Annotated in this window: 53 protein-coding genes (1 of these 53 only partly in view); 17 read left to right on the top strand and 36 right to left on the bottom strand. The window is 64.3% G+C overall.

The features are described 5' to 3' along the window. From BM279_RS19530 to folE2, 14 genes are all read right to left on the bottom strand, one after another. A partial coding sequence (locus BM279_RS19530; RefSeq protein WP_143103627.1) for an aldehyde dehydrogenase family protein occupies positions 1–906 on the bottom strand: 906 nt, incomplete at its 3' end. A gap of 318 nt (positions 907–1,224) precedes the next feature. Then, positions 1,225–2,172 carry a dihydrodipicolinate synthase family protein gene (locus BM279_RS19535; protein ID WP_093506508.1) on the bottom strand — a complete coding sequence of 316 codons (948 nt, stop codon included), beginning with the start codon at positions 2,170–2,172 and terminating at the stop codon, positions 1,225–1,227. Positions 2,173–2,292: 120 nt separating this feature from the next. After that, positions 2,293–3,330: a trans-3-hydroxy-L-proline dehydratase gene (locus BM279_RS19540; protein WP_093506510.1), complete on the bottom strand. Its 1,038-nt coding sequence runs from the start codon at positions 3,328–3,330 to the stop codon at positions 2,293–2,295. 13 nt (positions 3,331–3,343) lie between these two features. Next, positions 3,344–4,066 carry an amino acid ABC transporter ATP-binding protein gene (locus BM279_RS19545; RefSeq protein WP_093506511.1) on the bottom strand — a complete coding sequence of 241 codons (723 nt, stop codon included), beginning with the start codon at positions 4,064–4,066 and terminating at the stop codon, positions 3,344–3,346. Continuing rightward, a complete protein-coding gene (locus BM279_RS19550) occupies positions 4,059–4,709 on the bottom strand; it encodes an amino acid ABC transporter permease (protein ID WP_093506513.1) in 651 nt (216 codons plus the stop codon). The genes BM279_RS19545 and BM279_RS19550 overlap by 8 nt, the downstream gene beginning before the upstream one ends. Before the next feature lie 9 nt (positions 4,710–4,718). Then, positions 4,719–5,384, bottom strand: a complete 666-nt coding sequence (locus BM279_RS19555) for an amino acid ABC transporter permease (protein ID WP_093506515.1) — start codon at positions 5,382–5,384, stop codon at positions 4,719–4,721. Further along, on the bottom strand, positions 5,377–7,188 hold the full coding sequence (gene lhpI / locus BM279_RS19560; protein ID WP_093506517.1) for a cis-3-hydroxy-L-proline dehydratase: 1,812 nt from the start codon (positions 7,186–7,188) through the stop codon (positions 5,377–5,379). Before lhpI ends, BM279_RS19555 begins: the two co-directional genes overlap by 8 nt. Before the next feature lie 97 nt (positions 7,189–7,285). Continuing rightward, entirely contained in the window at positions 7,286–8,104 is an 819-nt protein-coding gene (locus BM279_RS19565) for an ABC transporter substrate-binding protein (RefSeq protein ID WP_093506519.1), read from the bottom strand. A gap of 221 nt (positions 8,105–8,325) precedes the next feature. Next, positions 8,326–9,075, bottom strand: coding sequence for an AraC family transcriptional regulator (locus BM279_RS19570; protein ID WP_093506521.1), 750 nt, complete (start codon positions 9,073–9,075; stop codon positions 8,326–8,328). 635 nt (positions 9,076–9,710) lie between these two features. Further along, positions 9,711–10,976, bottom strand: coding sequence for an NAD(P)/FAD-dependent oxidoreductase (locus BM279_RS19575; RefSeq protein ID WP_093506523.1), 1,266 nt, complete (start codon positions 10,974–10,976; stop codon positions 9,711–9,713). Continuing rightward, positions 10,973–11,209, bottom strand: a complete 237-nt coding sequence (locus tag BM279_RS19580) for a (2Fe-2S)-binding protein (RefSeq protein ID WP_093506525.1) — start codon at positions 11,207–11,209, stop codon at positions 10,973–10,975. Before BM279_RS19580 ends, BM279_RS19575 begins: the two co-directional genes overlap by 4 nt. Next, complete coding sequence (locus tag BM279_RS19585; protein WP_093506527.1) at positions 11,202–12,317, bottom strand: NAD(P)/FAD-dependent oxidoreductase; 1,116 nt, start codon at positions 12,315–12,317, stop codon at positions 11,202–11,204. Before BM279_RS19585 ends, BM279_RS19580 begins: the two co-directional genes overlap by 8 nt. Continuing rightward, entirely contained in the window at positions 12,314–13,246 is a 933-nt protein-coding gene (locus BM279_RS19590) for a 4-hydroxyproline epimerase (RefSeq protein ID WP_093506529.1), read from the bottom strand. Before BM279_RS19590 ends, BM279_RS19585 begins: the two co-directional genes overlap by 4 nt. 113 nt (positions 13,247–13,359) lie before the next feature. Continuing rightward, the gene (gene folE2 / locus BM279_RS19595; RefSeq protein ID WP_093506531.1) at positions 13,360–14,253 is read right to left on the bottom strand and encodes a GTP cyclohydrolase FolE2; all 894 of its coding nucleotides are present in this window, start codon (positions 14,251–14,253) and stop codon (positions 13,360–13,362) included. A 79-nt stretch (positions 14,254–14,332) separates the two neighbouring features. On the opposite strand from folE2, the gene dksA reads away from it, so the two are divergent. The 3 genes from dksA to BM279_RS19610 are packed head-to-tail and all read left to right on the top strand — an operon-like array spanning position 14,333 to position 16,611. Continuing rightward, positions 14,333–14,737, top strand: coding sequence for an RNA polymerase-binding protein DksA (gene dksA / locus BM279_RS19600; protein WP_093506533.1), 405 nt, complete (start codon positions 14,333–14,335; stop codon positions 14,735–14,737). A 27-nt stretch (positions 14,738–14,764) separates the two neighbouring features. Continuing rightward, positions 14,765–15,967, top strand: coding sequence for a zinc metallochaperone GTPase ZigA (gene zigA / locus BM279_RS19605; RefSeq protein WP_093506535.1), 1,203 nt, complete (start codon positions 14,765–14,767; stop codon positions 15,965–15,967). Next, positions 15,967–16,611 carry a DUF1826 domain-containing protein gene (locus BM279_RS19610; RefSeq protein WP_093506537.1) on the top strand — a complete coding sequence of 215 codons (645 nt, stop codon included), beginning with the start codon at positions 15,967–15,969 and terminating at the stop codon, positions 16,609–16,611. Before zigA ends, BM279_RS19610 begins: the two co-directional genes overlap by 1 nt. 110 nt (positions 16,612–16,721) lie before the next feature. Here BM279_RS19610 and BM279_RS19615 read toward each other — a convergent pair whose 3' ends face one another. Next, positions 16,722–17,075 carry an NADH:ubiquinone oxidoreductase gene (locus BM279_RS19615; RefSeq protein ID WP_093506539.1) on the bottom strand — a complete coding sequence of 118 codons (354 nt, stop codon included), beginning with the start codon at positions 17,073–17,075 and terminating at the stop codon, positions 16,722–16,724. Between the two features lie 98 nt (positions 17,076–17,173). Between BM279_RS19615 and BM279_RS19620 the strand changes: the two genes are divergently transcribed. Next, positions 17,174–18,127 carry a CobW family GTP-binding protein gene (locus BM279_RS19620; protein WP_093506541.1) on the top strand — a complete coding sequence of 318 codons (954 nt, stop codon included), beginning with the start codon at positions 17,174–17,176 and terminating at the stop codon, positions 18,125–18,127. 18 nt (positions 18,128–18,145) lie between these two features. Here the strand turns inward: BM279_RS19620 and BM279_RS19625 are convergent, their stop codons facing one another. The 7 genes from BM279_RS19625 to BM279_RS19655 form a co-directional block, all read right to left on the bottom strand. Next, positions 18,146–19,354: a hypothetical protein gene (locus BM279_RS19625; protein ID WP_093506543.1), complete on the bottom strand. Its 1,209-nt coding sequence runs from the start codon at positions 19,352–19,354 to the stop codon at positions 18,146–18,148. Positions 19,355–19,457: 103 nt separating this feature from the next. Continuing rightward, positions 19,458–20,762 (bottom strand): MFS transporter, encoded by a 1,305-nt coding sequence (locus BM279_RS19630; RefSeq protein WP_093506545.1) that lies wholly within the window; start codon positions 20,760–20,762, stop codon positions 19,458–19,460. A 186-nt stretch (positions 20,763–20,948) separates the two neighbouring features. Then, positions 20,949–22,298, bottom strand: a complete 1,350-nt coding sequence (locus tag BM279_RS19635; protein ID WP_093506547.1) for a sigma-54-dependent transcriptional regulator — start codon at positions 22,296–22,298, stop codon at positions 20,949–20,951. Further along, positions 22,295–24,058 carry an ATP-binding protein gene (locus BM279_RS19640; RefSeq protein WP_093506549.1) on the bottom strand — a complete coding sequence of 588 codons (1,764 nt, stop codon included), beginning with the start codon at positions 24,056–24,058 and terminating at the stop codon, positions 22,295–22,297. Before BM279_RS19640 ends, BM279_RS19635 begins: the two co-directional genes overlap by 4 nt. A 56-nt stretch (positions 24,059–24,114) precedes the next feature. After that, positions 24,115–24,549 (bottom strand): DUF3301 domain-containing protein, encoded by a 435-nt coding sequence (locus BM279_RS19645; RefSeq protein WP_093506551.1) that lies wholly within the window; start codon positions 24,547–24,549, stop codon positions 24,115–24,117. 89 nt (positions 24,550–24,638) lie between these two features. After that, on the bottom strand, positions 24,639–26,363 hold the full coding sequence (ybaL, locus tag BM279_RS19650; RefSeq protein ID WP_093506553.1) for a YbaL family putative K(+) efflux transporter: 1,725 nt from the start codon (positions 26,361–26,363) through the stop codon (positions 24,639–24,641). Positions 26,364–26,548: 185 nt separating this feature from the next. Then, positions 26,549–27,031 (bottom strand): acyl-CoA thioesterase, encoded by a 483-nt coding sequence (locus BM279_RS19655; protein ID WP_093506555.1) that lies wholly within the window; start codon positions 27,029–27,031, stop codon positions 26,549–26,551. A 154-nt stretch (positions 27,032–27,185) separates the two neighbouring features. Between BM279_RS19655 and BM279_RS19660 the strand changes: the two genes are divergently transcribed. Together BM279_RS19660 and BM279_RS19665 are read left to right on the top strand one after the other, a co-directional pair. Beyond that, complete coding sequence (locus tag BM279_RS19660) at positions 27,186–27,932, top strand: tetratricopeptide repeat protein (RefSeq protein ID WP_093506557.1); 747 nt, start codon at positions 27,186–27,188, stop codon at positions 27,930–27,932. A gap of 272 nt (positions 27,933–28,204) precedes the next feature. Next, entirely contained in the window at positions 28,205–29,968 is a 1,764-nt protein-coding gene (locus BM279_RS19665; protein WP_093506559.1) for a cation:proton antiporter, read from the top strand. Between the two features lie 160 nt (positions 29,969–30,128). Here the strand turns inward: BM279_RS19665 and BM279_RS19670 are convergent, their stop codons facing one another. The 4 genes from BM279_RS19670 to uvrD form a co-directional block, all read right to left on the bottom strand. Further along, positions 30,129–30,536: an SMI1/KNR4 family protein gene (locus BM279_RS19670; protein ID WP_013789246.1), complete on the bottom strand. Its 408-nt coding sequence runs from the start codon at positions 30,534–30,536 to the stop codon at positions 30,129–30,131. Positions 30,537–30,814: 278 nt separating this feature from the next. Next, positions 30,815–31,672 (bottom strand): Tim44 domain-containing protein, encoded by an 858-nt coding sequence (locus BM279_RS19675; protein WP_093506561.1) that lies wholly within the window; start codon positions 31,670–31,672, stop codon positions 30,815–30,817. A gap of 181 nt (positions 31,673–31,853) precedes the next feature. Then, entirely contained in the window at positions 31,854–32,951 is a 1,098-nt protein-coding gene (locus BM279_RS19680; RefSeq protein ID WP_093506563.1) for a TRAP transporter substrate-binding protein, read from the bottom strand. A gap of 302 nt (positions 32,952–33,253) precedes the next feature. Further along, positions 33,254–35,455, bottom strand: a complete 2,202-nt coding sequence (gene uvrD / locus BM279_RS19685) for a DNA helicase II (protein WP_093506565.1) — start codon at positions 35,453–35,455, stop codon at positions 33,254–33,256. 415 nt (positions 35,456–35,870) lie between these two features. On the opposite strand from uvrD, the gene BM279_RS19690 reads away from it, so the two are divergent. The 11 genes from BM279_RS19690 (at position 35,871) to BM279_RS19740 (ending at position 46,499) form a co-directional block, all read left to right on the top strand. Further along, positions 35,871–36,386: a MaoC family dehydratase gene (locus BM279_RS19690; protein ID WP_093506567.1), complete on the top strand. Its 516-nt coding sequence runs from the start codon at positions 35,871–35,873 to the stop codon at positions 36,384–36,386. Positions 36,387–36,457: 71 nt separating this feature from the next. Beyond that, positions 36,458–37,456, top strand: coding sequence for a TRAP transporter substrate-binding protein DctP (gene dctP, locus BM279_RS19695; RefSeq protein WP_093506569.1), 999 nt, complete (start codon positions 36,458–36,460; stop codon positions 37,454–37,456). Continuing rightward, on the top strand, positions 37,453–38,043 hold the full coding sequence (locus BM279_RS19700) for a TRAP transporter small permease (protein WP_093506571.1): 591 nt from the start codon (positions 37,453–37,455) through the stop codon (positions 38,041–38,043). Before dctP ends, BM279_RS19700 begins: the two co-directional genes overlap by 4 nt. An 11-nt stretch (positions 38,044–38,054) precedes the next feature. Continuing rightward, the gene (locus tag BM279_RS19705) at positions 38,055–39,326 is read left to right on the top strand and encodes a TRAP transporter large permease (RefSeq protein WP_093506573.1); all 1,272 of its coding nucleotides are present in this window, start codon (positions 38,055–38,057) and stop codon (positions 39,324–39,326) included. 11 nt (positions 39,327–39,337) lie between these two features. After that, complete coding sequence (locus BM279_RS19710) at positions 39,338–40,729, top strand: MmgE/PrpD family protein (RefSeq protein WP_093506575.1); 1,392 nt, start codon at positions 39,338–39,340, stop codon at positions 40,727–40,729. A 31-nt stretch (positions 40,730–40,760) separates the two neighbouring features. Then, positions 40,761–41,912, top strand: coding sequence for an acyl-CoA dehydrogenase family protein (locus tag BM279_RS19715; protein WP_093506577.1), 1,152 nt, complete (start codon positions 40,761–40,763; stop codon positions 41,910–41,912). Then, positions 41,909–43,093: a CaiB/BaiF CoA transferase family protein gene (locus BM279_RS19720; protein ID WP_093506579.1), complete on the top strand. Its 1,185-nt coding sequence runs from the start codon at positions 41,909–41,911 to the stop codon at positions 43,091–43,093. The genes BM279_RS19715 and BM279_RS19720 overlap by 4 nt, the downstream gene beginning before the upstream one ends. A gap of 1 nt (position 43,094) precedes the next feature. Further along, a complete protein-coding gene (locus BM279_RS19725) occupies positions 43,095–43,865 on the top strand; it encodes a GntR family transcriptional regulator (protein WP_093506581.1) in 771 nt (256 codons plus the stop codon). Further along, positions 43,858–45,057, top strand: coding sequence for an MFS transporter (locus tag BM279_RS19730; RefSeq protein WP_244154193.1), 1,200 nt, complete (start codon positions 43,858–43,860; stop codon positions 45,055–45,057). Before BM279_RS19725 ends, BM279_RS19730 begins: the two co-directional genes overlap by 8 nt. A gap of 54 nt (positions 45,058–45,111) precedes the next feature. Beyond that, positions 45,112–45,912 carry an HpcH/HpaI aldolase/citrate lyase family protein gene (locus BM279_RS19735; protein ID WP_093506586.1) on the top strand — a complete coding sequence of 267 codons (801 nt, stop codon included), beginning with the start codon at positions 45,112–45,114 and terminating at the stop codon, positions 45,910–45,912. 17 nt (positions 45,913–45,929) lie between these two features. Continuing rightward, positions 45,930–46,499, top strand: coding sequence for a TetR/AcrR family transcriptional regulator (locus tag BM279_RS19740; protein WP_093506588.1), 570 nt, complete (start codon positions 45,930–45,932; stop codon positions 46,497–46,499). Positions 46,500–46,525: 26 nt separating this feature from the next. Here BM279_RS19740 and BM279_RS19745 read toward each other — a convergent pair whose 3' ends face one another. From BM279_RS19745 to BM279_RS19785, 10 genes are all read right to left on the bottom strand, one after another. Continuing rightward, positions 46,526–47,002: a MarR family winged helix-turn-helix transcriptional regulator gene (locus BM279_RS19745; RefSeq protein WP_093506590.1), complete on the bottom strand. Its 477-nt coding sequence runs from the start codon at positions 47,000–47,002 to the stop codon at positions 46,526–46,528. Positions 47,003–47,220: 218 nt separating this feature from the next. Continuing rightward, the gene (gene feaR / locus BM279_RS19750; protein WP_244154196.1) at positions 47,221–48,120 is read right to left on the bottom strand and encodes a transcriptional regulator FeaR; all 900 of its coding nucleotides are present in this window, start codon (positions 48,118–48,120) and stop codon (positions 47,221–47,223) included. A 385-nt stretch (positions 48,121–48,505) separates the two neighbouring features. Beyond that, on the bottom strand, positions 48,506–49,399 hold the full coding sequence (locus BM279_RS19755; RefSeq protein WP_093506594.1) for a SphA family protein: 894 nt from the start codon (positions 49,397–49,399) through the stop codon (positions 48,506–48,508). 78 nt (positions 49,400–49,477) lie between these two features. Continuing rightward, on the bottom strand, positions 49,478–51,172 hold the full coding sequence (locus tag BM279_RS19760) for a GMC family oxidoreductase (RefSeq protein ID WP_093506596.1): 1,695 nt from the start codon (positions 51,170–51,172) through the stop codon (positions 49,478–49,480). Between the two features lie 136 nt (positions 51,173–51,308). Then, complete coding sequence (locus tag BM279_RS19765) at positions 51,309–52,076, bottom strand: class II aldolase/adducin family protein (RefSeq protein WP_093506598.1); 768 nt, start codon at positions 52,074–52,076, stop codon at positions 51,309–51,311. Between the two features lie 16 nt (positions 52,077–52,092). Further along, a complete protein-coding gene (locus BM279_RS19770) occupies positions 52,093–53,085 on the bottom strand; it encodes a ketopantoate reductase family protein (RefSeq protein ID WP_093506600.1) in 993 nt (330 codons plus the stop codon). A gap of 182 nt (positions 53,086–53,267) precedes the next feature. Then, positions 53,268–54,029: an ABC transporter ATP-binding protein gene (locus BM279_RS19775; protein ID WP_093506602.1), complete on the bottom strand. Its 762-nt coding sequence runs from the start codon at positions 54,027–54,029 to the stop codon at positions 53,268–53,270. 5 nt (positions 54,030–54,034) lie between these two features. After that, on the bottom strand, positions 54,035–55,567 hold the full coding sequence (locus tag BM279_RS19780; RefSeq protein WP_244154194.1) for a branched-chain amino acid ABC transporter ATP-binding protein/permease: 1,533 nt from the start codon (positions 55,565–55,567) through the stop codon (positions 54,035–54,037). Then, positions 55,546–55,827: an ABC transporter permease subunit gene (locus BM279_RS23615; RefSeq protein WP_244154195.1), complete on the bottom strand. Its 282-nt coding sequence runs from the start codon at positions 55,825–55,827 to the stop codon at positions 55,546–55,548. The genes BM279_RS19780 and BM279_RS23615 overlap by 22 nt, the downstream gene beginning before the upstream one ends. After that, a protein-coding gene (locus BM279_RS19785) for a branched-chain amino acid ABC transporter permease (protein WP_093506604.1) crosses the window boundary here: on the bottom strand, positions 55,824–56,475 show its 3' portion. 386 nt of this gene lie beyond the right edge of the window; only the last 652 of its 1,038 coding nucleotides appear in the window; its start codon lies beyond the right edge, outside the window; its stop codon occupies positions 55,824–55,826. Before BM279_RS19785 ends, BM279_RS23615 begins: the two co-directional genes overlap by 4 nt.

Consider the following 56,475-nt stretch of genomic DNA (forward strand, 5'->3'; position numbering starts at 1 on the left):
GGTGCAGAACTGACCACAGCCCATGACCACCGAACCGGCCAACTCGCCAGCGATCTTCTCGCCACGCGCCTTGGCGGCTTCCGGCAGGAGGATGACCGGGTTGATGCTGCTCATCTCGGCGAACACCGGGATCGGCTGCGGGCGTGCCGCGGCCATGTCGCACAGGGCGCGACCGCCTTTGAGCGAGCCGGTGAAGCCGACGGCCTGGATGGCCGGGTGCTTGACCAGCGCCTCGCCAACGCCCGAACCGTAGATCATGTTGAACACACCTTTGGGCATGCCGGTTTTCTCGGCGGCGCGCAGGATGGCTTCACCCACGTGGGCAGCAGTGGTCATGTGGCCGCTGTGGGCTTTGAACACTACCGGGCAACCGGCGGCCAGCGCGGCGGCGGTGTCACCGCCGGCGGTGGAGAAGGCCAGCGGGAAGTTGCTGGCACCGAACACGGCAACTGGGCCCAGGCCGATGCGGTACTGGCGCAGATCCGGGCGCGGCAGCGGCTGGCGATCCGGCAGGGCACGGTCGATACGCGCACCGTAGAAGTCGCCGCGGCGCAGCACCTTGGCGAACAGGCGCATCTGGCCGCTGGTGCGGCCGCGCTCACCCTGGATACGGGCGGTCGGCAGGGCGGTTTCGCGGGTTACGGTGGCGACGAAGTCGTCGCCCAGGGCATCCAGCTCGTCGGCGATGGCGTCGAGGAACACGGCGCGCTTCTCGGCCGACAGGCTGCGGTAAGCGGGATAGGCAGCAGCAGCAGCTTTGGCAGCAGCATCGACTTCTTCAGGGGTGGCCTGGATGAAATCGTAGGAAAGGGCTTCGCCAGTAGTGGCGTCGTGACTCTTGTGGACTACGGAGCCGGCTGCGCTGTACGCGCCGCCGATGATGTTGTGGCCGATGGTAGCGGGCATTGTTAGCTCCTGTTGGGGACGAATGAACACGTACGAAAAGGCTTTGATTGTACGATGTCTGATCAGTTGCGCAAGTCTGCTATTTTTCTTGCGGCGTACTGAACGCTTTAGCCGCCATATTCCAATGAGCAGGGCTTGGGTAGGCCGAGCGGAAAGGCGCAGCGCCAGGCTTGATCAGCGGCCGATATGAGTATCTGGATGATCATCTCGGCAGATGTGGGCAGGCAAGGTGATCTACCCGCTGAACTTCGCAGGTTGCCGACCACTGCGAGCCCGCTCGGCCGGATGCGCTGGACGCATCCGGCCGACGTACAGCGATCAGGCGATGTTGTTTTCGACTGACCAGTTGGCGTACCACTGGCGGAACAGGGTGTACTGGGTCTCGGCGTAGTTGCGCTGGGCGTCGCTGAGGGCATCGGTTTCATAGAAGTGCAGGGCGTATTCCTGGTCGCCGCCCAGCACCATGAGGTGCTTGTAGTAGAGAACCAGGTCGGTGCCTTCGTCGAAGGAAGACAGTACGTTCAGCGCCTCGGACAACTCCAGGGCGCGGCGGCGGGCGACGGCGTCGCCTTTGGCGGCCTGCTTGCTCAGCTCGACCAGTTGCAGCACTTCGCGCGGCAGAGCGTTACCAATCCCGGTGATGGCACCAGTCGCGCCGCAATTGACGAAGCCATGCACCACCTGGGTGTCGACGCCGGCCATGAGAATCACGTTCTCATCCTGGGAGGTGATGTGCTCGGCGGCGTAACGCATGTCGGCGGCGCCACCGAATTCCTTGAAGCCGATCAGGTTGGGATACTTGCGGCGCAGCTTGAAGAACAGCTCGGCGCGGGTGGCGAAGCCGTAGTACGGGCTGTTATAGATCACTGCCGGCAGTTTCGGAGCTGCTTCGAGAATTGCAGCGAAGTGGGCTTCCTGAGCGGCTGGCGAAGCACCTCGGGACAACACGCGCGGGATGACCATCAGGCCATGGGCGCCAACCTTGGCGGCGTGGGCAGCATGGGAAACTGCTTCGCGGCTGTTCACCGCACCGGTGCCGACGATGGTCGGAATGCCGGCAGCGACCAGGCGCGCCACCCCTTCCTGGCGTTGGGCTTCGGTGAGTAACGGCCAGTCGCCCATGGAACCGCAGTAGACCACCGCGCTCATGCCGGCCTCGATCAGCTCTTTGCCCTTGCGCACCAAGGCGTCGAAGTCCGGCGTGCGCTCGGCGGTGCAGGGGGTCATTAGCGCGGGAATGGTGCCGGTGAAGATGCTGCTATTCATGGTGTTGCCTCCTGGGCGCATTCAAAGTATTTCGTATACGAAAGAAAAATGTCGTAGTTGGTAGGCGTTATGCCCGTTTGTTGCGCCGGCGAACCGGCAGTTTCAAATCTTCAGCAAGTCTTACAGCTTCAGCTCCACCGGCCAGGTATCCGACAGGCGATAGCCCGTTGGCCAGGGGTCGCTCGGGTCGAGCAGGTGCTGGTGAGTTCCGGTGATCCACGCGCGGCCGGATAGGCAGGGGTAGATCGCCGGGCGACCGGCCACGTCGGTCAGCGAGTCGATGCGGCAGTGAAATTCGGAGCCGATGATCGAACGGCCGATAAAGCGTTCGCCGACCGCCAGCTGGCCTTTGGCATGCAGCACCGCCATGCGCGCCGAGCAGCCGGTGCCGCAGGGCGAGCGGTCGATCTTGCCGGGGCGAATGATCACCGCGTTGGCGCCCGTGGCGACGCCGTTCTCGTGCACCACCGGCGCGGCGATCTGGCAGAAGGATATATGGCTCCAGTCCGGATTGAGCGGATGCTGGAAACCGAGCTGGTCATTGGCGGCCTGAGTGATGCGCAGGCCCACAGCGACCAGATCGGCCGCTTCATCGGCCTGTATGGCGAAGCCCAGGTGGTGTGCATCGGCGATCACGAAACTGTCGCCACCGTAGGCGGTATCGACCTGCAGCGAACCCAGGCCTTCGACCTCGATCCAGGCGTCGAGCTTGTCGGCGAACGAGGGCACGTTCTTCACCTCGACGCGCTCGGCCTTGCCGCCCTTGCAGTCGGCGATCACTTCCACCAGGCCACCGGGCGCTTCCAGGGTCAGGAAGGTCTGCGGTTCGGTCATCGGCAGGATGCCGCTGTCGAGTAGCACGGTGGCCACGCACAGCGAATTGGAACCGGACATCGGCGGCACATCGGCCGGCTCCATGATGATCCAGCCCATCTGCGCCTTGGGATTCTTCGCCGGCACCAGCAGGTTGACGTGACGGAATACGCCACCGCGCGGTTCGTTGAGCACGAAATTGCGCAGGAAGTCGTCCTGCTCGATCCAGCGCGACTGTTGCCACAGGGTCTCGCCAGGCGGTGGCGCGACGCCGCCGACGATGACGTCGCCAACCTCGCCTTCGGCATGGCAGCTGACCACATGAATGACTTTGCTGGAGCGCACGGGGCCGTCCTCTTTAGTGAACCGACTTGAGGAAGTCGGCGGTTTCCGGTCGTTGCGGGTTGCCGAGCACCTGCTCGGGCGCGCCGATCTCGTGCACCAGGCCGTTGCGAAAGAACGCCACACGGTCGGACACATCACGGGCAAAGCGAATCTCGTGGGTCACCAGCACCATGGTCATGCCGTCTTCGGCGAGCATGCGCATGGTGTCGAGCACCTCGCCGACCAGTTGCGGGTCGAGGGCGCTGGTGGCCTCGTCGAACAGCATGTAATCGGGGCTCATGGCCAGGGCGCGGGCAATCGCCATGCGCTGCTGCTGGCCGCCGGAGAGCTTGCCGGGAAACACCTTGAGCTTGTCGGCCAGGCCCACGTGGGTAAGCTGCTGCACGGCGATGGCCTCGGCTTCCTGCTTGCTCAGGCCAAGCACCTTGCGCGGCGCCAGCATGACGTTTTCCAGCACCGTCAGGTGCGGGAAGGCGTTCCACTGCTGGAACACGATGCCGATCTTCTGCCGCAGCTTGTTGATGTCGGTGCCCGGCGCGTGAACTTCGGTACCGTCGACGCGGATGCTGCCGCTCTTGATCGACTCCAGGCCGTTGATGCACATCAGCAGGGTCGACTTGCCGGAGCCGGAGCCGCCGATGATCGACACCACCTCGCCCTTGTTGACGGTCAGGCTGACGCCCTTGATCACATCCAGGCTGCCGAAGGATTTGTGTACATTGTCGATCTCAATCATTTTCCTGCCACCTTTTTTCCAGCCGTGCGCCCAGTTGGGCGACTACCAGGCTCATGACGTAGTAGATGAGGCCGGCGATGCACAGCACCAGCAACGGCTCTTGAATGCGCGTGACGATGGTTTGCGAGGCGCGCAGTAGCTCGACAATGCCGATCCACATCACCAGCGCGGTGTCCTTCATCACGCTGAGCACCAGGTTCAGCCAGCCGGGGAAGGCCACCCGCGTGGCCATCGGCAGCACGATGTAGCGCAGGTCCTGCACATAGCTCAGGCCCAGGGAACGGCTGGCGCGCCGCAAGGTGAATGGCACCGAGAGCACGCCGCTGCGCACGATCTCGGTGAAGTAGGCGGCGGCATAGATGCCCAGCACGATGCAGCCCACCGCGAAGGCGTTGATGTCGATGCCGACGATGCTCTTGAACGAGTTGAACAGCACGAACTGGATAAGCAGTGGCACGCTGCGAAAGACATCGAGCACCCAGGCCAGCGGCAGGGTGGCCCGCGGCAGCAGGGCACGCAGCAGGCCGAACAGCAGACCGGCGAAGGACCCCAGCAGGATGGCCCAGAAGGTCAGTTGCAGAGTGACCCAGGCGCCGTCGAGCAGGTAGAGGAAATCGTTCCACGTGAAGCTGGTATCGAACATGAGCGATCCTCAGTAACGGAACAGGCGCCAGGCCAGCAGCCGGGCAACCGCTACGATCGCCTTGGCGATCAGGTAATACAGCACCGCCGCGATGGCGAAGAACTCGAAGGTGCGGAAGGTCTTGACGTTGTAGTCCTGGGTAACGCCGGTGAGGTCGTTGTTGAGGCCGACGATCACCCCCAGCGAGGTCATCAGCACGGCCCAGACCATCTGGTTGGTCAGCGGGTAGAAGACGATGCGCAGCAGCTGCGGCACGACGATCATGCGGTAGGCCTGAAAGGCGCTCATGCCCAGCGAGCGGGCGGCACGCACCTGGGTGCCGGGCACGGCCTTGAGGCCGCCACGGAAGTTTTCTGCCAGGTAGCCGGCATTGTTGAAGGTGATGCCGGCCAGCAGGGCGACCCAGGAGCTGACGTGCCAGCCCATCGAGCCCAGGCCGAAGTACAGGATGTAAATCTGGAATAACGATGGCGTGTTACGCGCGATGGATACCCAGGTGTTGGCGAAGCCGCGGGCCACGGGGTTTTTCAGCTCACGCATCACCGTCAGGGCGAGGGCGATGAGCACCCCGAAGATCATCGACAGGGCGGCCGTCTCGAAGGTCACCCAGGCGCCGGCGAGCATGTCGGGCAGCGCCTTGAAGGCCTGGCGCCAATGGAAGGTGTAATCAAACATGCGTGGGGTTCTCCACAGGGGAAGCCGATTGCAGCCAGCGCGGCAGACGGCCGCTGGCCTGGCCCGAACAGGCGGCGTCGACGCACTCGGCCAAGCTGGCGAAGTGCACCGAGCGGCCGACCAGCCCTGGCGCGTAATGGGCGTATTTGCCCGAATTGGTCATCAGGGTGCGGCAGGTAGTCGGCACCACCGGCTCGCCGAGCATGCACCAGCAAGTGTCGGTGACCAGCGTTGCTCCAAAGGCCTCCAGCACGGCGAGGTAACCGGACGCGCGGGCCTGCTCGTGAATCGCCCGGCCGCAGGTGATCACCAGGCTCACCTGAGCGTGCTTGCTGCGGCCTGCGCTGAGTTCGGCGAGGCGGGCGAATTCGCTGAGCGAGAAATGCGGATTGCCGAGGGCGATCAGGCCCACCTCGGCTTCATCAGCGCTGTTCAGCTCATCCCAGCTGCGGCGCAGATCGGCGAGGCTGACCCGTTCGGTCGGAAGTTCTCTGTGGTTGTGGATAACCTGCTGTAGGTCGCGGGCTTCCGGGGTAACCCCGGCGATATGGAACAGCGGCGCTGCCGAGCTGGTGGCGAAGGCAGCGCCAAAGGCCTTGAGATCGTCCAGGCTCGGCCCGGCGTTTTCCAGGCCGCGTAGCAGCGGAATATGGCTGCCGCAGAGCAGGCCGACGTGGTAGCCGAGCAGCGGGTAGAAGGCGTCGTCCAGTTCGGCGAGCGCGGGCAACTCGATCTGCAGGCTGGCCATGCGCTGCTCGTCGAGGTGGCAGCCGACCTTGGGAGCACGGCCGGTGAGGGCGATGCAGATATCCAGATAATCGGGGTATTTGAGGGTGCGTGCCCCGAGCACGCTGTTGGCGTAGACCACCGCATTGGACTCGGCCCAGACGATCTGCTCGCCCTCGGCGGGCACGCTGTCCAGCAGGTAAGGCGCACAGGTGAAGCTGAGCTGGGCACCCATGGCCATGTAGGCATCGCCGAGTGCACTGGCCGGTTCGCCGAAGGCGGCGTCTATGCCCAGAGCACGCCAGCGGCGCTGATCCACGGAAATCGAGTTGAGGGTAGTCGGTACCCGTACCTTGGCGCCCCAGGCCACCAGTTGCTCGGCGAAGCGTAGGCTGGCCGGACCGGTGTAGATGCAACCGTCGATATGCGCCTGGGTGACATCCAGCAGTTCGCTGGCACCCTGCAGTTCGGCCATGCGCAGTACCAGTTGCATGGCCACCTGTGCGGCCTTGCCGTGGCTGCCGTCGAGCAGGCCACGGTCGCTTTCGCTCAGTTGCAGGGCGCTGGCGAAAGGCGGCTGCTGATGTATTGAAGCCACACCTGTTGGCCGGGCATCGGCAGGGCGCTGTGGATAAAGCTGCAGTCGCTCACCGTCGAGGCGGGCGTAAGCCTGGCCGCGTAAGCGGGTGAAGGCTTCATGGCCGATGCACAGTACGGCAATGGAGCGCTGGAACAGTAGTTCAGCTACCAGCACGCCCAGCGTGAGGATCTCGTCTGCCTCGGCGAGCACCACGGCGCTAGGCGCGTGCTTGCCGCTGAGCAGCTCCATCATCACGCTGCTGCCGGTGCAGGAGCCGCGGCCGCTGGGAATCGCCAGCACACGGCCCGCCAGGTTCTGGCCACTGAGCGGGTGATGACGATCGATCACCTCGCCCGTGAACGGGTCGACGCCGCCCCAGAAACTCAGGCCCATCTCGGCGAACAGCAACTCACCCTCGGCGCGCCCGGCGACCAGGCTGCGGCCCTGGAGCGCGCCCGCTTCGGGGGCGGGCGAGGTGTGATCCGCGACTGCTGTCATCAAGGGCTCCGCCTTAGGCAAAAGCTCGGCGCCACCGGGGCACGCGAGCGAAAAATGGGTGGAATGCGCCGCCACTGGCGGCGCAGTGGTGCATTGATCAGTAGTACACGCCTGGCACGGTCAGATTGGCCGGTTTGATTTCGTCGCCGACCCACTTCTTCCACAGCTCGTCATAGCGGCCGCTGCGCACCTGCTGGTTGACGAACAGGTTGAGGTAGTTGATCAGGCCGTACTCGTCGCGCTTGGCCGCCAGGGACACGTAATCGACGACGTAAGGCGCGTCACCGACCACTTTCAGGCCCTTGTACTTGCCGGACTTGAGGGTGGCCGCGGCCACGGTGTTGGTGACCACGGTGGCGGCGATGTGGCCCTGAGCGACAGCCAGGATGGTGTCGTTCTGCGATTGATAGGCGCGGAAGCTGCCGTCGCCCCAGGCTTTCACGTCCTTCTCCAGGGCGATGGCCTCGTAGGTACCACTGGTGTTACCCACGGCCTTGCCCTTGAGGTCTTCGTATTTGTTGATGCCGGTATCGTCCCGCGTCAGTACGACCATCTGGAAGGCGAAGTAGGGCACGGTCAGGCCCACCGTCTTGGCACGCTCCAGGGTGTCGGAGGTGGAGGCGACGATCACGTCTGCGCGGCCGGAAACCAGCGCCGGTATGCGATCCGGGAACGGTGTTTCCACCACTTCGGCGTCGACGCCGAGAACTTTCGCCAGGTCGTTGCAGTAGTCGACGTCGAAGCCGACCGGCTGGTTCTTGTCGTCACGCGAGCCCATGGGTGGGAAGTCCAGGGTTACCGCACAGCGGAGTTTGCCGGACTCGATGATCGAGTCGAGTTTGTCGGCGTGAGCGGTGCCGATCAGGGTGGTGCTGAGTACTGCGCTGAGGGCTACGGCAAAAGCGGGATTTTTCATAGGAGCCTCGAAACGGTGCAGACAATCGTTATAGGAAATTTCGTATACGATATTTAATATGCAACCGTTGTGCCTGTTCTGCAGCATGGAGCTACAGGCCGCGCACTGTGGCGGCTCCAGAGGGAATGAAGCGTAAACGGGGCAGTCTAGAGCGCAGGTCGGGTGTTACAGATGGGAGCGAAGTCCAGGCGCTGTCGCCCTGTTTCGGAACACCGGTGGTATCAGCCGGCGTGGGATTCGCGGAACTGGCTAGGCGTCAGTCCGGTAAGCGCACGGAACTGGCGGCTGAAGGCGCTGTGGTCGGTGTAACCGCAGCGCAGGGCGATTTCGGTGATTGGCAGGTCGTGCTGCAGCAGGCGACTTGCCTCGCCAAGGCGGGCCTTGTGGATCATCTGTCGCGGGGTGAGTTGGAAGATGCGTTTGCAGTGACGCTCCAGTTGCGCCACTGATAATCCGGCCAGCTCGGTGAGCTCGGCCAGGCTGATTGGCCGGGCGAAGTGCTCGCGGATATAGGCATCCACCGCAGCCAGCTTCGGGTAGGCGGGATGGCCCGATTGTGGCAGCTGTACATCCCGGGAGATGCCGGCCAGGCCGATGATGTCTCCACACCGATTGCGCAGCGCCAGCTTGTGGGTCAGGCACCAGACCGGCTGGTTGCCGTAATAAAGGTGCAGCTCCAGCTGGTCGTCGAGCTGGCTACCGTCATCCAGCACGCGCCGATCCTGCGCTGTGTAGGAGGGCCCGAAGCTGGCAGGGAACACCTGTTCGGCGGTCATCCCCACCAGCTTGTCTTTGCTCTTGAAGCCCAGCCGCTGGGCCAGAGTCTGGTTGACCAAGGCGTAGCGGGTCTGCGTGTCCTTGATGAAGAACACTACCTCGGGCATGGCATCGAGCAACGGCTCGATCTGCATGAGGGTGCTGATCAATGTCGGCAGGTCGGGATGAGGCGAGTTCGGGAGCAGGCTGTGCATGGCTGGCTGCAGACAGTTTGAATAGGTGCAGAGCCTAGCGCGTTATTGCAAGACGGGCAGCTAATTGAGCCTGTGGGTCTGCAAGGATTTGTGGTGCGAAGGCGAGGCGGCCGGCGAGAGCGCCAGAAAGCAGAAAGGGGAGCCGAGGCTCCCCTAAATCTTGTTCGAATCATCGTTCTTGTTAGTGCTAACGGCCTATTGTTCTTGTTTTAGCCGAGGCCTCCAAAGGAGGCCAAGAGCGAACGGATTTGTTTGGACGCTGATGTTGCCGTGATCCGTAGATCCAACCCGTCTGTCGCTGCCTTGCAAAGCAGTTTTATTGTTCTCGACCCGGTTGCGGTACAAGCCCGAGGGCGGTCCTCTCCAAAGAAATCAGTTAGCTGCGTCTCTGCGTTTTTGTCTTTCTTATGCTAGAGCCGTTGTCTTGTTCTTGTTATCAGATGTGTCTTGTTATTTTTGTTGTGCGGGAGATAGAGCATAACCTGTGCCAATTTTTAAATATCGTTATTTATCAATGACTTAATATTTTCGGTATTTTTCTGACTGTGCAGTGGAGCACAAAAGCGTTACCGCGCTACCCGCTTTGTTACCGTTTGAGGTGTGCGGCTGGCCCGCGATTAAAATAAGCGCCACGCTCACGGTGAGCTGCTCTGGGCCGATTCTTCCAGCAGTGTGAGGGTGTCGATTCGCGTTGGTGTGAATGGCGGGCGCGGCGCGGCAGGCTGCCAATCGAACAGGTATTGCGTGGCGCCGCCGCAGATTCGCCCCTGGCAGGCGCCCATGCCGCAGCGGGTCGCCAGTTTCGCTTCGCGCCAGTTGTCGTGGGCTGCTACGGCGGCGTAGGGAACGTCTTCGCAGCGGCATAGCAGGGTGTCTGGTTGCGCCAGGCGTTTGAGTGCGGGGTCCAGCGCGAAGTGTTTGTTCAGCGCATCGGCAAAGTGCTGCCAGCGGGCACGGGCTGGCCACATCCGCCGCGCGGCCTCGCGGTTGCCGGCAGCGGCGTGGCCGGCAATGCGACCTTCGACCAGGGCCAGTTCGCTGCCGCCGAAACCGGTACATTCGCCCGCCGCGTAGATGCCGGCCATATCGGTCGCCTGCCAGGCGTCCACCTTGATGGCGGCGCTGCCCAGGGCACAGCCGAGCGCCTGCCCCAGCTGCACGTTGGGAATCAGGCCGAAACCGCAGGCAAGACGCTCGCACTCCAGCTCTTCAATTTCGCCGCCGCGCTGCAGGCGCACGCCTTCCAGGCGATCCTGTCCCAGCGCGGCGACGATGCGTGTACCAGGGCGATAACCGCCATCGAACAGGCCGAAGGACTGCAGCAGCTTGTGCGGCCAGCGCGGCAGTTGCAGGGCGAAGGCTGCGACTGCGCTTGTCGAGGCCTGCTCGGCAATGCGTAGCACCTGAGCGCCGGCCTGTTTCGCGGTGCTGGCGCTGGCCAGCAGTAGCGGGCCGCTGCCGGCAATCACGGTGCGCTCATCGGCCACCGGCAAGCCGCCCTTGATCAGTGCCTGCAGGCCGCCGGCACCGGTTACTCCGGGCAACGTCCAGCCAGGAAACGGCAGTAACAACTCGCGTGCCCCGGTGCACAGGATCAGCCGGTGATAGTCGATCACCCAGCCGCGCTCGGCATTTTCGACCAGCAGGCTAGTGCTGCCGGCCCTGGCCGCCACCCGCGTCGCAGCATGGCGCTGGATGGTGGCGTGGTTATCCACAGCGTCGCACAACTGGCGAGCCTGGGCCGGCACCCTGGCCTGCGCACCATCGCGCCAGATCTGCCCGCCGGGCAGCGGGTTGTCGTCGACCAATACCACCCGTGCGCCGTCGTTGGCAGCGGCCAGGGCGGCCGACAGACCGGCCGGGCCGGCGCCGATGATCAGTACGTCAGCCTGTTCGCTCATGGCCGTGTCTCCACCTGCATGCCATCGCGGCACAGGGTCTGGCAGGCCAGGCGGCGCATGCCATCGACGGTTACCCGGCACTCCTGGCAGATGCCCATGCCGCATAGCGGTGCCCGGCGCTGTCCGATTACCGAGGTACGTGCGCTGCCGTCGCCGCCCAGGGCAAGCGCGGCGGCGACCGTGGTACCCGGCGCGACGCTGAGCGGGCGTCCATCGAGGTGCAGGTCAGGCATGGGCAGTTTCTCCAAGGTAACGTCGGGGCGCATAGGCGGCAGCCGGAATGGGCTCGGCCTCGCCCCACAGCAGCGCTGCGAGCAGGTCGGCGGTAGCCGGCGCCGCGGTAACACCCAGCCCCTCATGGCCGACCGCCAGCCACAGGCCAGGCTGCGCAGGGTGTTCGCCGATCAGCGGCATGCCGTCCGGTGTGGCGGCGCGAAAGCCGGCCCAGGCGCGGATGCCATTGAGTTGCGCCAGGCCCGGCGCATAGCTCGCGGCGTGCTTGAGCATGCGCGCCAGCAACCAGCCGTCGACCTCGGGGTCGAGGGTGTCGAATTGCCGCGAGGTGCCGATGAACAGCTGTCCGGTCGGCCGTGGCTGGATGTTGCAGGCCACCGAGGCGCCACTGCTGTTGTGCACGCTGGTCAGGTAGCTCAGCTCGGTGATGGTGTGGGTGACCGGGTGCGGGTAACGGTCGGTGATCAGCAGGTGGCCTTTCTTCGGCGCGATGGGCAACTCCGGGCAGAGCTCCACGGCTTGAATACCGTTGGCGAGCACCACGGCATCGGCGCCTAGCCAACTGCCGTCTTCGAGGCGCACGCGGTTGCCGTCCAGTACCGTGACCTTGGCGCGCCGCCGGGTGATGCGCGGGTTGTCGAGCATCCAGCGTGCAGTGTTCGGTGCGTAGAGAATGCCGTCGTCGGGCAGGCGCAGGGCGCCGTGCAAGCCGTCGCGCAGGATCGGCTCCATGGCCTGCAGCGCGTGGCCGGGCACCATCTCGCAGCGTATTCCCTCGGCGCGCAGGTTGCCGCTCTTGGCTTCTGCCGCCGCCAGCTCTTCTTCGTTGGCGGCCAACCACAGGGTGCCGTTGTTGCGATACGCGCAGTCGTCCGGCAATTGCGGGCCCAGCTCACGCCAGCGGTTCACCGAGTAGCGGCTGATATCGAGTTCGGCCTGGTTGTCATCGAGAACTAGCAAATGACCCATGCCGGCGGCGGTAGCGCCGTGCAGGCCGGCATCGATCACCAGCACCTGCTGGCCGCGGCGCGCCAGCTCGCGGGCGCAGGCCGCGCCGATGATGCCGGCGCCGATAACGATCACATCGGCGACCCGCGTTGGCGTCACGGACGGATGCCCCAGGCGAACGGGTCGTCCGCATCGAGCAGCAGGGTCGCTTCGGCGCTGATATGGGCGCGGCCGCGGATGGTTGGAATCACCTTGTCGCCCTGCCACTGGTACGAGCCCTCGAACAGGCTGCCGATCACGCTGGCCTGGCGCCAGGTCTCGCCGGGCTGCAGCTTGCCATCGGCAGCCAGGCAGGCCAGCTTGGCGCTTGTGCCGGTGCCGCAGGGCGAGCGGTCGTAGGCTTTGCCTGGGCAAAGGACAAAATTACGGCTGTCCGCCTTATCGTCATCCGCAAACAGCTCGATATGATCAATCAGGCCGCCGTCCTCGCCGCGAATGCCCTGATCTTCAAGCGCTTTCTGCACTGCATAGGTGTAGGCGGTCAGCGCCTCGACATTGTCGCCGGCGATGCGCTGGCCGTGGTCGGCGATCAGGAAGAACCAGTTGCCGCCCCAGGCGATATCGCCGCGCACCAGGTCGTAGCCCGGCACCTGTAGCTCGACGGCCTGGCGAAAGCGGTAGGACGGCACGTTGCGCACGCTGACCGAGCGATCCTCATGCAAGGTCGCCTCGACCGTGCCCACCGGCGTTTCGATCTTGTACACGCCAGCGCCGATGCGGCCCATATGGGCCAGCGATACCACCAGGCCGATGGTGCCGTGCCCGCACATGCCGAGGTAGCCGGAGTTGTTGAAGAAGATCACACCGGCACAGGCATCGGGATCCACTGGCTCGCAGAGCAGGGCGCCGACCAGCACATCGCTGCCACGCGGCTCGAGCACCGCCGCCGTACGCCAGTGGTCATGCTCGGTGGCCAGCAGCTGTTTGCGCTCGTCCATGCTGCCCGTGCCGAGATCGGGAAAGCCGCTGACTACCAGCCGAGTCGGCTCGCCGCCGGTATGAGAGTCGATCACCTCGATGCGTTTCATGGACGCTGCGCCTGTATGCCCTTCGAAGGCTTACAGGGTGACGCCGGACGAGACGCGCGGCTTGAGGGATTTGCACCAGCGCGATGACGAAATCGGCATAGCCCAGGCGGGCTTCAGCACAAGCCATGGCTGACGCGCGCCACCGCATCATGGGCGTGCAGGCTTTCGGCGTGGGTCACCTGGATATGGAACGCGTCGATGCCCGGCATCTTTAACAACGCTTGGTACAGCCGGCGGGCGGCGTCCTCGCAGAACATCAGATTCTGGCCGTTGGCCAGAGCAAAGGCCTGTTCGTCCGCGCGTTTGACGGCGGTTTGTACGGCGGTGCCCAGGGTGGCTTCGGCACTATCGAGCAGGGCCAGAAAAGGCAGGTCGTTGGCCTCGTCAGGTAAGCGCACGCGGATGTTCGCGTCGCTGCGCTGGCTGTGGGGCGTGGCAGCGATGCCGGTGCTGCCCAGCCAGGCGTGCAGGCCGTCGAAATCCAGCGGCCGGTTCGCGAAGTCGGCAGCGAAGCGCTGCTGGATCAATTGCCTGGCCAGGGCGGCGGAGCAGGGGCAGGTCGATGAATAGGCTACGCGCAGGCCCAGCTCCAAATGAAAGCCTGCAGGATCGAGGCGTGCATTGATGGTCAGCGGATAGGCCTTGTAACCGGCCAGCGGGCTGACCAGCGCCGGGCGCGAGAGCAGCCAGTCGCCACGCAACTCCAGGTAGGCACAGTGCGACAGGCCGTAATGGCTGACCAGAAAGTTTTCCAGCACATAGCGCAGCAGGGCTGGCGACAGCGGTTCGCCCTGCAGCGCGGCCAGGGCCAGGTACAGGCGCGACATATGGATGCCACGGCTCTGGCCGTCATCCAGGCTGACGCCAGCGTCCACCTGGGCATTGATTGGTTGCTCGCCCAGCAGCACCGGTAGGGCGATGCCGCCCATACCTACCCAATCGAGTGGCACGTTGGCGTGAGCGCTGCGTTGTGCGGCGATATCGGGCAGCGTGGTCGAGTTGTTCATTGGCTTCCTCTGAATGTTCGGCATGACAATATTTGATTTAATGTTATGTTATAACAATTAAATCGAGTTCGAACCCACCATGACTGCCGATGAATTGCTGGCCCAGCCCGCCGAGGCCTACCTGAACGACGCTCAGCAGGCGTTTTTCCGTGACCTGCTCACCCACCAACGCAAGGAACTGCAGCAGCGCATCGACGACGAGTTCGGCGAGCTGCGCGAGCAGGAGCGCCCCGCCGACGAGGCCGATATCGCCAGCCGCGAAGAACAGCGCCAATGGCAACTGCGCCTGCTGGAGCGGGAAAAGAAGCTGCTCGACAAGATTGACCAGGCCCTCGAGCGCCTGGCTCGGGGCGAGTACGGCTGGTGTCGGGAAACCGGCGAGCCGATCGGCCTGCGGCGCCTGCTGCTGCGGCCTACCGCCACCCTGTGTATCGAAGCGAAAGAGCGCGAAGAACAGCGCGAACGCCACCAACGTGACCTGTGAACCCTGATGCCGATGAGGACCCCCGCCATGCCCGACCGCCTTCCCGTTACCGTGCTTTCCGGCTTTCTCGGGGCCGGCAAGAGCACCCTGCTCAACCATGTGCTGAAGAACCGCGATGGCCTGCGCGTCGCGGTGATCGTCAACGACATGAGTGAAATCAACATCGATGGCAGTGAGGTGCAGAAGGGTGTCAGCCTCAACCGCGCCGAAGAGAAGCTGGTCGAGATGAGCAACGGCTGCATCTGCTGCACCCTGCGCGAAGACCTGCTCGACGAGGTCAGCAAGCTGGCCCGTGATGGCCGCTTCGACTACCTGCTGATCGAGTCGACCGGCATTTCCGAGCCGCTGCCGGTGGCCGAGACCTTTACCTTTCGCGACGAGCAGGGCCAGAGCCTGGCCGACCTGGCAAGGCTGGATACCTTGGTCACTGTGGTCGATGGGGTGAATTTCCTGCCCGACTTCCAGGCCGCGCAGAGCCTGGCCAGCCGCGGTGAAACCCTGGGCGAGGAAGACGAGCGCTCGATCACCGACCTGCTGATCGAGCAGATCGAGTTCGCCGACGTACTGCTGATCAGCAAGATCGACCTGATCAGCCAGGCCGAGCGCGAAGAGCTGACCGCCATCCTGCGCCGCCTCAACACCCGCGCCCGGATCGTGCCGATGAGCATGGGCGCGGTACCGCTGGAGGCCATTCTCAACACCAGCCTGTTCGACTTCGAGCGCGCTGCCGAGTCGCCCGGCTGGCTCAAGGAGTTGCGTGGCGAGCACGTACCGGAGACCGAGGAATACGGCATCGCATCCAGCGCCTACCGGGCGCGGCGGCCGTTCCACCCGCAGCGATTCTTCGATTTCCTCAGCCGCGAATGGACCAATGGCCGGCTGCTGCGCTCCAAGGGCTTCTTCTGGCTGGCCAGCAAATATCAGGAGGCGGGCAGCTGGTCCCAGGCCGGCGGCCTGATGCGCCATGGCCTAGCCGGGCGCTGGTGGCGCTTCGTGCCGAAGAGCCAGTGGCCCCAGGACGAGGAAGAACTCAAGGGCATCATCCGCCAGTGGGACAAGGCCAGCGGCGATTGCCGCCAGGAGCTGGTGTTCATCGGCCAGCACATCGACTTCGATCAGCTGCACGCCGAGCTGGACGCCTGCTTGCTGACCGACGCGGAAATGGCCGCCGGCACCGAGGCCTGGCGGCAGTTGCCCGACCCGTTCGGCCCCTGGCAGGAGGCCGCGTGATGCTGGCGCTGAAGATCAAACCGGCGCCACTGCAGGTCAGCAGCGAGCGCATCGACGTCTTGGGCGAGGCCCTGCGTGATGACGTCAACCTGGCGGTCTGGCAGCGCCAACTGCCCGAACACCTCACCGCATTCGCCGGCAGCCTGCTGGCTCAGGGCGAGCCGCTGGCTGAATCGCTGAGCATCGAGTTGGCCGACCCGGAAGCCGAGCCGGCGCTGCACGGGATGCTCAGCGGCTACAGCGATCTACCCGGCCAGGCGGCATTTCTGGCGGATGTGGCCTGGCTGGTACGTGCCTATGCCTGCCTGCTCGATGCGCGGCGTATCGGCCTGCGCCTGCGCGCGCTGGATGGCGCCATGTGCCCGCGCTTTCACGTCGACCATGTGCCGCTACGGCTGATCACCAGCTACGCCGGCCCCGGTAGCCAGTGGCTGGCCGAAGGCGAGCTGCCGCGTCAGCTGCTGGGCGGCACACAGGCGTTGCCGAGGGAGGGCGCGGTGGTCGAGCAGATCGGCTGTGGCCACGTGGCGCTGGTCAAGGGCGAGCGCTGGGTGGGCAACGAAGGGCGCGGGCTGATCCATCGCTCGCCGGCCTTGCCGGCCGGTGAGCGTCGCCTGCTGCTCACCCTGGACTGGCTGGCTTAATCGCGTGCAAAAAAATGCTGCGCCTGGGCGCAGCAACATCGCCACCGGGCCTGTCCGGCAGCCAAGAGAGACTGTATTAACGCCGATAGAGATGACGATTGAATGACGGCTCAGTAAGCCATCCACACACCCTTGCTCTGGCTTTCGCAGAAGGGCTTGAGGTAGGTGGCGTCTTCGGCGACGCCGTAGTAGTGGATGTCCTGCTGGTAAGGCGTGCCGCCCACCCGGGCGTTGCGGCACACACCGAAGGCGCCGACCGGGCATTGCTCGACGAAGCTGACATCGACCTTCTGGCCCTTGAGCTGCGGCTGACAGAAACCGGTGCGGAACAGGTTCGGCGGAATACTGCGATTCTGCTGGCAAACTTTCACGTCCAGCCGCTCGGCCTGGCTGTGCACCACGCAGGCTTCGCCCCAGGCCAGACCGGACAGACAACACAACAGCAGGGGCAGCAAACGGCGCATCGTGACGACTCCATTAGAGATGCGGCGACTTTAGGTGGGCCGCTCGATCAGCGCAAGCCGGGCTTTCCCCAGGGGCGCGGAGCCTTCACCATAGCGCCATGATGAAGCAGATCCCTACCCACCTGATCGCCGGCTCATTGGGCGCCGGCAAGACCAGCCTGATCCATCAGTTGCTGGCGCAGCGGCCTGCCCATGAGCGCTGGGCGGTGCTGATCAACGAGTTCGGGCAGATAGGTCTTGACGCCGCCCTGCTGGCTCGTGACGAAGATGGCCTGAGTTTCAGCGAGGTGGCCGGTGGCTGCCTGTGCTGCGTCAACGGTGTGCCGTTCCAGGTCGGCCTGGGCCGGCTGCTGCGCAAGGCCAAACCGGATCGGCTGTTCATCGAACCGTCTGGGCTCGGTCATCCGCTGAGCCTGCTCGAACAGCTTGGCCAGGTGCCCTGGGAAGGCGTGCTGGCCGTGCAACCCTTGGTGATGGTGCTCGACGCCGCTGCACTGGCTGCCGGTGAGCCGCTGGCGGGCAGCCAGCGTGAGGCATTGGCCCATGCCCGACTGCTGGTACTGAACAAGAGTGAGGGGCTGGATGACGCCAGCCGTGTGCGGCTGGAGGCCGAACTGCCGCTGGTACCGTACTGGACCAGCCAGGGCCGCCTACCGTTCGAGCGGCTGCCCCAGGCCGAAACGCGCGCGGCGGGTCCGGGCGGCGCGTTGCCCGATGGAGCACTCCCACCGTCTATGGTTTGGCGTAGCGCGGATGAGCCGATCTGCCTGATCCAGAATCAGCCCGAAGGCTGGAGCATCGGCTGGCGCTGGCACTCTAGCCAGCGCTTCGACCTGTTGGCCATCCAGCAATGGCTGGCGACGTTGGCCTGGCGGCGCGCCAAGCTGGTGCTGCACACCAATGCCGGCTGGCTGTCGGCCAATGCCTTGCAAGGCCAGGCGCTGCATTGGCAGAACAGCGAGTGGCGCAAGGATTCGCGGCTGGAGCTGATCTTCACCAATGCTCAGGACGAAGCGACATTGCGGGCCGGCATGGCGGCCTGCCGGCTCTAGATTCGGCAGCTCAGGGCGTCACCCGCGGCGCGATGCTCGCCAGGGCTCCGACAGCGGCGTGACATTATTCAGGTTGTAACGCTCTAGGGCCGAACCGCAGGGCGCGGCCCCGGGCAGCCCCGGCGGAACGCCGGTATTGGCGACACCCAGGCGGTCGTCGGCCAGTTCGATTTCCTGAAACCGCTCGGCCAGCACCTGTCGGTCCTTGGTGATGTACAGCAGCACCCGCGGCAGGCGGGCCTGTTTCTGCTGATCGACGGTCATTTCCAGCGCTGGCAGGCTGACCGTGGCCTGGTGCCAGACGCCGGGTGCCTCGGCTTCCTGCCAGCGCACCTGCCAGGGCGCGTCGAGCGGCAGCAGGGCCGGCCCCAGGTTCGGGTAGCCGTGATAGCAGTCGCGGGTCGGTGTTAGCGCCCGGCCCCAGATATCCATGGCCAGCGCCTGGCCGTCGATCTCCACACGCACCAGGGTTTGCTCGCTGAGGTTGGCCGCCGATATCAGCACCGGCGCATGGCGCAGGCTGCGCGCGCGGCTGGTTTCCAGGTTCGAGGTGCGGGCCAGGGCGGCGGCGGCTTCGATGCGATCAGGGTAGTGGTAATACTGATAAACCAGCGGCAGCTCATCGGCTGCGGGGACGGGTGTGGTCATGCGCAGCGGCGCGGGTGCCAGGGTGTTTTCCTCGCTGCCGCCCAGTTGCCGGGCCATGCTATCGACGTTGGCCTTCAGCCGGGTGCCTTCATAGGGAAAGCGGCCCTGGGCGATGGCTTGTTCGTCCGGCCAGCGGGTCCAGACCAGCAGGCGTTCGGGCTCACTGCCCGCCATCGGCAGGTTGGCGCTGCCGCCCGAGCTGGTGCTGGTGCCCGAGGCGTCTAGCCACAGGTCCTGGCCCGTCAGGTTGATGTGCACTTCGCTGATGGGCGGGTGCTGTGCGGAAAACGCCTGGCTGCCCAATTGCCCGGCCGTAAAGACCAGCGGCACGATCAGCACGGCGGCCAGGCTGGGCAGCAGCATCAGTGCGTGGGCCTGGCCGGGCATCGCGGCGCGGTCACGCCACAGGTAGTAAGTCCAGGTGATTAGCAGCAGGCCGAGCAGCGGCAAGGCGAGATAGACGGCAGCCAGTACGGCGAGCATGGCGGCGCTGCTGTCGGTCAGCACCAGCAGGCCGAGGGTGGTGATCAGCAGCGCCGACAGGGCGCTCAACAGCAGGCCGAAGCCGTATCTCATCATGGTGAAGCGCCTGGGCAGCATCGACAGCGCGTCACGTTAAGCGATTTTCACCCTCACCCGGAATAGGCCGCGCCGCCTCCGTTGGGCGGCGCGAGCAGGCGTATCAGTCGGTGGTGATCCGCGAGTGGGTGCGGGTGTCCTTCATGGTGATGTACACCAGCAGCGAGCAGGCGATGCAGCCGGTCACGTACCAGTAGAAACCGCTCTCCATGCCCACGCTCTTGAACCACAGCGCCACGTACTCGGCGGTGCCGCCGAAAATCGACACGGTCAGCGCATAGGGCAGGCCGACGCCCAAGGCACGGATCTCGGTGGGGAACAGCTCGGCCTTTACCACCGCGTTGATCGAGGTGTAGCCGCTGACGATGATCAGCGCCGCCATGATCAGGAAGAACGCCCCCCACCAGCTCTGCACCGTGTGCAGGGTAGTCAGGATCGGGTAGGTGAACAGCGTGCCCAGTACGCCGAAAGCGATCAGGATCGGGCGACGGCCGATCTTGTCGGAAAGCGCACCGACCAATGGTTGCAGCAGCATGAACAGGAACAGCGTGGCGGCCGAAATCATGGTCGAGTCGTTCTTGCTCATGCCCACGGTGTTGACCAGGTACTTCTGCATGTAGGTGGTGTAGGTGTAGAAGGCCAGGGTGCCGCCCATGGTCAGGCCGACCACGGTGAGCAGCTCCTTGGGATGGCGCAGCAGGGTGCGCATGATGTTTTCCTTCGGCGCCTCGGTCTTCTTGAACGAGTCGGTTTCTTCCATGCCGCGACGCAGGTACATGGCCACTACCGCGCACAGCGCACCGATCACGAACGGTACGCGCCAGCCCCAGGTTTCCAGCTGTTCGACGGTCAGGGTCTGCTGCAGGATGATCAGCACCGCCAGGGCGATGAGCTGGCCGGAGATCAGCGTCACGTACTGGAAGCTGGAGAAGAAGCCGCGGCGCTCCTTCGTGGCCATCTCCGAGAGGTAGGTGGCCGAGGTGCCGTATTCGCCACCAACCGACAGGCCCTGCAGCAACCGTGCAACTACCAGCAAGACTGGTGCGGCGACGCCGATGGTTTCATAGCTGGGCGTCAGGGCGATGATCAGCGAGCCGAAGCACATCAGCAGCACCGAGGCCAGCAGCGCAGCCTTGCGGCCCTTGCGGTCGGCGTAGATGCCCATCAGCCAGCCGCCGATCGGGCGCATCAGGAAGCCCACGGCGAAGATTGCGGCGGTATTGAGTAGCTGGGCAGTCAGGTCGCCTTGCGGGAAGAAGGCCTTGGCGAAGTACAGGGAGAAGGCGGCGTAGACGTACCAGTCGTACCACTCGACCAGGTTGCCGACCGAACCGCTGAAAATCGATTTGACGCGTTGGGACGTGGTGCGCGCGGGCGCAGAGGCAGACAGCGTGTTGGTGCTTTCCATCAGGGGAACCTCGATCTCGTCGTTATTCTTGTACGCCGGAGACGGCGCTGGCAGGGCCCATTGCAGGGGCTGTGCCAGGGTGCGAAAGGCCCGTGGTACGGGCCTTTCGGCGAGATCGACGGAGGTTTTGCTAGCGGGAATCCGCCAGTGCAGCTCGAGTGCTAGCGGAAAACTGCCAGGTGCGGCTCAGCTGGCAGGTTGCTGCTCGCTGTCGAGAAAGTCGGTGCGCAGCAGGCCGTGGCGCTGCATCTTCTCGTTCAGGGTACGGCGCGGCAGCTGCAGCAGTTCGGTGACCTGCTTCATGTCGCCGTGGCAACTGGCCAGGGCCTCGCGCAGGCACTGCGCCTCGAAGGCTTCCATGCGTGCACTGAGGGAGGTATCCACAGTGGCCGATTGGCTGGCCGACGCGGGCAGCGCCAGCACGTGCCGCTCGGCGGCGTTGACCAGTTCGCGAACGTTGCCCGGCCAGTCGTGGGCCAGCAACTGAGCGAGCAGCGCCGGGGTGACCGGTGGTAGCGGCCGCTCGAAGCGCTCGGCGATCTGCCGGGCGTGGTACTCGAACAGCAGCGGCACGTCCTCACGATGCTCGCGCAATGCCGGCAGTTGCAGCTCGGCGACGTTGAGGCGGTAGAGCAGATCCTGGCGAAAGCTGCCCTCGCGCACGCGCTCGTGCAGGTCCGGCTTGGTGGCGGTGACCACCCGCAAATCGAGGCTGATCACCTGATTGGAGCCGAGCCGCTCCAGCTGGCGCTCCTGAAGTACGCGCAGCAACTTGACCTGCTGGCCCAGGGGCATGCTTTCGATTTCGTCGAGAAACAGGGTGCCGCCGTTGGCGTGCTCGATCTTGCCGATGCGCTTGCCCTGAGCGCCGGTAAAGGCGCCGCTTTCGTGGCCGAACAGCTCGCTTTCGAACAGGTTTTCCGGGATGGCCGCGCAGTTAAGCGCCACGAAGGGGCCCTTGGCGCGCGGGCCGAAGTCGTGCAGGCAGCGAGCGACCAGCTCCTTGCCGCTACCGGTCTCACCGCGCATCAGCACGTTGGCCGGCGTTTGTGCCAGCTCCAGCACCTGGCGGCGTAGCTGTACCATGGTGGCGGACGAGCCGAGCAGGCGCCCGGCCAGCTCGTCCTTGTGCTCGACCTGCTGGCGCAACTGGTGGTTCTCGCGGGTCAGCTGGCGTTTCTCCAGGGCGCGGCGCAGGCTGCCGAGCAGGCGTTCCGGGGTGAACGGCTTCTCGATGAAGTCATAGGCGCCCAGGCGCATGGCTTCCACGGCCTGGGGCACGTCGCCGTGGGCCGAGACCAGCAGAAATGGCAATTCGGGGTCGCGGGCCTGCACCTGTTCGAGCAGCGCCATGCCGTCCATGCCCGGCATACGCAGGTCGCTGACCACCACGCCGGGGTAATCCTCGGGCAGTCGCTCCAGGCACTCGCGGCCGCTGGCGCACAGGTGTACCTCGAAGCCTGAACGCTCCAGCCACTGGCGCACGGCGTCGCGGATCGGTGCCTCGTCGTCGACGAATATCACGCTGGGTTTCATGGCAGCTCCTGTGGGGCAGTGGCGACGGGCAGGCGCAGGGTGAACCGCGCGCCGCCCTCAGGACGGTTGTCGGCCTGCAGGTCGCCGTCCAGTTCACGGACGATGGCGTAGGAAACCGCCAGGCCGAGGCCCAGGCCGTCGCCCACCGGTTTGGTGGTAAAGAAAGGATCGAACAGCTGGGGCAGGGCCTCGGCGGTGATACCGCTGCCGGAGTCGTCGACATGCAGCAGCCAGTGATCGCCGTCGAGCGCGAGTTCCAGGCCCAGGTGCGGCGCCGGGCAGTCCTGCATGGCATCCAGCGCATTACGGATCAGGTTGACCAGCACCTGCTCCAGGCGGATGGCATCACCGGCGACCCAGGCCGGCTGCTCGGGCGTGCGCTGGATTTGCACCGTAACGTCTCGCAGGCGCGGCTCCAGCAACTGCAGGGCCTTGTCGAGCACGGCGCCCAGTTCCAGGGTTTCGCGCAGGCCACCGGGGCTTTTGCGGGCGTAGGTTTTCAGGTGGCCGGCCAGGGCGGCCATACGCTGCAGCAGTTCCTCATGGCGCACCAGCGATTGGCGCGCTTCTTCCAGTTCGCCATCGGCCAGGATCATGCGCAGGGTGCCGAGATGCACCTGCAGGGCGGTGAGCGGCTGGTTGATCTCATGGGCCAGCGCCGCCGACATCTGCCCCAGCGCCGCCAGCTTGGCCGCCTGGACCAGGCCGTCCTGGGCGGTACGCAGCGCCGCGGTACGCTGTTCGACCAGAGCCTGCAGCTCATCGGCGGTACGCTGGCGCAGGCGGGCGATGCGCCAGCGCTGGTGCAGCACCAGGCCCAGCAGGAACAGCGCCAGCCAGGTACCGCCTGCGGCCAGGGCCGCGGTGTAGCTGCTGCCGACGAGGCTGCGGGTATCGCGTAGCAGGTGCAGGGTCCAGCCTTCGCTGGCCAGGTCCCTGGTTTCCCACAGGTAGTCGCCGGCCAGTTCGCGGTTGACGACGCGCACCAGGCGACCGTCATTGCCCAGGGTCTGGCGCTGTTGGTAACTCAATGGTGCCAGCGGCTTCTTGTCGTACTGACGGGTGGCGGCGAGGGTTTCGCGCACCGGCGCGGCAATCGGCTGCAGCTCGCGGTAGCGCCACGCCGGGCGGTTGGCGATGAAGGTGATGCCCTGGCGATCACTGACCAGCAACACGTGGGGGCTCTGGCTCCAGGCCTGCTCGATGCCGGGAAACTCCAGCTTGACCACCACGGTGCCGAGGAACCTTCCGCGTGCATCGCGTACCGCGTGGGAAAGGAAGTAGCCGGGAATCCCGCTGGTCACGCCCACTGCGTAGAAGCGACCGGTGTCGTGCTCACGGGCTTCGCTAAAGTAGGGGCGAAAGCTGTAGTCGTGGCCGACGTAGCTGGTCGGCAGACGCCAGTTGCTGGCCGCGACGCCCAGGCCGTCGGCGTTCATCACCTGCAGCGTGGAGGAATGCGCGGCGGCATTGATGGCTTCGAGCTTGATGTTCAGGCGATGTTGCAGCACCGGGGTCAGTGGGCTTTGCAGCGCCTCCACCAGTTCCGGGTCGAGCGCGAGCACGGCGGGCAGGGCACGATAGCGGTCGATCAGCGTCTGCAGCGTGCCGGCGTAGGCAGCCAGTTGTTCCTGGGCCTGTAGCCCTGCCTCCTGCAGGCGCTGGCGCTCGGCCTGGCGTTCGGCCAGGTAGGCACTCAGGCACAGGCCAGCCAGCAACAGGGCGGTCAGCAGCGCGATGCGCAGAGGGCGGGATGACATTGCAGCAGGTTCGCCAGGCAGGTGGACGGCCGACGATAGCACAGGGGCCAGGCCAGTCAGTCGCGCGAAGCGGGGTGATCGCGGCGCCATTGTTGCAGTTCGATCACCTGGCCGGTCTTGCGTGGCGCTGGTGCTGGCGCCGTTTCGACTACCGGTGGCAAGGCCTCTGACGGCTCGCGAAACGGATAGGGATCGAGCTCGATGGTGCCCACGTGGGCGCCGAACATGACGATGCGCCCGGCATGGCGCTGTTCGCCCGTTACCGTGAATTCGAAGCCATAGACCCGCGCGAAGCGGCGATTGCCGCTGCCATCACGGACGATGCCGAAGCGCTGGAAGGCCACGTTGCCATCGAGCAGCTCGATATCCAGCTTGGCGCAATGCTGCTTGACCCGGATCAGCGCGCGCTCGCGAATGCCGTGGCCGTGCCACAGCCAGGCAGCGCCGGCAGCGAGCAGCATCAGGATGAACAGGTTGCCGAGGGTCAGCATGGCAGGCGAACTCGTGACGAGGAGCGCCCAGCTTACCCGATCCACGGTGACAGTTGCCGCCGTGAATCGGGTGTCGGACTGCCTGGGCGTCAGCTCGCCAGGCCGGGCGGGATGACCGGCAGCGGGGTAACCGGCGCGGGCGCCTGCAGGCCAAGACGCTCGAACATCACCCGGGCGATTTCCCGCTCGCCCATCACCACCAGATCGGCTTCGTGGGTCTGCAGATAGTCGACCTCATCGTCGAAGTGAGCACGGGCGATGATGTCCAGATCGGCGTTGGCCTGGCGGCCGTGAATGGCGATCTGCCCGGCTTCCAGGCTGTTGGGGATGGCGATCATCAGCCAGCGCGCCGACGTGACGTTGGCCAGCTCCAGCACGTGAGTGCTGGCGGCGTTGCCGAGCACCACGCTGAAGCCTTCCTCGCGCAGTTCCTGGGCGCGGGTGCGGTTGTCGTCGATGATCACCAGCGGCACGCCTTCCTCGCGCAGGCGCCGGCTGATGCGGCTGCCCACACGGCCATGGCCGATGATGATGGCGTGGCCGGTCTCGGTAATCGGGTGCAGGTCGTGGTCTTCGTCCGGCTCCACGATGGCCAGGTCAGCCGGAGTGGTGTTCTCGCGGCGGTCCAGCCACGGCTGCAGGCGGTCGATGACCAGGAACAGCAGCGGGTTGCAGAGGATCGACAGGATCGCGCCGGCCAGCACCAGGTCACGCGCCGCTTCCGGTACCAGATTCAGGCCGATGCCCAGGCCGATGAGGATGAACGAGAATTCGCCGATCTGCGCCAGGCTCACCGAAATGGTCAGCGCGGTGCTCAGCGGTTTGCGGAAGGCCAGCACGATCAGCATCGCCGCCAGCGACTTGCCGAGCACGATCACCAGGAAGGTGCCAATCACCAGCAGCGGCTGCTCGAGCAGGATCGCCGGGTTGAACAGCATGCCCACCGAAACGAAGAACAGCACCGCGAAGGCGTCGCGCAGCGGCAGCGAATCTTCGGCAGCCTTGTGGCTGTACTCCGACTCGTTGAGGATCATCCCGGCGAAGAACGCGCCGAGGGCGAAGGACACGCCGAACAGCTGCGCCGAGCCGTAGGCGATGCCCATGGCGATGGCCAGCACGGCGAGGGTGAACAGCTCGCGCGAACCGGTGCCAGCGCTGCGCTCCAGCAGCCAGGGAATGACTCGGCGGCCGACCACGATCATCAGCACCACGAAGGCGCTGACCTTGCCGAGGGTGATCAGCAACTGCATGCCGATGCTGCTGGAACCGTCGCCCTGGGGAATGCCGCCGAGCACCCCGGAAAGCGCCGGCAGGAGCACCAGGGCCAGAACCATCACCAGGTCCTCGACGATCAGCCAGCCGACGGCGATCTTGCCGCGGCGGGTGTCGATCAGCTGGCGCTCTTCGAGGGCGCGCAGCAGCACCACGGTACTGGCCACCGACAGCGCCAGGCCGAACACCAGGCCGGCACCCCAGCCCCAGCCCATCGCCCAGGACAGGCCCATGCCCATCAGCGTGGCGACGGCGATCTGCACCACGGCACCGGGGATAGCGATGTGTTTGACCGACATCAGGTCTTTGAGCGAGAAGTGCAGGCCCACGCCGAACATCAGCAGGATCACGCCGATCTCGGAGATTTCGTGGGACAGCTCCTTATCGGCAACGAAGCCGGGAGTGAAGGGGCCGACGATCACGCCAGCCAGCAGGTAGCCTACCAGTGGCGACAGGCGCAGGCGGTTGGCCAGGCTGCCGAACAGGTAGGCCAGCACGAAGCCGGCAGCGATCGTCGCAATCAAGGGTGTGTGATGCGGCATGCGGTCTCCTTGGTGAAGAGGGCCTGGCATGCCTGCGCGGCAGCGGATACCGCGCAGAACAGCGTAACGGCCAGGGTCGGATTGCCCGACCATAAAGACCGATATTTTATATTAAAATATTACTTATAACTAAAAGGTCTTTATACAAGATGTGTCGGCTTGCCTCGTCGGTGCTGTAGGCCGCGTCACGCGTCGCCTTTGAGCGCTCGGTAACGGTTTTCCAGTTCCTGGCGGATCTCTCGGCGTTGACGGCCCTGTTCGAAACGTCGGCGCTCCTCCGCGCTCTCCGGTTGACGAGGCGGCACTTCGGTGGATTTGCCGTTTTCGTCGACTGCCACCATGGTGAAGAAGCAACTGTTGGTATGGCGTACCGAGCGCTCGCGGATGTTCTCGGTAATCACCTTGATGCCGACTTCCATGGACGTGCGGCCGGTGTAGTTGACCGAGGCCAGAAAGGTCACCAGCTCGCCGACATGCACCGGTTCGCGGAAGGTCACCTGGTCCACAGACAGGGTGACCACGTAGCGACCGGCGTAGCGGCTGGCGCAGGCATAGGCGACCTCGTCCATGTATTTGAGCAGTGTGCCGCCGTGTACATTGCCGGAAAAATTGGCCATGTCCGGGGTCATCAGGACGGTCATCGACAGTTGCGCGTTTCCGGGTTCCATAACGTCTGGCTCATCAGGTTGATTTGGGGCGTGATTGTCAGCCGTCTGTGCGGCCTTGGCCTGTCGATTGTGTCTATGCACTCGATTGCTGCAACGTATGTACCGGCATTTCACTCCTAGAGCCATAGCTTATTCACTCAATCAGGACGATCCCATGACACGCCCCGTTATCTGCTTAGCTTTGTTGCCGCTGCTCGCCGGCCTCGCTCACGCGGCGCCGCAGGCCTGCGACAGCGTCAGCCTGTGCAACGCCGCTGGCACCGCGGCCTATCAGGCGGGCCGCTACAGCGACGCTGCCGAGGCTTTCGAGCGGCAACTGCGCCGCGCCGAGCAGGAGCAGGACAGCAGCGCCGCCCGTGAACTGGCGCTGAACAATCTGGTGGTGACCAGCTTGCGCCTGGGCCAGCCAGGCCAGGCGCGCGCCTGGTTGAGCCTCGCGCTGGCCGATGGCATGCAGGGCGCCGCCACCCGCAACAACCTGCGTTCGGTGGCCGCCGCGGTGGACTACCCGAAACTGGCGGCCAGCCTCGAGGGTCGTTATCTGCGTTACGCCGGCGCGGCGGTGTGGAGCAGCCTGGACATCACCCGTCAGGCCGACGGCAGCTATCGAGCGAACTTTGCGCCACTACGGGCCGGCGGCAAGGTCGAGGAATATGGTCCGGCGGCCATCGGTACGTTGCAGGGCGCCTTGCAGGGTGACAAGGCCTATTACCGGTTGGCTTCGCCGGAGTTGCCTAATGGCTGCGCCGTCGAGCTGCTGCACGAAGGGCTCGATATCCAGGTGCTGGAGGTGATCGACCAGCGTTGCCAGGCGTATGGCGGCTTTGGCATCAGCGTGGCGGGTAGCTACCTGAAGGTCAGTGCCGAACCGCAGCCGCCCCGAGCGCCCATTCAGCAATAGCGCGCAAAGTCTTGTCGGTTGCCGCCAGCCAGTGACCCTGACGAGATGCCCGGCGTCTTTTCACGGTGGCACTGTAACGCGCACCATCTCGCAGTTTGCGGCAAATATTTCCGAATATTTCCACGCCGCGACGCGTCTGGCGCGGATGTTAACCTGCGATCAGCATGGCCCTGCAAAGGGTCGATCTTCCCCCTTTCCAGCAGGCTCCAATGCGCCATCGAGCAACCGCCCGAGCGCGTTCGTGCCTGCCCAAAACAAGGAGCCGTTTCCTCATGCATGCCATCAGCTTCATCCAGGATCTAGCGGTGATCATGCTGGTAGCCGGCGTGGTTACCGTGCTGTTCCACCGCTTCAAGCAACCGGTGGTGCTTGGCTACATTCTCGCCGGTTTCCTGATCGGCCCGCACACGCCGCCATTCGGCCTGATCCACGATGAAGAGACCATCCGCACCTTGGCCGAGCTGGGGGTGATCTTCCTGATGTTCTGCCTGGGGCTGGAGTTCAGCCTGCGCAAGCTGTTCAACGTCGGTGCCACGGCGTTCATCGCCGCATTCCTGGAAATCATCCTGATGATCTGGATCGGTTTCGAGATCGGCCGCTATTTCGGCTGGAGCACCATGGACTCGCTGTTCCTCGGTGCGATCCTGGCGATTTCCTCGACCACCATCATCATCAAGGCGCTAGGCGACCTGAAGATGAAGAACGAGCGCTTCGCCCAACTGATCTTTGGCGTACTGATCGTCGAGGATATCCTCGGCATCGGCATCATCGCGCTGTTGTCCGGTATCGCCCTGAGCGGCACGGTCGAGACCGGCGAAGTGTTCGCCACTGTCGGCAAGCTGTCGCTGTTCATGATCGTAGCGCTGGTCATCGGCATCATCCTGGTGCCACGTATCCTGGCTTACGTGGCCAAGTTCGAAAGCAACGAGATGCTCCTGGTGGCGGTGCTGGGCATGTGCTTCGGTTTCTGCCTGCTGGTGGTCAAGCTGGAATACAGCATGGTGCTGGGCGCCTTCCTGATCGGTGCGATCATGGCCGAGTCGCGCCAGCTGCTGCAGATCGAGCGCCTGATCGAGCCGGTACGCGACATGTTCAGCGCGATCTTCTTCGTCGCCATCGGCCTGCTGCTCGACCCCAACGTGCTGGTCGAATACGCCTGGCCGATCGCGGTAATCACCGTGGCGGTGATCGTCGGCAAGGTGCTGTCGTGCAGCGTCGGCTCCTTTATCGCCGGCAACGACGGGCGCACCTCACTGCGCGTCGGCATGGGCCTGTCGCAGATTGGCGAGTTCTCCTTCATCATCGCCACCCTGGGCATGACCCTGCAGGTGACCAGCGACTTCCTCTACCCGGTCGCGGTCGCCGTCTCGGTGATCACCACCCTGACCACCCCCTACCTGATCCGCGCCGCCGATCCGCTGGCGGTGAGCCTCGGCAACGTGATGCCGCAGCGCGTATCGCGGGTGTTTTCGCTGTACGGTGAGTGGCTGCGCAGCATCCAGCCGCAAGGGCAGGGCGCGGTGCTGGCCGGCATGATCCGCAAGATCGTTCTGCAGGTGCTGGTCAACCTGGCCTTCGTGGTGGCGATCTTCCTCGGTATCGCCTTCTTCGCCGCGCAGATCGGTGCCTGGCTGGCCGAGTGGATCGACCAGGAGAACCTGCGCAAGGCGGTGATCTGGGGCGCGGCGCTGATCCTCTCGCTGCCGTGCCTGATCGCTGCTTATCGCAAGATCAAGGCACTCTCCATGCTGCTCGCCGAAATGGGCGTGCGCCAGGAGAAGGCCGGCCGCCACACGGCGCGGGTGCGCAAGGTGATTTCCGAGGTGATCCCGCTGCTGTCTCTGGTCGGCATCATGGTGCTGCTCACCGCGCTGTCGTCGAGCATCCTGCCGTCTAACGATATGCTGCTGTTGGTCGGCGTGGTCGCGGCCGGAGTGGTGGCCGTGCTGTGGCGCTGGTTCATTCGCGTGCACACGCGTCTGCAGATCGCCCTGTTCGAGACCCTCGACAAGCCGGAAACACCGGGGCATCACTGAAACGACAAGGGCGCCAGAAGGCGCCCTTTTTGTATTCCGTTACTCAATTTGTTCCCAGGTATCGCTGCGCTCAACCCGGGCTACAGAAAGAGTTCGCCTTGCGTAGTCTGGTGTTGAGCGCAGCGATACCCAGGGACGGTGATTGCCTAATGCCGACGAATCACTCCTCCAGCCAGACTTCCCGCACCCAATGCCAGACCGAGTCCCAGCTGTCGTCGGTGAGGTCTTCTTCCTCGCCGTCCCAGAGCAGCACGGTGCCGTCCTGTTCGACGCAGTAGTAATTGCCGCGGTCTTCGCAGATCGGCACCAGCTCGCGCGGCACACCCAGGGACCAGGCGACCGAGGCCACTTCGGGTAGGTAGGTGTGCGATTGCGGATCGGTGACGGTGACCGGCTCCAGGCGGCCGTACACCACGTCGCTGACCTTGAGCAGGAATTCGCGCAGCTCGAACGGCAGGTTGATGAGGATCTGCTCCTCAATCTCCACCAGCAGCTCCTCGTCAGGCAGTTCCAGCGGCACCGGCACCGGCTCGTTCAATTCACGCAGTTGTTCGATGACTTCTTCCACGGCGGCTCCACCTGAGTTCGGCGACTCTCATCAGATTCTGAAACGCACGAAGCCGACGCAGGCCCGACTGGCCTCGTCTGCTCTGCGGCTTCCTAGATAACGCAGCTTTTTACGCTGAATGGAAAATAGGCACAAGCCGTGCAAAGGCAAAACGCCATGTTGCGGCTTGCGACGGGTTTCGTATCCCGTTGGGTGCGATGAGCGCCTGGAGGTTCCGAAAACTGCAGTGCGAAAAAACAAAACCCGGGCAAGCCCGGGTTTTGTCTGTAAGTAGCGGCTCAGCCGTTCTGGCGGATACCGGCGACCAGCCAGGGCTGGTTTTCACCAACCACACGCTCCAGGCGCCAGCTTTCGCTGAAGGCTTCGCCCTGGTCGAAGCGCGAGGTCTTCGAGACACCGCTGAAGGTCAGGGTGGCAATGGTCTTGTCGGCGTGGTCGTCGACACCGTCCAGCTGCACCTCGAGGTTGTCGATGTAGGTGGACTGGAAGCCGTCACCCAGATCGGCGCGCTCGCGCTTGAGGAACTCCAGCAGTTGCGGGGTCACGAACTCGGCGATCTTGTCCATCTCGTTCGCGTCCCAGTGCTGCTGCAGGTTCAGGAAGTGCTCGCGACCAGCGTTGACGAAGCTTTCCTCGTTGAACCAGGCCGGTGCGTTGATCACCGGCTTGATGGCAGCCGCATTGCTGCCACCGAAGATCGACGGCTGAGCCGGCTGCGGCTGGCCGTGGGCCTCACGCTGGAACGGGGCACCACCGGCAGCGGCGACGTTCGGCTGCTGCTTCTGGCGACGGGCTGCCAGGAAGCGGAACAACAGAAAGGCGATCAGGCCGAAGATTAGCATGTCCATGATCTGCAGGCCTTCGAAGCCGTCACCCATGAACATCGACGCCAGCAGGCCGCCAGCGGCCAGGCCGGCCAGCGGGCCGAGCCAGCGCGAAGCACCGCTTGCGGCAGCCGGCGTACGGCCTGGCGCGGCGGCAGTGGAATTAGGCTGGGAAGGTGGGGTGGCCTGACGAGTCTGGTGGCTCGGCGCGGCGCCGAAGGATTTGCCGCCGCCCATACGCTTGGCGTCGGCAGTCAAACTGAAGGACAGGCCCAGGCAAATTACCAGGGCGATGCTGAGGAAACGCTGCATTATCGGTTTCTCTTGGTTGTTGAAACACTGACGGGCATCTTGCCCGGGGCTGATCGGCATGACCAGCAACAGAATGTTTCGAGCTTTTGCCCAGCGAGACGGCCTTTAGCAGGCCTGCTCACGATGGTGGGAAATGAAACGGAACCCGCTGGTTCCGTTTCATTGCGCATCCGCTGACGCCTCAGCGCCAGTTGTACAGTTCCTTCTCGGTCACCTCGCCCATCGGCGTGGCTTCGTCCTGGAAGGTCTTCATGGATTTCCAGATACGGCCATTGAGGTCGTTCTGGCTGGCCAGGTCTTCGAGTACGGTTTGCGACTCACGCTTCATCGCCGCCAGTACCTCGTCAGGGAAGCGCTTGATCGTCACGCCCTGTTCCTTCAACTGGGCCAGGGACTTGGCGTTGTGGAAGACGTAGTCGTCCATCATGTCCAGAGTCGCGGCGCGGGCGGCCTCGACGACGATGGCTTGCAGATCCGCCGGCAGGCTATCGAAAGCCTTCTGGTTGACCATCGACTCGACCACCGCCTGCGGCTCCTGCCAGCCCGGGAAGTAGTAGTACTTGGCTGCTTTATGCAGACCAAAGGCCAGGTCGTTGTAAGGGCTGACCCAGTCGGTGGCATCGATCACGTGGGTCTGCAGGGCGGTGAAGATCTCGCCGCCAGGCAGGTTGACGGTGATGGCGCCAAGTTTGGTCCAGACTTCACCACCGAGGCCTGGCATGCGGATCTTCAGGCCCTTGATGTCGTCCAGCGAGTTGATTTCCTTGTTGTACCAGCCGCCCATCTGCATGGTGGTGTTACCCGCCGACAGCGGCTTCACGCCGTAGGGCGCGTAGGTTTCGTCCCACAGGGCCTGACCGCCGCCCTTGCTCAGCCAGGCGTTCATTTCCAAGGTCGACAAGCCGAACGGCACCGACGAGAAGAACTGCGCGGCGGGCACCTTGCCTTTCCAATAATACGGCGTACCGTGGCCCATTTCGGCGGTGCCGCGCGATACCGCATCGAACACTTCCAAAGCCGGCACCAGCTCACCGGCGGCATAGACCTTGACGGTCAGGCGCCCGGCGCTCATGGCGTTGATACGCTCGGCCAGGCGCTCGGCGGCTGTGCCCAGGCCCGGGTAATTCTTCGGCCAGGAGGTGACCATCTTCCAGTGGAAGGTTTCGGCTTTTGCAGCGGTGGCGCCTTGCCCGGCAGCGGGTGTTTCTTCCTTGCAGCCGGCCAGACCGATGGCAGCGAGCAGCGCCATCGCGGCGCCGAACAGATTGCGGCGGTTCATGGTGTTCTCCCTTGAGTGTCGAGCAGCTTGCCCTGATTGCTTTTGTTATTGGCAGCCGTCCGTAATGGCGGCTGCCATGGTTGTAATCGTCGAGCTGACTTAGAGCGTGTTCACGATCTTCATGTCGGGGGCTTATCTATTTTGACTGCAAAGTGGGCGAAAGCGGCCTTTCGCTTAATCCGTAGGAGGGGCTTTAGCCCCGAGTTTTATGAGCGTGCAAAGAGCTCGGGGCTAAAGCCCCTCCTACATGTTCGCGCCACCGGCTGCCCGTACGTATGCCCGCAGGGTCGTGAGTGTGCTCTTTAGATGGCTTCAAGCTTGGCATACGCCAGCATCAGCCACTTGCTGCCTTCGCTCTCGAAGTTCACCTGCACCCGTGCCTGGGGCCCCGAGCCTTCGAAGTTGAGGATGGTGCCTTCGCCGAACAGCGAGTGTTGCACGCGCTGGCCGAGGTTGAACGGGGTGTCCGGCACGGCGCTGCCGGCGAACAGGCTGCTGCCGCTCATGCTGCGGCTGCCACTGCCGTACGGCCGGCTGACGCTGTTGGACAGGCGTACTTCCTGCACCAGGTGCGGCGGTACTTCACGCACGAAGCGCGAGACCTTGTTGTAAGTTTCGTTGCCGTACAGGCGGCGGGTTTCCGCGTAGCTGATCACCAGGTTGCGCATGGCCCGGGTGATGCCCACGTAGGCCAGGCGGCGCTCCTCTTCCAGGCGGCCGGGCTCTTCCAGGCTCATCTTGTGGGGGAACAGGCCTTCTTCCATGCCCACCAGGAACACCCGCGGGAATTCCAGGCCCTTGGCGCTGTGCAGGGTCATCATCTGCACGCTGTCTTCATGTTCGGCGGCCTGGGTGTCGCCAGCCTCCAGCGAGGCATGATCGAGGAAGGCGGCCAGTGGCGTTTGCGCGTCGTCGCCTTCCTCGCCTTCGTAGGAGTCGAAGGCACGGGCGGCGGACACCAACTCCTCGAGGTTTTCCACGCGAGCCTGGGCCTTCTCGCCCTTTTCGTCACGGTGATAGGCGAGCAGGCCGGATTGTTCGATCACCAACTGCGCTGTGCTGTGCAATTGCATGCCCTCGACCTTCAGGGCCAGGGTGTCGATCAGTTCGACGAAGCCGTTCAAGGCACTGGCGGCGCGGCCGGCGATCACCTTGGTGCCGACCGCTTCGTGCAGCGCGGCCCACATCGACAGGTCGTTGGCGCGGGCGAACTGGCGCAGGGTTTCCACCGTCTTCTCGCCGATACCGCGGGCCGGCACGTTGATCACCCGCTCCAGTGCTGCATCGTTGCCGCGCTGGTGGATCAGGCGCAGGTAGGCCATGGCGTTCTTGATTTCCGCGCGCTCGAAGAAGCGCTGGCCGCCGTAGATGCGGTAGGGAATCTTTTCACGCAGCAGGGCCTCTTCCAGCACCCGCGACTGGGCGTTGGAGCGGTAGAGGATGGCGATGTCGCTGCGCCGCAGGCCGTCCTTGCGCAGGGCGTCCTCGATGGTTTCGACCACGTAGCGCGCTTCGTCGTGTTCGTTGAAGGCGGCGTACAGGCTGATCAGCTCGCCATCGCCGACATCGGTACGCAGCTCCTTGCCCAGGCGCCCCTGGTTGTTGGCGATCAGCGCGTTGGCAGCGTTGAGGATGTTCGCCGTGGAGCGGTAATTCTGCTCCAGGCGGATGATCTCGGCGTCGGCGAAGTCGCTGTCGAACTGCTGGATGTTCTCGATCTTCGCGCCGCGCCAGCCGTAGATCGACTGGTCGTCGTCGCCCACCACCATCAGGCTTTCGCCGCCCATGGCGAGAAAGCGCAGCCAGGCGTACTGCACCGCGTTGGTATCCTGGAACTCGTCGACCAGGATGTGCCGGAAGCGCTTCTGGTAATGCGCCAGCAGACCGGCATTGTTGCGCCACAGATCGAGGGCGCGCAGCAGCAGCTCGGCGAAGTCGATCACCCCGGCACGGGCACAGGCCGCCTCGTAGGCTTCGTAGATGCTGCGCATGGTGGCCAGGAACAGATCGCCACTGGCCTGGATGCCGGCCGGGCGAATGCCTTCGTCCTTCTGGCCGTTGATGAACCACTGCGCCTGCTTGGCCGGCCAGCGCTGCTCATCCAGGCCCAGCTCGCGGATCACCCGCTTGATAAGCCGTTGCTGGTCGTCGGAATCCAGAATCTGGAAGTTCTCGACCAGCCCGGCCTCCTGCCAGTGTGCGCGCAGCAAGCGGTGCGCCAGGCCGTGGAAGGTGCCGACCCACATGCCCGCCGGGCTCTGCCCGAGCACGTCCTCGATGCGATGACGCATCTCGGCCGCTGCCTTGTTGGTGAAGGTCACCGACAGGATGCTGTGCGGCGAGACGTCCAGGCGCTGGATCAGAAAGGCGATGCGGTGCACCAGCACGCGGGTCTTGCCGGAGCCGGCACCGGCCAGCACCAGTTGATGACCGGGCGGCGTGGTAACCGCATGGTGCTGGGCTGGGTTTAGAGAAGTGAGTCGCTGATCGAGGTCATTTTGCATCGCGGCATTCTAGGGGGCGGGCGCAGGTTGGGCAAACGGCTACGTGCAGTGGTACGGCGCATCAGCATTTCAAGTGTAATCGAGCCGTGCCGTACGCCTGGATCGATCTGCGAGGGCGCGCCTGTCCGGGCGGCGGCAGCCCGGCGGGACGCAGGGCGAGGCGATAATCGGCGGGAACCATCGCTGCAATGAGCTAATTTCAGCCCGGCAGCGCTGCTGCCGACAAACGGTTGATTACTCTTGAAAGCATTGAAATAGAGACACCTGATTTCCGTTAGACCCCCTAAAAAAGAGCGTTGAAGTTGTCATTTCATGCCTTGATCTTGGCAAGAATATTTTTCGTCTCCTATCCTGTTGTCCGGACAACCTAATAACTAAGGCGATTCTAGCGCCAGACAACAAGAAGGAGCTCCCCATGAGCGTCAAGCAGATTGGCGAACAGCGCTACCGCGGGCAGATCGGCCGCTATTTCGAAGACTTCGAAATAGGTGACGTGTACGAGCATCGCCCCGGCCGCACCATTACCGAAACCGACAACATCCAGTTTTCCCTGCTGACCATGAACCTGCATCCCATGCATTGCGACGCCGCCTATGCGGCGAAGAGCGAGTTTGGCCGGCCACTGGTCAACAGCGGCCTGACCGTCGCCATCGTGCTCGGCATGACGGTGCCTGATGTCAGTGGCAAGGCCATCGCCAATCTGGGCTGGACGGACATCAAGCTCACCGCGCCGGTGTTTCCAGGCGACACCATCTACGCCGCCTCCGAGGTGCTCGACAAGCGTGCCTCCAAGTCTCGACCCAACCAGGGAATCATCAGCGTCAAGACCATCGGTACCAAGGCCGACGGCACGGTGTTCATGACCTTCGAGCGCAACGTGCTGATTCAGATGAGAGAGGGCAACACGCTCGACGAGGCCGCCAATTACTGACGCCGGTGCTGCTGCCCCCATCGCCAACGCTGTACGCAGTTCCTCAACAAGAACAAATACGAGGAAATACCATGTCCATGCTAAAGCGCGTTATCGCGGCCTCAGCCGCCATCTGCACCTTGGCTGCAGTATCGTCTGCCAGCCTCGCCGCCGAACTGGTACTGCCCAATGAGGTTGCCGCCAGCCATTGGAAAAACGGCTACATGAAGCAATTCGCCGAGCTGGTACGCAAGCGCACCGACGGTGAGATCGACGTCAAGGTGTTTCCCTCGGCCCAGCTGTACAACGATCAGGACGCTCTGGCGGCGCTCGGCACCGGCGCGGTGCAGATGGTCTGGCCGGTATCGGTGCGCATCGAGACCATCGATCCGCGCCTCGGCGCCATCAACCTGCCGTTCACCCTGACTGACGAATTGATGAACGATCAGTGTTATGCCAAGGGCCTGACCGAGCTGATGTCGTCCTATGTCGAGCCGCGCAGCCTGAAGATTCTCGGGCTGCTGCGTGCCGCCGATCTGTTCTTCATCTTCGCCCGTCATGACGTGCAGAAACTCGAGGACGTGAAGGGCACCAAGGTGCGGGTGATCGGTGGCCGGGTGTTCCTCGATACCATCCGCAGCCTGGGCGCCAGCCCGGTATCCATGCCTGCCTCGGAGATGAGCAGTGCCCTGGGCCAGGGTGCTATCGACGGTGTATTCACCTCGGCAGGCGGTTGGGCGGAGATGATCGGCAAAACCGGGAAGTATGGCTGGTACGTGCCCAACTTCTCGCTCAGCACCTATGCCGTGGTGGTGGACAAGATGTGGTTCGACGAACTGCCGCAGGCACAGCAGCAGGCCATCACCACCAGCATGGACGAGGTCGTCGCCAAGCAGTGGAAAGAGGTGGTGGTCGAGGACCAGAAACTGATCGACAAGATGACAGCTCAGGGCGCCCAGTTCCATACCGCGGGTGCCGAGGAGATCAAGCGCTGGGAGCAGATCTCCGAGGCCAACAAGCAGACCTTTGCCAAGGAGCATCCTGACGTACTGCCTGCCATGCAGGCCATCGAGAAAAGGTGCGCATCATGAGTGCCCAGTCTTCGAGCGTGAAACCGGCGCGGGAGGTGCTCGGCGACGCCTCTCTGTTAATCAAGCCCAAGCGGTTGAACCTGTGGTTGCTGTTCGAGCGCAAGGTGCTGCTCAACGTTGCCACCTGCATGTTCATGCTGGCAATCGCTGTGATGCTCTACGAGGGCGTGCTGCGCGCCACGGTCGGTACCAGCGCCTTCTGGGCCGAGGAAAGCGTGCGTTACCTGATGGTCTGGGCGTTCTTCCTGACCCTTGGCGCAGCCGGCAATGCGGGTAACCACATCCGCACCGAAATGCTCGTCGAACGCTTGCCCCCAGCCCTCAAGAAAACCTGCCTGGTGCTCTCCAGTTTGGTCGGCGTGGGCTTCTGCAGTCTGCTTTTCTATGCCGCGCTGCCCCAGGTCAAGCGCTACTACACGATGGGAATGGTGACCGAGTCCAACCTCGACCTGCCGCTGTGGCTGCTGTTCTCGGTGATGCCGCTGGGCGCGCTGCTGTTCCTCACCTATTACCTGCGCTGCCTGATCATCGCACTGCGCGGACGTGACCCGTTCGGCAATGGCGAGATCAGCGGCTCGCAACTCTAGGAGGCATCGCCATGCTGCTCATTCTCGCTTTGCTGACGATGCTGATGTTCCTGGCCATCGGCACCCATGTGGCCGTTGCCCTGGGCCTGGTTACCACCGGCCTGATCCTGTTCGTGGCCGGGGTACCCACCACGGTGATCGCCCAGACGGCCTTCAAGTCAATCAACAGTTACCCGCTGATGGCCATTCCGATGTTCGTGCTGGCTGGCAACCTGATGATGCGCGGCAATATTGCCGAGTTACTGATCCAGCTGGTCGGCAGCGTGGTACGCGCGGTCCAGGGCGGCCTGGCGTTGACCGCGATGATCGCCAGCGTGTTCTTCGCGGCGGTGTCCGGTTCCAGCGTCGGTTCGGCGGCGGCGATTGGTTCGTCCACCGTGGGTGGGCTGACCAAGGAGAACTACCCGAAGCGCTTTTCCGCGGCCATCGTCGCGGTGGGCGGCACCCTGGGGCTGATGATTCCACCGTCGCTGGGTTTCATCCTGATCGGCTCGATTGTCGGCCTGCCGGTGGACCAGCTGTTCATCGCCGGGGTGCTGCCAGGGTTGATGGAGGCCTGCCTGCTGATGATCGCGGTGATGTTCTTCTCGCGGCGCAATGGTTACGGCGCCAAGGCCCAGCGGGCCGACTGGGGCGCCTTCAGCCGCAAGCTGCCCGGCGCCGGTGCAGCCCTGCTGATGCCGGTGCTGATTCTGGGCAGCATCTACACCGGTTACCTGACACCCACCGAGGTCTCGGCGTTCGCCGCCGCCTACGCCGCCTTCCTGTGCCTGGTGGTTTACCGCAGCGTGACCCTGGGCGGCATCTGGGACGTGGCCCGTGAATCCTTGCTGCAGACCACCATGATCTTCGCGGTGGTGATGGGCGGCAGCCTGATCGGCTTCGCCCTGGCCCGCATGGGGGTATCGGCCAGTCTGGTGGAACTGGTCAGCGCCATGGACCTGAGCCCCTGGCAGTTCCTGATCATGGCCAACATCATCCTGCTGATTCTGGGCATGTTTCTCGATGGCATCGCGCTGATCGTCCTCACCGCGCCCCTGCTGTTCCCGATCGCCACGCACCTGGGCATCAACCCGATCCACTTCGCCGTGATCATGGTGGCCAACGTCGAGATCGCCACCCTCACACCGCCTATCGGTCTGAATCTGTTCGTCATGGCCGGCATTTCCAAGCAGCCGGTGCATGAGGTGGCGCGCGGCGTCATGCCGTTCTATGGCGTGCGACTGCTGGGCTTGATGCTGATCACCTTCATCCCGGCGATCTCGCTGTCGCTGGTCAACTGAGGACAACCGCAATGACTGCCTCTGCCGAAAACAACATCGCCGCCACCCTTGCACGGTTCGCCGCAGGGCTGCACTACGAGGCGATTCCCGAGGCCGCCCGCGAGCGAGCCAAGCACCTGATCCTCGATGCGGTGGGCATCGCCCTGGCCTCGACCGGCTACGAGTTTGCCCAGCGTACCTTGTCTGCCGCCCGTGAGCTGGGCGAGGGCGACAGCGACGTGATCGGCCTGGGTGCCAAGCTGTCGTTGCGTGACGCCATGCTGCTCAATGCCACGCTCGTCCACGGTTTGGACTTCGACGATACCCACGGTCGCGGCGTCATTCACGCCACGGCCAGTTGCTTTCCGGCCGCCCTGGGTATCGCGGCGCAGTACCAGAGCAGCGGCCGGGATCTATTGACGGCCTACGTTCTCGGCATGGAAGTGGCGACTCGTGTGGCGGCAGTAGCCAAGGGCGGATTTCACCAGGTCGGTTTTCATCCCACCGGGCTGATCGGTTCATTCGGCTGTGCGCTGATCGCCGGCAAGCTGCAGCAGCAGACAGCCGCCCAGTTGGCGATGGCCCAGGGCATCGTGCTCAGCACTGCCTCCGGCAGCCTGGAGTTTCTCGAGGACGGCGCCTGGACCAAGCGCATGCACCCTGGCTGGGCCGGGGTGGCCGGACTGACCGCCGCAACTCTTGCACGTCACGGTTTCACCGGCCCGCAGGCGGTGTACGAGGGGCGCTTCGGCTTGTTCAAGAGCCACCTGGGTGAGCGCGAGGCCGAATGCGATTACACCCTGGCCACAGCCGACCTCGGCGAGGTCTGGGAGGTCGGCGAGGTGGCGGTCAAGCCGGTGCCGGCGTGCCACTTCACCCATGCGGTGGCCGACTCGGCGGTGATCCTGCATGGCCAGGGTGTGCGCGCTGAAGACATCGTGCGCATCACCGCTCTGGTGCCAAAGGAAACCATCGGCATCGTCTGCGAGCCGCAGGCGGCCAAGCGCAAGCCGGCGAACAGCTACGAGGCGCAATTCAGTGTGCATTACGCCATCGCCAGCGGCCTGCTACGCGGGCGCTTCGGTTTACCGGACCTGGAGCCCGAGGCATTCACCGACCCGGCAGCGTTGGCGCTGATGGACCGGATCGACTACCACATCGACCCACAGTCGGGCTTTCCGCGCCATTACTCCGGTGAGGTACTGGTGACCCTCAGGGACGGGCGCGAGCTGCGGCACCGCGAGGCGATCAACCGCGGTGCTGCGGATCGTCCGCTGAGCAGCGCGGACATCGTCGCCAAGTTCCTCGACAACGCACATACCGCCGTGGCGCCGCAGCGCGCCCAGACCATCCTCGACGCCGTGCTCGACCTCGACGGAGGCAGCGCTCGCGCCCTGTCGCGCGTCCTGGCGGCCGCGGCCTGACCCCCAACAAGAACAATCGGGAGATACATCGATGAGCGAATATGACGAGCAGGAAAGCATGATCCTCGACGCCCTGGATCGCTTCCTGGAAACCGAAGCCAAGCCGTTCGTGCATGAGCTGGAGAAAAACGACATCTACCCCGAGGAGATGGTCGAGAAGATGAAGGCCATGGGCCTGTTCGGCTGCATCATCGACCCGGAGTACGGCGGCCTCGGGTTATCCACAGCCACCTACGCGAAGATCGTCGAGCGCATTTCCTGCACCTGGATGTCGCTGTCCGGGATCATCAATTCGCACCTGATCATGGCTTCGGCGATCCAGCGCCACGGCACTCCTGCGCAGAAGGATCGTTTCCTGCCGCGCATGGCCAGTGGTGAGTTGCGTGGCGCGGTAGGCTTCACCGAACCGGATGCCGGCACCGACCTGCAGGCGATCCGCACCACCGCACGGCGCGAAGGCGACCACTACGTGGTCAATGGCGCCAAGACCTGGATCACCAACAGCCTGCACGGCGGCGTGGTGGCCCTGCTGGTGAAGACCGACCCGACCGCCGAGCCGCGCCACAAGGGCATGAGCTGGCTGATCGCCGAGAAAGGGCCGGGGTTCAAGGTGGCGCGCAAGCTGGAGAAGCTCGGCTACAAGGGCATCGACACCTGCGAGCTGGTGTTCGAGAACTTCAAGGTGCCGGTCGACTGCCTGATCGGCGGCGTCGAGGGCGTTGGCCTCAAGCAGGTGCTGTCCGGCCTGGAGCTGGGGCGTATCAATGTCGCGGCCCGTGGCGTCGGCGTGGCCCGCGCGGCGCTGAACGAGGCAGTGAGTTATTCACAGGTGCGCAAGACCTTTGGCAAACCGATCTGCGAGCACCAGGCGATCCAGCTCAAGCTCGGTGAAATGGCTACGCGCGTTGAAGCGGCGCGGCTGCTCACCGAGTCAGCCGCCAAGGCCTACGACAGGGGTGAGCGTTGCGACATGGAGGCCGGCATGGCCAAGTACCTGGCCACCGAGGCCGCGGTAGAAAACGCTCTGGAGTCCATGCGTATCCATGGTGGCTACGGCTACTCGAAGGAATACAACGTCGAGCGGCTGTACCGCGACGCGCCGCTGCTGACCATTGGTGAGGGTACCAACGAGATGCAGCGCATCATCATTGCCAAGCAACTGATCGAGAGGAACCCGGTATGAGCCTGCCCCTGGAAGGCGTGCGCATCGTCGCCGTCGAGCAGTACGGTGCCGGCCCGTTCGGTACCCAGCACCTGGCCGATCTCGGCGCCGAGGTGATCAAGATCGAGAATCCCGCCGATGGCGGTGAAATCGGCCGGCATGTCGGCCCCTATTACTTCGAGGAAGGCGACAGCCACTTCTATCAATCCTTCAACCGCAACAAGAAGAGCGTCACCCTCAACCTCAAGAACCCCGAGGAAAAGGTTCAGCTGATCGAGTTGCTCAAAAGCGCCGACGCGCTCTACGACAACCTGCGCGGCGACCTGCCTGAAAAGCTCGGTCTGACCTACGCGCAGCTCGCCCAGCACAATCCGAAACTGGTTTGCTGTCACCTGTCCGCCTATGGCCGCGAAGGTGCACGCAAGGCCTGGCCGGGTTATGACTACCTTATGCAGGCCGAGGCCGGTTATTGCTCGCTGACGGGCGAGCCGGGTGGGCCGCCGGCGCGCTTCGGCCTGTCGATCATCGACATGATGACCGGCACCACCGCGGCCCTGGCGCTGGTCTCGGCATTAGTCGGCGCGCGTGCCACGGGCATTGGCCGCGATGTCGACGTGAGCCTTTACGACGTGGCCATGCACAACCTCAACTACCTGGGCACCTGGTACCTCAACGAAGACGTGAAGACCGAGCGCACCCCGCGTTCGGCGCACCCGTCGCTTACCCCCAGCCAGCTGTACAAAACCCAGGATGGCTGGATGTTCATCATGTGCAACAAGGAGAAGTTCTGGGCGGTGTTGGCCAATCTGATCGGCAAGCCCGAGTGGGCCAGCAGCGACCAGTACGGTAGCTTCAAGGCACGCCTGGCCAACCGCGACCAGCTGACCGCCGATCTCGATGCGGTGCTGATGCAGCAGCCGACCGCCTACTGGCTCGCGCACTTTGGCGGCCAGGTACCGGCAGCACCGGTCAATGACGTCGGTCAGGCCCTGGATAACCCCTTCGCCCATGAGCAGGGTTTGATTTTCAGCGTGGAGCACCCGGTGCGCGGTACGATCAGGACGCTCGCCTGTCCGATTCGCTGCGCGGGCGAGACCTTGCCCAACCGACCGGCCCCGCGGCTCGGTGCGCACAACCAGGCGATCCTGGGCGCTTTGCGCGGCAAGGATGCCAACTACTCGAAGCCTGCAGGAGTGAGCTGAGATGAACCAGGAATTGCCCTCGCTGTTGTCCGGTGGACAACCCCGCTATCTGATCCTGGCGCAAGCGCTGATGGAGGCGATCAAGGCGGGCCGTTATCCCCTGAACAGCCTGTTGCCCACCGAACATGAGCTGTGCAAGCAGTTCAATGTCAGCCGGCATACGGTGCGCGAGGCAATTCGTCGGCTCAATGAGCTTGGCCTGATCAGCAAGCAGCAGGGCGTCGGCACCCGGGTCAAGGCGACCCAGCCGGCGTCACGCTACATACAGGCGAGCGAAGGGATTTCCGACCTGCATCAATACGTGCGTGATGTGCGCATGGAGCTCAGCGGTACCGAGGAGATCAGCGCCGACGAGGAGCTGGCCGAGTTGCTCGAGTGCAAACCTGGGCAGGTCTGGGTGCGGGCGATTGGCGTGCGTCATCGTGAGGGTGATAGCGCGCCACTGGCGCGTACCCTGGTATACGTGCCGCGTGCCTACGGCGCAGCGCTGGAGGGATTCGGGGATGGCAAGACGCCGATCTACGAACTCCTGCAGCGGCGTTTTGGATTGCAGATGGCGGAGGTACGCCAGACCATCAGTGCGGTGAGCCTGGAACCCGAGTCAGCGCGTGCTCTGCACGTTGAGCCCGGCTCGCCGGGCCTGCATATCGTGCGCAAGTACTACGGCGGCAACGATGAATTACTCGAGGTGGCGGTCAACGTGCACCCGGGTGAACGCTTCAGCTACTCCATCACCCAGCGGCTGATCTGGCAGGGCAGCTCCGGTGAATAACAGTTACGCGGCGTTGGCGGTCACCCTGGCGATTCAGGCCCTGGTGTCCATGGCTTCGTTCACCGTGCCGGTATTGGCGCCTGTGGCGCTGCCGGATCTGGGTGGTAGCCTCGCCCTGGTTGGTTTGTTCGTGGCGCTGATCTACCTGGGCGCGATGATCTCCAGCCTGCTCAGCGGCAGCTGGATTCTGCGCTTCGGTGCCATTCGCGTCAGCCAGGTCTGCTTGCTGCTGTGCGGTGCTGGTCTGGCCATCGCCGCCGGTGGCCAACTGTGGTGCCTGGTGATCAGCGCACTGGCGCTTGGTGCCGGTTACGGCCCGGTGACGCCGGCCAGTTCGCACATCCTGGCGCGCACCACACCGCGCCACCTGATGGGTTTCATGTTTTCCCTGAAGCAGACCGGCGTGCCGATTGGTGGGGTGCTCGCCGGCATGCTGGTGCCCAGCCTGGTGGGCTTGGCTGGCTGGCACGGCGCACTGCTGGCGGTGGCACTGGCCTGCGCGATGATGGCGCTGGTCGCCCAGTGCGTGCGCGAGGCGCTCGACGATGACCGTAGCCAGAGCCCGGCGCCGCGGCGTGATCCGTTCAAGCCGCTGCGGCTGATCTTCGCCATGCCGCGCATGCGCAATCTGGCGCTGTGCTCGTTGCTGTTCGGGGCCATGCAGCTATGCCTGACCACTTATCTGGTCAGCTACCTGACCGAAGATTACGGACTGGCGCTGGTCACCGCCGGGGTGATTCTAGCCCTCACTCAAGGCGCCGGTGTGGTTGGCCGGCTGCTGTGGGGCTGGGTGGCCGACCATTGGCTGGAGCCGCGCCGGCTGCTGCCGTTGCTGGCCCTGCTGATGGCGATTTCCTCGTTGCTGACCGCTGCCTTCACCCAGAGTTGGCCGCTGTCTCTGGTGGCCGCGGTGAGCATGCTGTTCGGCGCCACCGCCATTGGCTGGAACGGCGTGTATCTGGCCGAAGTGGCGCGCCTGGCGCCTACCGGGACGGCCGGGCAATACACTGGCGGCACCTTGTTTTTCACCTATTTCGGTGTGGTCGCTGGCCCGCCACTGTTCGCCGGGGTGACTCACTTCAGCCATTCCCTGGCCAGCGGCTACCTGCTATTCGGCGGGCTGATGCTGGCGATCGCCCTGCTGCTCTGGCGCTTCGCCGGCGCCCCTGCGCCGCGCTGCGACACAGGCTGACGCTTCCCCTTCACCACTCATCCGCCCATCAACTCAATTACGTGGAGACCTGCCATGGCAGCCCGCTCGTACCTGTTCGTCCCCGGCGACCGTCCGGAACGCTTTGACAAAGCCTGCGCCGCTGGCGCCGACGTGGTGATTCTCGACCTTGAGGATGCCGTCACGCCCGACCGCAAGGCCGAGGCGCGCGAGGCCATTGGCAGCTGGCTACAGGCCGGCGGCCGCGCCTGGGTGCGCGTCAATGGCAGTGATACCGAGTGGCACCTTGATGACTGTGCGCTGCTGGAGATGCCTGGTTTGCTCGGTGTATCGCTGCCCAAGGCGGAAAGCGCTGACCAGCTCGCCGCGCTAGCCGAACGCCTGCCCGAGCCGTTGCGGATTCTGCCGATCGTCGAGAGCGCCCGTGGCGTGTGGAACGCCGAGCAAATCGCCGCCGCGCCCAAGGTGCAGTGCCTGGCCTTTGGCTCTGTGGATTTCCAGGTCGACACCGGCATTCTCGGCGACGGCGAAGAACTGCTGTTCGCCCGCTCGCGCCTGGTGATTGCCTCGGCTTTGGCACGCATCGGTGCGCCGGTAGATGGCGTGACACTGGATCTGGCGAATCTCGACTTGCTCGCCCGTGACGTGCAGCGCGCCCGCCTGCAAGGTTTTGCCGGCAAGCTCTGCGTGCATCCCAAACAGGTTGCGCCGATCAATGAAGGCTTCCGGCCTGCCGAGCATGAGGTGCAGTGGGCGCGCCAGGTGCTGGACACGGTGGCAAACCACAGTGGCGTCGGCGCCATCAGCCTGAACGGCAAGTTGATCGACCTGCCGGTGATCCTGCGCGCCGAGCGTATTCTGGAAAATCTCGCCTGAGCGCTGGAGACTCGACCATGCCTGCTTCGCTTTCAGCCAATACCCAGGCCCGCCAGCACCTGCTCGATATGGCCCGCCAGCTGTTCGCCGCCAGGGGCTTTCATGCGGTCAGCCTGCGCGAACTCGCGCAGGCGGTGGGGCTGCAGGCGGGGTCGCTGTACAGCCATATCCACAGCAAGGAAGCGCTGCTGGAAGAACTGATCGAAGAGGGTTACGAGCAGCTGATCGACAGCGCGCAGCTTCGCTTGCGGCGCGTCGAGCCGGGTAAGGCGCTGGCGGCTTTCCTTCGCCATCATCTGACCTTCAAGTTCGAAAACTCGGATTGGTATGTGCTCGCATCCCTCGAGAGCCGCCACCTCAACGGCGAGGCCCAGCACGAGTTGCAGGCGCTTAAAGTCGACTACGCAGCGCTGCTCGAACGGCTGCTGAAGGCGCGTCTGGCGGGGCGCGGCGAGAGTCGCCGCGTGGCCGCGGTGGCCCGTCAGACGCTGTGCCTGCTGGATGGCCCGCCCGATAGCGACGGTATGAACCTGGATGACTGGATCGAGGATCTGGAGCGCCTGCTAGTCGATCGACTACGCCGCTAGTGGGCACTTGTGAGCGGCGACGCTGTTCAGTGCTCCGGCAGGTTGGCGAAGATGCTCGCCAGCACCTGATTGAGCTTGCGCAATTGCGCTTCGGTCAGGCCTTCAAAGCTCTTGTGGAACAGCTCGTCGGTGAGCTCGTGCATGGCGAAGAAGGCCTTGCGCCCGGCTTCCGTGAGGGCGACCTGGGTAACGCGGCCGTCCTGAGCGCTCTGGCTGGTTTCCACCAGACCGTCGTCCTTCATGCGGTAGACGATCTTGGTGATAGTCGACAGCTTGGCCACGGCGTGTTCGGAAATTTCCGAAATGCTCGAATTGTCGTTTTCGAACAGGATGTTGAGCACGCGCCAGCGCGGAATGTCGAGGTCGATGCGCTTGAGCAGTTTTTCCATGGCCAGGGAGTAGCGGCCGTACACGCGCGCCAGCCAGTAGAAGGGAAATTCTTCCTTGTGGAAATCTTCGCTGGCGGGGTTGTAACGGCTGCGGCGTTTCTTGGCGCTGGACATGAATGGGCTGCTTTATGAAAGTCGACGGGCAATCATAGACATTTCTACTAAATCCGGCACCCGCCGGGCTGCGCGTCAGGGTGACGCATTTTTGCAGCCTTGCAACCTTCCGCGCTTTTTGTGCCGGGCGGCTGCAGTGTGCGGCCGGACGAATGATTCAGGCTTGTCATTGCCTGCCAGAAACTGTGCTCTACCAGCCGCTGTAGCAACGCAGCGGCTCAGCTTTGCTGGGTCTGCACCCGGTAGTCGCGCGGCGAGACGCCGTACTGGCGCTTGAATGCCCGGGAGAAATGCGCCGAGTCGGTAAAGCCCCATTTGTAGGCGATGGTGGTGATGCGCAGGCTGTCGTCGAGCAGGTCGCGGGCGCTGTATTCCAGGCGCTGGCGCTGCACATAGCGGCAGATGCTGTCGCCGTCGATTTCGAACTGCCGGTACAACTGACGTACCGAGATGTTCAGGCGCGCGGCCAGCTCGGTGGGCGAGGGCGCGTGGGGCAGCGACTCCTGAATCAACTGCTCGGCCATGCGCCGCAACGGGCGGCCGCGCGGGGTATCGGTCTGGTCCTGTAGGCAGGGCTGCAGCAGGCTGATCAGCGCATTCTGCACGGCGGCGCCATCTTGGGCATCGTGCTTGTATTCGTCCTGAGGCGCAGCGATCTGCGTCAGCATGCTGGCCAGCACGCGACCACTGAGGTTGCCGTGCTGCACCTTGCCAAAGCGTTTGGCGCGGGCCGGCAGTACGCGGTCCAGGGTGCGTCGGCACAGGTGTACAGACAGCTGATGCACCAGGCCCTGGGGGCACATTTCGAAGGTTTTTGCCGAGTCCAGCAGGGCGATATCGCCGGGCTGCAACACGAACTGCTGCTGGTCATGGTTGATCGCCATGACGCCCTCGCGCTGCATCACCAGAAAGTAGAACTGATCTTCGCCGCGATCCTGATTGGCGTGTTCGCGGCAGATCGACCGGGCGTTGACGTGGATGTCGGCAACGCTCAGGCCGCCCAGGTCGCGATGGCTGATATCGCCGATGAATTCGCTGTGCGCACGCTGGGTAACGAAACGGCCACACACGGCGCTGACGGCCTGGTTCCAGTAATCGAAATCGTGGGTTTTCTGCACGTTCAAGGTGCACCTCGAGGGCTTCTTCTAATCGTTATAGTGCGTAATTGTGCAGAAACTGCACACATTACTAATCACGAGAATATTCAAGCATTTCTCGGGCCAGAAATCGTGACTGATGCCACCGTGGTTGCGGCTGGAGTGCGCGGCAGAGTACGCGCGCATGGTGAGTGGAGGCGTTGAGCGAGGCGCCTTTCGTGCCGGGTGCAATCAGCTAGGCAAGGCCGGAGATTGTCCCGGCCAGTCTATTCAGCGGTTCTCCCGCTAGATTCGCTTCGAGGTTGCTGGATGAATGAGAAGCGTGCGTGCAGTGCCTCAGTCCCCAGCAAACCTCCAGCCTCGCCGGACAGCTATTTGTCCGCTGCCGGCGCCTGGAGCCAGATCCTCAGAGTGGAATGGCGATGTTCAACCAGAACTTGTCACCTTCGGGGCGGTTCTGCACATCGAACTCGTGTTGATAGTGGCTCTGGATATTCACGCCGTTCGCCGCGGTGTAGGTCAGCTGCGGGCCCAGGCCGATGGCGCGGCCCTTGAAGTCGCCGAATACCGCGCCCTCGCCGCTGTCACCGCTGATCTGTTTGTAGGCATAGCCACCCAGGCCCACGCCCCAGTTGCCAAAATGCTTGGCGACGACGAAATCGGCATGCAGCTCATTGCCGGAGCGGTAGTCGGTGTCACGGTTCTCGTAGTTGTGGTCGAACATGGTTTTCATCGAGAACTCGTAGCCGGCCGCGTTGCGGTAGGTGAAGGCGAACAGCGGTTCGAGGGTGACGTAGTTGCGGCCGATATTGGCCAGTTCGTTCTTGTCGTAACGGCCGGTGGGCAGGTAGATGTCCATGCCGACGATCCAGTGCCAGTTGCCGCTGTGCCAGCCGATGGCGAGCGGGTCGAAGATGAAGTCGCCCATGCCGGCGCGGCTTTGCCGGCCACCAGCACCCAGGTTGACGTCCACGTCGGCGGCGACCAGAAACGCATGCATCGCCCAGTTGCCACCGAGGATCTGTTTGTCGGTGACGTGGATCGCGCGAAGGATGGTGGCGGCGGTGCTGACCTTGAAGTCGTCGAATGCCGGGTTGTCATTGGCGAATTTATCGGCGCTGTAATAAGTGTTGTAGCTGACCAGATAGGTGCCGGGCGGCGGCAGTGCGCCGGTCATGAAGCCCTCGCTGCCATTGGCGTAGGCGCCACCTCCACCTTCGGTGGCCAGGGCGTTTTGGCCGAGGGCGAGCAGGCTAAAGAGGCCGGGAACGATCAGGTGCTGTTTGGAGAGAATGCGCATGAAAAGGAGTTCCTCGAGCTGATGTTCAGGCGAGCGTCAGCCTTGGCGCACGGTTGGCACCAAAGCTGATGGGGGCAGTCAGGAGCGGCTGGGTTCGACTAGCGAAGCGCTGTGGGCGCCGAGCAGCTGAGTGAGATCGAGCGTCTGCGCAGCTGGCGCATCGAGTGCCAGGGGCGCCTTGCCGAGAATGAAGTCGGCGCCGCGCTCACCCAGCATAATGGCCGGCGCATTGGTGTTGCCGCTGGCGATCTGTGGGCACACCGAGAGGTCGACCACCCGCAGGTTGGGCACGCCGTGCACGCGCATCTGCAGGTCGACCACCGAGTCGCTTGGCTCGATGCCCAAACGGCAGGTGCCGCCTGGGTGGTAGACGGTCTTGATGGACTTGCGCACGAAGGCTTCGATACCGGCGGTGTCGCGCCAGTCGATGTTTTCGGGTGCGGTGATCTTCTTGATCAGGTTGCGCAGCGCCGGCTGCTGCATGAGCCTGAGGCCTGCCTGCACGGCACGAATCTGGCCTTGCAGATCCTCCGTGTCGCCCAGGTAATTGGGGTCGATCAAGGGCAAATCGGCGGGGTCGGTGCTGCGCAGGCGCACCTCGCCACGGGCCTTCGGGCGCAGGTGGCCGACCTTGACGGTAAAGCCGTGCTCGGCGGCCGGGGCGACTTCGCCCGGTGTGTTGTCGAAGTTGTCCATCACCGGCAGAAACATGAACTGGATGTCCGGGCGGCCAACACCCTGAGTGTCGATGAAGCCGCCGCCTTCGAGAATGTTGCTGGTCAGCAGGCCACTGCGAAACGCCAGCCACTGCGCCATGTGCTTGATGCCGCGCAAACCCTTGTCTTCGCCGAGGATGCTGTTGGGCTCGTGGGTGGCGGCGTTGAGCGACAGGTGCAGGTGATCGTGGAAGTTCTTGCCAACCGGCAGGTCGACGAGCGTCTCGATACCGTGCTCGGCGAGATGCTCCTTGGGGCCGACACCGGAGAGCATGAGAATCTTCGGGCTGCCGAAGGCACCGGCGCTGAGGATCACTTCCTCACGGGCATTGACGGTAGTGGGTGCGCCGCCTTTCTCGCTGAAGATCACACCGGTGGCGCGGCCGCGTTCGATCACCACCTTGTGCACCAGGGCGTCGGTCACCACGCGCAGCCTGCCGCTGTCGCGCACCGACTTCAGGTAGGTGCGCGCGGTGCTGGCGCGGGCGCCGTTGCGGGTGGTGGTCTGGTAGAAGCCGACGCCTTCCTGAGACGCGCCGTTGAAGTCGTTGACGTAAGGCAGGCCCATTTCCTGGCCGGCACGCACGAATGCCATCGTCATCGGGTGGCGATAGCGGTTCTCGCTGACCGGCAGCGGGCCATCCTGGCCGTGGTATTCGCTGCCCAGGCTCTCGTTGGCCTCGGCCCGCTTGAAGTAGGGCAGTACGTCGCGGTAGCCCCAGCCCGGGCAATTCCAGTCGCTCACCCAGTCGTCGTAATCCTGCTGCTGACCGCGGATGTAGATCATCCCGTTCACCGAGCTGCCGCCGCCGAGCACCTTGCCCTGGGCGATGATCATCTCGCGGTTGTTGCAGTGCTTTTGCGGCACCGTCATGTACGGCCAGGATTTTTGCTGGAACACCTGCACCACGGTGGCCGGCATGGTGTGGAAGGGGCTGCTGTCCTTGCCGCCTGCCTCCAGCAGCAACACGCTGCCGGCGCTTTCCTGGATCAGCCGGGCGGCCACTACGCAGCCTGCCGAGCCTGCACCGATCACGATGTAGTCATATTCCTTCATGGGCGAATCTCTCTCTGCTGGCCCGCTCAGCGGGTTATGCAGATCATTCAAACTGCTACGGCCAAGTAAAAATTGTTCCTCGCAGTCAGTTTTTTGCACCTGCTTGCCAACCGAAACCCGCCGCGGGTGTAAGGGTTCACCAGGGTAGCGCGCGCTCGGCGCGCAGCTTGCGCACCATGGCGGCGAAGAAGGTGTCGGCGAAGCCGCTGTCGCGGATCAGCATGGCGGTGAGATCTGCGCATTTCTCGGCGACGCCTTCTTCCAGCGGGTGGTCCTCGCCACCCAGGGCGCCGGCGGCGCACTGGTTCTCGGCGGCGCGCTGCACGGTCCAGAGCAGGAAGAAGGTCTTCTCGATGCTGCTCTCGCCCACTGCGATGCCGTGGTTGCGCAGCACCAGAATGTGCTTGTCGCCGAGGCTGTCGATCATCCGCGTCTTCTCGTCATCGAACAGGGTGATGCCTTCGAAGGTGTGGTAGCCGATGCGGCCGTAGAGCTGGGCGCCGTAGAAGTCATCATGGGTAAAGCCGCGCTTTTTCTGCACCACGGCGGAGATCGGCGTGGTGTGGGTGTGGATTACGCATTGGATGTCATCGCGGGCGCCGTGCACGGCGCTGTGCAGGGCGAAGCCGGCCGGGTTGCCATGGTAGTCCGAGGGCTCCAGCTTGTTACCGTGCAGGTCGACCTTGAGCAGGTTGGACGGGGTGATTTCGCTGTAGTTGAGGCCGAATGGATTGACCAGGTAGTGGTGCGCCGGGCCGGGCAGGCGCGCGGAAATGTGGTTGAAGATGGTCTCGGTCCAGCCGAAGTAATCCACCAGGTGGTAGCAGTGGGCGAGCTTGACGCGCAGCGCCCATTCTTCTTCGTTGCAGTGGGCGGGCTTGCCGGTAGTGTGAGTGGTGTTCATGGAGTGGCCTCCTGAGTCAGTGAGCGGTTGGCTGTTCGCCGCGAAAGCGCGCCAGTGTGAGAATGTCCTGGGTGACCGGCATGCCGAGCCCCTGGTAGCCGGCGAGCTCGATTACCGCATCGCCAATGGCGGCCAGCTCCAGTGGGCGACCGTGCCCGTAGTCCTGGAGCATCGAGGTGCGCACCGCGCCCATGTCGGCGCCCAGCTTCATGAAGGTCTCTGGGTCGAAGGCGATGCGCGCGCCGTAGGCGGCGGCGATCAGCAGGGTTTCCTGGATGATCTTGGCGACCACGCCGCGCAGGTCGGCGCGGCCATACAGCTGCTCCAGGGTCGCGCCGGTGATCACCGACAGTGGGTTGGAACTGAGGTTGGCGATGATCTTGGTCCACAGCGGATCACGGATATGCTCGCTGGCGCGGGCTTCGATACCGGCCTGCTCGACCAGGGCGCGAACCCAGTGCAGGCGCTCGCTGAGGCGCCCATCCGGCTCGCCGAGAATCATCAGGTGCGGGTTGTCCGAACGAGCCACGCCGGGCGCCTCGCTCTCGGCGGTGATGAACACCACACAGCCAAGGATCCGCTGCAGATCGAGTGCCGCACTGAGCGCGCCGTCCGGATCGACGGCCTGCACCTGGCGCCCGGCGAAACGCCCGGGCAGGCCATGGAAGTACCACCAGGGCACGCCGTTGACCACCGGCACCACCACGGTTTCAGGGCCGATCAGTGGCCCGAGCGTGGGCAGCAGGCCGGCCAGCGCTGGCGCTTTGGTGCAGATGAAGATCAGGTCCTGCTCGCCCAGTTCGGCGGTGCTGTGGCTGGTGTTCACAGGGCTGTGGTGGCTGCCGTCGAGGTCAGTCAGGCGCACGCCGTTGTCACGCAGCGCCGCCAGGGTTTGCCCGCGGGCCAGCACATTGACTGGCTGGCCGCTGGCACCGAGCCGTGCAGCCAGGGTGCAGCCGATGGCGCCGGCGCCGACGATACATACGCGGCGGTTGGTGGGTGATGACATGGCGATTCCCTTTGGCCAGTGTGTTGAAGTGAGTGGCGCCGAGGGTCTGTACGAAAAGTCTCCGAGCGAAGGTCAGGCGAGGCAAAAATCGGTGAGGACGCGGAGTTTACGAGCTGTAAATGAGCAGTCCGAACCGATTTTTAACGAAGCATCACCGAGCGCAGGTACTTTTCGTACAGAGCCTAGCCGGCGAGCATTTCCTGATGCTTGCTCGCCAGCCCCAGGTAGGCCTCGATCACCCTCGGGTCGTCGGCCAGTTCGGCGGCCGGGCCCTGCATGGCGATCTGTCCGGTTTCCAGCACGTAGGCGTAGTCGGCCACGCGCAGGGCGGCGCGGGCGTTCTGCTCCACCAGGAGGATCGACACGCCCTGGCGACGCAGGTCGGCGATGATCCGGAAGATCTCCCGGGTGATCAGCGGCGCCAGGCCCAGGCTCGGTTCGTCGAGCATCAGCAGCTTGGGTTTGGCCATCAGCGCACGGCCCACGGCGAGCATTTGCCGTTCGCCACCGGACAGGGTGGCGGCCAGTTGTCCGCGGCGCTCGTGCAGGCGCGGGAACAGGCCATAGACCTCGCTCAAGGTCTTGCGCCAGTCACGGTCGCCCTGGCGTACGCGCTGGAAGGCGCCGAGCTGCAGGTTGTCCTCCACGCTCATGCTGTTGAACAGCTCGCGCTTTTCCGGCACCAGGCCCAGGCCACGGCCGACCAGCACCTCGACTTCCGGAACGGCCTCCAGCGTGCCATCGAAGTTCACCTGTCCGCGGGAGCCGAGCACGCCCATGATCGCCGACAGCAGGGTGGTCTTGCCGGCGCCGTTGGGGCCGATCACCGTGACGATCTGGCCTTCGCCGACGCTCAGGCTGGCATTGCTCAGCGCCTCGACCTTGCCGTAGGCCACGCACAGGTCCTTCACCTCGAGCAGGGTGTTACCGGGTTGGTTGCTCATCGTCTTCACTCCGCTCCGCCCAGGTAGGCTTCCAGTACCGCCGGGTTTTTCTGCACTTCGTCCGGCAGGCCTTCGGCGATCTTCTGGCCGAATTCCATCACCACCACGCGATCGACCAGGCCCATCACGAAGTCCATGTCGTGCTCTACCAGGAGGATCGCCATGCCTTCGCCGCGCAGCTTGCGCAGCAGGTCGGCGAGCGCCTGTTTCTCCTTGTGGCGCAAGCCGGCGGCGGGCTCGTCGAGCAGCAGCAGGCACGGGTCGGCGCACAGCGCGCGGGCGATTTCCAGGATGCGTTGCTGGCCCAGCGCCAGGCTGCCGGCTTCTTCGTAGAGGTAGTCGCCGAGGCCGACGCGCTCCAGCTGACGGCGCGCTTCACGCAGCAGTTCGGCTTCCTCGCCGCGCTCGCTGTGCAGCAGTGCCGGCACGATGCCCTTGTCGCCGCGCAGGTGGGCGCCGATGGCGACGTTCTCCAGCACGCTCATGGTTGGCAGCAGTTTCACGTGCTGGAAGGTGCGGCTCATGCCGAGGCGGGCGATGCGCCGCGAGGCGATGCCGTTGATGCGCTGGCCGAGGAACAGCACGTCGCCTTCGGTGGGGTAGTCCACTCCGGAGATCTGGTTGAACAGCGTGCTCTTGCCGGCGCCGTTGGGGCCGATCAGGGCGAGGATTTCGCCAGCGTGGATGCTCAGGTTCATGCGGTCGTTGGCCACCAGGCCGCCGAAACGCTTGGTTACCTCGCGGGCTTCGAGAATCAGCTCGCCGCTCGCTGGTAACTGCCGCCGCGGCAACTCTGGCGGCTGTTCATCGGCCTTGGGGGCACCGCCGCCCTGGCGCCAGCGGGCTGGAGTCAGGCGTACCAGCAACGGCCACAGGCCACCCGGCGCGCGCTGCATGAGCAGCACGATCAGCAGGCCGAAGACGATGGTTTCGTAGTTGCCCTGGCTGCCCAAAAGCATCGGCAACCAGTCCTGCAGCCACTGCTTGAGCAGGGTCAGGATGCCGGCGCCGAGCATGGCGCCCCACACGCTGCCCACGCCGCCGATCAGCGCCATGAACAGGTACTCGATGCCCATGTGCAGGCCGAACGGCGTGGGGTTCACGAAGCGCTGGTTGTGGGCGTACAGCCAGCCGGAAAGGGCGGCCAGCAGCGCCGAGATGACGAAGATCACCATCTTGGCGCGGAAGGTATTCACGCCCATCGACTCGGCCATCACCTGGCCGCCCTTGAGCGCGCGGATCGCCCGGCCTTCACGGGAGTTGAGCAGGTTCTGCACCAGCAGCATGGCCAGCAGCAGGATCACCCAGATCAGGTAGAACATCTTCCAGCCCTTATCCAGCACCAGGCCGAACAGTGAGATGGGCGGCAGGCCGCTCATGCCGGTGTGGCCGCCAAGGCCGTCCAGGGTGCCGAACAGGTAATAGAGGGAGATGCCCCAGGCGATGGTGCCCAGCGGCAGGTAATGACCGGAGAGCTTCAGGGTCAGGGCGCCGAGCAGCAGCGCCACCGTGGCGGTCAGGGTGATGCCGCCAGCCACGGCGAGCCACCGGCCCAGGCCAGCCAGGCGGGTAGTTGCTCGGTGGCGGTCAGGTAGGCGCTGGTGTAGGCACCGAGGCCGACGAACGCCGCCTGGCCGAAGCTGGTCATGCCGCCGACGCCGGTGAGCAGCACCAGGCCGAGCACAACCAGGGTGTACAGGCCGATGTAATTGAGCAGGGTGATCTGGAAGGTCGGCAGCGCCAGAGGCGCGATGCCGAGCAGCAGGACGAAGGCGAACAGCAGGGCGCGCAGGTTCATTCTTCTTCCTCCACGTGACGGCTGGTGAGCGAGCGCCAGAGCAGGAACGGAATGATCAGGGTGAACACGATCATCTCTTTATAGGTACTGGCCCAGAACATCGAGAAGGCTTCGATCAGGCCGACCGCCAGGGCGCCGAGGGCGGCCACCGGGTAGCTGACCAGCCCGCCGATGATGGCGCCAACGAAGCCCTTGAGGCTGATCACGAAGCCGGAGTCGAAATACAGGGTGGTGATCGGCGCGATGAGAATCCCCGACAGCGCGCCGATGAAGGTCGCCATGGCGAAAGTCGCCTTGCCCGCCAACGTCGGCGAGATGCCCATCAGCCGTGCGCCCATGCGGTTCACCGCAGTGGCCCGCAGCGCCTTGCCGTAAATGCTGCGCTCGAAGAACAGGAACAGGCCGATGATCAGCGCCAGGGACACGGCGATCACCCACAGCGTCTGGCTGTTGAGGGTCACCGGGCCAAGCTCCAGGCCGGCTTCGGAGAACGGCTGAGTCCGCGCGCCCTCCGGGCCGAACAGCAGCAGGCCGACGCCGACCATGGCCACGTGCACGGCGATGGAGACGATCAGCAGCACCAGCGGATGGGCGCCGGCCACTGGCTGGAAGAACAAGCGGTAGATCTGTGGGCCCAGCGGCACCACC

This window comes from Phytopseudomonas straminea (assembly GCF_900112645.1).
GTDB classification, from domain to species: Bacteria; Pseudomonadota; Gammaproteobacteria; order Pseudomonadales; family Pseudomonadaceae; genus Aquipseudomonas; species Aquipseudomonas straminea.

What these genes read in the sequence shown, in the direction of transcription:
- BM279_RS19535 (WP_093506508.1), bottom strand. Translation starts at nt 2,172, where the DNA reads ATGAATAGCAGCATCTTCACCGGCACCATTCCCGCGCTAATGACCCCC.
- BM279_RS19545 (WP_093506511.1), bottom strand. Translation starts at nt 4,066, where the DNA reads ATGATTGAGATCGACAATGTACACAAATCCTTCGGCAGCCTGGATGTG.
- BM279_RS19550 (WP_093506513.1), bottom strand. Translation starts at nt 4,709, where the DNA reads ATGTTCGATACCAGCTTCACGTGGAACGATTTCCTCTACCTGCTCGAC.
- BM279_RS19555 (WP_093506515.1), bottom strand. Translation starts at nt 5,384, where the DNA reads ATGTTTGATTACACCTTCCATTGGCGCCAGGCCTTCAAGGCGCTGCCC.
- lhpI (WP_093506517.1), bottom strand. Translation starts at nt 7,188, where the DNA reads ATGACAGCAGTCGCGGATCACACCTCGCCCGCCCCCGAAGCGGGCGCG.
- BM279_RS19565 (WP_093506519.1), bottom strand. Translation starts at nt 8,104, where the DNA reads ATGAAAAATCCCGCTTTTGCCGTAGCCCTCAGCGCAGTACTCAGCACC.
- BM279_RS19570 (WP_093506521.1), bottom strand. Translation starts at nt 9,075, where the DNA reads ATGCACAGCCTGCTCCCGAACTCGCCTCATCCCGACCTGCCGACATTG.
- BM279_RS19575 (WP_093506523.1), bottom strand. Translation starts at nt 10,976, where the DNA reads ATGAGCGAACAGGCTGACGTACTGATCATCGGCGCCGGCCCGGCCGGT.
- BM279_RS19580 (WP_093506525.1), bottom strand. Translation starts at nt 11,209, where the DNA reads ATGCCTGACCTGCACCTCGATGGACGCCCGCTCAGCGTCGCGCCGGGT.
- BM279_RS19590 (WP_093506529.1), bottom strand. Translation starts at nt 13,246, where the DNA reads ATGAAACGCATCGAGGTGATCGACTCTCATACCGGCGGCGAGCCGACT.
- folE2 (WP_093506531.1), bottom strand. Translation starts at nt 14,253, where the DNA reads ATGAACAACTCGACCACGCTGCCCGATATCGCCGCACAACGCAGCGCT.
- dksA (WP_093506533.1), top strand. Translation starts at nt 14,333, where the DNA reads ATGACTGCCGATGAATTGCTGGCCCAGCCCGCCGAGGCCTACCTGAAC.
- zigA (WP_093506535.1), top strand. Translation starts at nt 14,765, where the DNA reads ATGCCCGACCGCCTTCCCGTTACCGTGCTTTCCGGCTTTCTCGGGGCC.
- BM279_RS19610 (WP_093506537.1), top strand. Translation starts at nt 15,967, where the DNA reads ATGCTGGCGCTGAAGATCAAACCGGCGCCACTGCAGGTCAGCAGCGAG.
- BM279_RS19615 (WP_093506539.1), bottom strand. Translation starts at nt 17,075, where the DNA reads ATGCGCCGTTTGCTGCCCCTGCTGTTGTGTTGTCTGTCCGGTCTGGCC.
- BM279_RS19620 (WP_093506541.1), top strand. Translation starts at nt 17,174, where the DNA reads ATGATGAAGCAGATCCCTACCCACCTGATCGCCGGCTCATTGGGCGCC.
- BM279_RS19625 (WP_093506543.1), bottom strand. Translation starts at nt 19,354, where the DNA reads ATGATGAGATACGGCTTCGGCCTGCTGTTGAGCGCCCTGTCGGCGCTG.
- BM279_RS19630 (WP_093506545.1), bottom strand. Translation starts at nt 20,762, where the DNA reads ATGGAAAGCACCAACACGCTGTCTGCCTCTGCGCCCGCGCGCACCACG.
- BM279_RS19635 (WP_093506547.1), bottom strand. Translation starts at nt 22,298, where the DNA reads ATGAAACCCAGCGTGATATTCGTCGACGACGAGGCACCGATCCGCGAC.
- BM279_RS19640 (WP_093506549.1), bottom strand. Translation starts at nt 24,058, where the DNA reads ATGTCATCCCGCCCTCTGCGCATCGCGCTGCTGACCGCCCTGTTGCTG.
- BM279_RS19645 (WP_093506551.1), bottom strand. Translation starts at nt 24,549, where the DNA reads ATGCTGACCCTCGGCAACCTGTTCATCCTGATGCTGCTCGCTGCCGGC.
- ybaL (WP_093506553.1), bottom strand. Translation starts at nt 26,363, where the DNA reads ATGCCGCATCACACACCCTTGATTGCGACGATCGCTGCCGGCTTCGTG.
- BM279_RS19655 (WP_093506555.1), bottom strand. Translation starts at nt 27,031, where the DNA reads ATGGAACCCGGAAACGCGCAACTGTCGATGACCGTCCTGATGACCCCG.
- BM279_RS19660 (WP_093506557.1), top strand. Translation starts at nt 27,186, where the DNA reads ATGACACGCCCCGTTATCTGCTTAGCTTTGTTGCCGCTGCTCGCCGGC.
- BM279_RS19665 (WP_093506559.1), top strand. Translation starts at nt 28,205, where the DNA reads ATGCATGCCATCAGCTTCATCCAGGATCTAGCGGTGATCATGCTGGTA.
- BM279_RS19675 (WP_093506561.1), bottom strand. Translation starts at nt 31,672, where the DNA reads ATGCAGCGTTTCCTCAGCATCGCCCTGGTAATTTGCCTGGGCCTGTCC.
- BM279_RS19680 (WP_093506563.1), bottom strand. Translation starts at nt 32,951, where the DNA reads ATGAACCGCCGCAATCTGTTCGGCGCCGCGATGGCGCTGCTCGCTGCC.
- uvrD (WP_093506565.1), bottom strand. Translation starts at nt 35,455, where the DNA reads ATGCAAAATGACCTCGATCAGCGACTCACTTCTCTAAACCCAGCCCAG.
- BM279_RS19690 (WP_093506567.1), top strand. Translation starts at nt 35,871, where the DNA reads ATGAGCGTCAAGCAGATTGGCGAACAGCGCTACCGCGGGCAGATCGGC.
- dctP (WP_093506569.1), top strand. Translation starts at nt 36,458, where the DNA reads ATGTCCATGCTAAAGCGCGTTATCGCGGCCTCAGCCGCCATCTGCACC.
- BM279_RS19700 (WP_093506571.1), top strand. Translation starts at nt 37,453, where the DNA reads ATGAGTGCCCAGTCTTCGAGCGTGAAACCGGCGCGGGAGGTGCTCGGC.
- BM279_RS19705 (WP_093506573.1), top strand. Translation starts at nt 38,055, where the DNA reads ATGCTGCTCATTCTCGCTTTGCTGACGATGCTGATGTTCCTGGCCATC.
- BM279_RS19710 (WP_093506575.1), top strand. Translation starts at nt 39,338, where the DNA reads ATGACTGCCTCTGCCGAAAACAACATCGCCGCCACCCTTGCACGGTTC.
- BM279_RS19715 (WP_093506577.1), top strand. Translation starts at nt 40,761, where the DNA reads ATGAGCGAATATGACGAGCAGGAAAGCATGATCCTCGACGCCCTGGAT.
- BM279_RS19720 (WP_093506579.1), top strand. Translation starts at nt 41,909, where the DNA reads ATGAGCCTGCCCCTGGAAGGCGTGCGCATCGTCGCCGTCGAGCAGTAC.
- BM279_RS19725 (WP_093506581.1), top strand. Translation starts at nt 43,095, where the DNA reads ATGAACCAGGAATTGCCCTCGCTGTTGTCCGGTGGACAACCCCGCTAT.
- BM279_RS19735 (WP_093506586.1), top strand. Translation starts at nt 45,112, where the DNA reads ATGGCAGCCCGCTCGTACCTGTTCGTCCCCGGCGACCGTCCGGAACGC.
- BM279_RS19740 (WP_093506588.1), top strand. Translation starts at nt 45,930, where the DNA reads ATGCCTGCTTCGCTTTCAGCCAATACCCAGGCCCGCCAGCACCTGCTC.
- BM279_RS19745 (WP_093506590.1), bottom strand. Translation starts at nt 47,002, where the DNA reads ATGTCCAGCGCCAAGAAACGCCGCAGCCGTTACAACCCCGCCAGCGAA.
- BM279_RS19755 (WP_093506594.1), bottom strand. Translation starts at nt 49,399, where the DNA reads ATGCGCATTCTCTCCAAACAGCACCTGATCGTTCCCGGCCTCTTTAGC.
- BM279_RS19760 (WP_093506596.1), bottom strand. Translation starts at nt 51,172, where the DNA reads ATGAAGGAATATGACTACATCGTGATCGGTGCAGGCTCGGCAGGCTGC.
- BM279_RS19765 (WP_093506598.1), bottom strand. Translation starts at nt 52,076, where the DNA reads ATGAACACCACTCACACTACCGGCAAGCCCGCCCACTGCAACGAAGAA.
- BM279_RS19770 (WP_093506600.1), bottom strand. Translation starts at nt 53,085, where the DNA reads ATGTCATCACCCACCAACCGCCGCGTATGTATCGTCGGCGCCGGCGCC.
- BM279_RS19775 (WP_093506602.1), bottom strand. Translation starts at nt 54,029, where the DNA reads ATGAGCAACCAACCCGGTAACACCCTGCTCGAGGTGAAGGACCTGTGC.
- BM279_RS23615 (WP_244154195.1), bottom strand. Translation starts at nt 55,827, where the DNA reads ATGAACCTGCGCGCCCTGCTGTTCGCCTTCGTCCTGCTGCTCGGCATC.